The organism is Vibrio sp. McD22-P3, from assembly GCF_021568915.1.
Lineage (GTDB): Bacteria > Pseudomonadota > Gammaproteobacteria > Enterobacterales > Vibrionaceae > Vibrio > Vibrio mediterranei.
Genome location: NZ_JAKGTN010000032.1, coordinates 1 through 53,134, shown reverse-complemented (window position 1 = coordinate 53,134; position 53,134 = coordinate 1). Strand labels below are relative to the sequence as shown.

Here is a 53,134-nt window from a genome sequence, read left to right as displayed (position 1 = left end):
TAAACAGAATATGGTGGGGGGGGACGGATTCGAACCATCGAAGGCAGTGCCGTCAGATTTACAGTCTGATCCCTTTGGCCACTCGGGAACCCCCCCAGGAGTTTTTATACTTGTTTGATGTTTTCCCAACACATCACTCAAGTGCGGAGCGCATCATAACAAACTGCGCATAGCTGTAAACCCTTTTTTGAGGATTTTGAATTGAATGGTGCCTTTTTGGACAAAGACGCTTAAAAAGCGTGTTTTTAGTCATTATTTATTAACCAGCGCGGTGTTACATTGATTGTACGTGGATGGTTTCTAAATAGATGGGCATCAAATGTAAATAATCTCTTTAGAATACATTTACACTTCTTGACGTTACTCCTCGTATTACTCGCTACACTATCTGTAGTTTTTACACTGAAGACAAACACGATGAAAAACAAAACAATAATCGGTTTGCTGGCACTGTCTATTCTTAGTGCTTCACCAGCAACCTTCGCCAAAAGGAACGTTGGCTCCAAGGCTATCTCAGTAGTGACTGAACCTGTTGCCATCCATCAAGTTTCTCAATCTCTCTCATTAGTTGGCAAATTAGAAGCGGATCAGTCAGTTATTATCGCCTCGGAAGTCAACGGTATCGTCGATGAAATCAAAGTCACCGCTAACCAAAAGGTTGAAAAAGGTCAGCCTTTGGTCTTACTTAATGACGATAAAGCGCGAGCTGCTGTCGCTGAAGCAAAGGCGTATACCCGTGATCAAAAGCGTATCCTTGCTGAATTTGAGCGTCTAGTAGACCGCAATGCAATTACTAAAACCGAAATTGATGCTCAGAAAGCTGCGGTAGAAATTGGTAATGCACGATTAGACGCGGCTAATGCTAACCTTAACGATCTTTATATCGAAGCTCCCTTCACAGGTACAGTGGGCTTAATTGACTTTAGCCGAGGAAAACTGGTCAGTGTGGGTACTGAACTGCTGACTTTAGATGACCTCTCGACGATGCAACTCGACCTCCAAGTTCCTGAACACTACTTACCTATGCTTGAAAAAGGTATGGATGTGACCGCCAGAACATCAGCTTGGGGTACACGTATTTTCACAGGTAAAGTGGTTGCAATCGATACCCGAGTGAATCAGGAAACCCTCAACCTTCGAGTTCGTATTCATTTTGAAAATGATGAAAACCGTTTAAAACCAGGCATGCTTGCGCAAGCTAGAATGGAATTTCCACCAATTGAAGCACCGATCATTCCAGTACAGGCTTTGGAATATTCGGGTACTAAGCGTTTTGTTTACGTCGTTGATGAAAACAACAAGGCACATCGCACGGAAGTATTCTTAGGCGCGCGCGTTGGTAACCAAGTGGTGATTGAAAAGGGTTTAGAAATCGGTCAGCGTATAGTGGTTCAAGGTATCGTAAATATGCGTGATGGTGCCTCGGTTCAAGAAGTGAAATCCGAACCGACAGCAGGTCGCACCGGTGACAAGCCAGCGGGCAATGACAAGGAAGCGAGCTAATGTTGTTATCTGATGTTTCTGTTAAACGTCCGGTAGCGGCAATCGTATTGAGCTTGCTGCTCTGCGTGTTCGGTATTGTTTCCTTTAGTAAACTCGCCGTTCGTGAAATGCCGGACATTGAAAACCCAGTTGTTTCTATCTCTACTCGTTATGAAGGGGCATCGGCTACCATCATTGAGAGTCAGATCACCTCTGTGATTGAAGACCAACTTTCTGGTATCAGTGGTATTGATGAAATAGAGTCGACCACGCGAAACAGCATGTCACGTATTACAGTGACATTTGAACTCGGCTATGACTTGAATACCGGTGTTAGTGACATTCGTGATGCCGTAGCCCGTGCGCAGCGCGCTCTTCCAGATGAGGCGGATGACCCTCTGGTGTTTAAGAACAATGGTAGTGGTGAAGCGTCGCTGTACATCAACCTTAGCTCTTCAGAGATGGACCGCACTCAGCTTACTGATTATGTGAACCGTGTTTTGGTCGACCGTTTCAGTCTTATCTCTGGCGTGAGCTCGGTGGATATTTCAGGTGGCCTATATCAGGTGATGTACATTAAGCTCAAGCCTGCTTATATGGCTGGTCGCGGTGTGACAACGTCAGATATTACCTCGTCACTACGCAGCGAAAACATCGAAAGCCCAGGCGGCGAAGTTCGAAATGATGCTACTGTGATGTCAGTGCGTACTGCACGCGCCTACAATACACCTGTCGATTTTGAGTATCTGGTAGTTAAGCGCGCTAGTGATAATACACCTATCTACCTAAAAGATGTCGCTGATGTTTATGTGGGCGCAGAAAACGAAAACTCGACCTTTAAGAGTGATGGCGTTGTTAACGTTAGTATGGGAATTGTGCCGCAATCTGACGCAAACCCGCTACAAGTCGCTGACTTAGTTCATAAAGAAGTAGAGCGCATGCAGCAGTTCCTTCCACAAGGAACGAGACTGGCGATTGACTACGATTCTACCGTCTTTATCGACCGCTCGATTTCAGAAGTGTATAACACGCTGTTTATTACCGGCGGTTTAGTTATCCTCGTGCTTTACATCTTTATTGGCCAAGCTCGAGCTACATTGATTCCAGCCGTGACGGTTCCAGTGTCGCTCATCTCGTCTTTTATCGCGGCATATTTCTTTGGCTTCTCTATAAACTTAATTACCTTAATGGCACTGATCCTTTCAATCGGTCTGGTGGTCGATGATGCCATTGTGGTAGTCGAAAACATTTTCCACCATATCGAACGAGGGGAGTCACCTCTGTTAGCCGCCTATAAAGGGACGCGTGAGGTAGGGTTTGCCGTTATTGCCACTACACTGGTTTTGGTGATGGTGTTCCTGCCTATCTCATTTATGGATGGCATGATCGGGTTGCTGTTTACTGAGTTTTCGGTATTACTGGCGATGTCGGTGATCTTTTCCTCATTGATAGCATTGACGCTAACGCCGGTGTTGGGAAGCACTATTCTAAAAGCCAATGTGAAACCGAATCGCTTTACTCAGTTTGTCGACAAGGGGTTTAGAAAGCTTGAGCGCGGCTACAAAGCGGCTTTGGTTAAAGCCCTTAAATTGAGATGGATGGCACCAATTATCATAGTGGCTTGTATTGGCGGTAGTTTCCAATTGATACAACAAGTCCCTGCCCAATTAACACCGTCAGAAGACCGTGGCGTTATTTTTGCCTTCGTTCGCGGTGCCGATGCGACCAGTTATAACCGTATGGCTGCAAATATGGACATCGTTGAGAAACGTCTTATGCCGCTATTAGGGCAAGGTTTCTTGAAGTCGTTTAGTATTCAATCGCCTGCCTTTGGCGGTAATGCGGGTGACCAAACGGGCTTTGTTATCATGATCTTAGAGGATTGGAATGATCGTGATATCACGGCACAAGAATCTCTCAATGTGGTGAGAAAGTCTTTGGCGGGTATTGCCGATGTCCGTGTCTTCCCATTTATGCCGGGCTTCCGAGGAGGGTCGAGCGAACCTGTGCAGTTTGTTATTGGTGGTTCGGATTATCACGAGCTACAAACATGGGCGGATAAACTAGAGTTGGCAGCGGAACAGTCTCCGTTTATGGAAGGGGCAAGTACCGACTATTCTGAGAAAACGCCTGAACTTGTTGTGACGATTGACCGTGAGCGTGCCGCAGAATTAGGCATTAGTGTGTCTGATATCTCGGATACGTTAGAGATCATGCTTGGTGGTAAAAGTGAAACCACCTATGTAGAACGCGGCGAAGAGTATGACGTGTATCTGCGTGGTGATGAGAATAACTTTAATAACGCCAATGATTTAAGTCAGATCTATATGCGAACTAAGTCCGGCGAGTTGGTTACTCTAGATGCGGTGACTTCCATCGAAGAAGTGGCATCATCAATTCGTTTGTCACACTACAACAAGCAGAAATCGATCACCATTAAGGCCAACCTATCGGATGGTTACACATTAGGTGAAGCGCTCGATTTCATGGACCAACAAGCTGTGGAAATGCTCCCCGGTGATATCTCGGTAAGCTATGCGGGTGAATCGAAAGACTTCAAAGAAAACCAATCCAGTATCTTAGTCGTGTTTGGTTTGGCTCTGCTGGTGGCTTATCTCGTACTAGCCGCTCAGTTTGAAAGCTTCGTAAACCCTCTCGTGGTAATGTTTACCGTACCTATGGGTGTTTTTGGTGGCTTCTTAGGTCTGGTAATCATGCAGCAAGGACTGAATATCTACAGCCAGATCGGCATGATCATGTTGATCGGTATGGTGACCAAGAACGGCATCCTGATTGTAGAATTTGCCAACCAGTTACGTGATAAAGGCGTTGAGTTTGAAAAAGCCATTATCGATGCTTCAGCACGACGTTTACGACCCATCATGATGACGGCATTTACCACGCTCGCAGGGGCAATTCCGCTGATTCTGTCGACTGGAGCAGGCTATGAAAGTAGAGTCGCAGTGGGTACGGTAATCTTCTTTGGTATGGCTTTCGCTACCTTAGTGACCTTGTTTGTAATCCCAGCGATGTATCGACTTATCTCTGCTAAGACCAAAGCGCCAGGGCATGTTGAAGCTGAACTCAATAAAGCGCTGAGTCACGACGTCAAAGCGCGAACCAGCCATGGCGAGTTAACCGACAGCTAAAACCACAGATTAAATTAAAATCACGGTTTCAATTAGTCTCATAAAATGCTCAGTTTCGACTGGGCATTTTTTCGTTTGTTGGTTAGGATTGTTGAGTACAAAAACAATCAATAAGGAAAGTAAAGTGGCTGAATTTAAATACAAAGATCTTCCTCAAGAGCAGCAAGATAAACTGGATGCGGCGGTATTTCGTAAGCTGTTGACTCACCTTGATGAAAACAAAGATGTGCAGAACATCGATCTTATGATTCTTGCAGGATTCTGCCGTAACTGTTTTAGCAAATGGTATAAAGCAGAAGCTGAAAATGAAGGATTGGCGCTGGACATCGATGATGCCCGAGAGCGTGTTTACGGTATGACTTATGATGAGTGGAAAACCAACCACCAACCTAAAGCGACACCTGAACAGTTGGCCGCGTTTGAAGCGCGTCAAAACAAAAAATAGTCATTAGATTCTCTTCCTTTTGAGGAAGAGAATCACTTTTTTGTGATAGCCATTTAAGTCGATAAATCGCCGCAAGACGCTCACCCGTCCATACCCTAATCGGGGTATACCCACTGCCACTAATCACAACTTACTCTTTAGTCCATTTCTATTTAGCACCTCAATGCTAACGTTAATAAAGAATAACAAGAACCGCAGTGGTCATGATTTATGTTTGCATCCAAAAAACAGTTACTAAACACTCAGCAGCAGTTGCAACAGCAAAAACAACAGACGGACACTTTCGCTTGCCAGATTGAGCAATTGCAGCAAGAGTTGGCGCTTCGTGAGCAAACTATCGAGCGGCTGGAGCAGCAGTTGTCTTCGCAGAAAACCCGTTCGCGTCGATTCTTAAATAGCGTGACGACGCAACTGATCTCCACCACCGCCAATATTGAACAGGCCAATAACCAACTTATCGCTCAAAGTGATCAGTTGCAGGCTAATCTTGGCGTGTTTGAAAGCACTCAGCAGCAGTTGCATGCTATGTATCAGTCGCTGGATGAAGTCTCTCAGTCAGCGGCAACGAGCAAAGAAACCGTCGCAGCTCTTCAGGTACTTACCAGCGATATCACTCAGTTTATTAGTATTATCCACCAGATATCCGAGCAAACGAATTTACTGGCGTTAAATGCTGCCATTGAAGCGGCGCGCGCTGGTGAGCATGGACGTGGTTTTGCGGTAGTGGCGGATGAAGTACGTTCATTGGCGGGTAGAGCCAATGAAGCCGCCAGTGAAATTTCCGGATTGGTTGAACGCATTGAAGGTAGCACGAATCGAGCGGGAGACAATATTGAATTGGTCTCAAGCCAAGTAGCGGAAGCGTCACGAGGCGCGGCAGTGATAGTGCAAGATACCCAGTCTATTTTGTCTCTCTCATCTGATACGGTAGATGTGATTTACAAAAGCACAGTAGATATTTACGCTTCAAGCGCAATCGCACAATACACCAATATGTGGACGACTGCCCACTCTAAACTCATTGGTGCAGAATACGAACATTCGCTATTAGAGCTCAAAGAACACGAAACCATCTTTGGCCAAATAGTGGCTCATCATGAAGAAACCCGTCAACTAGCAAGTGTTGGCGGGCCGTTAGAATACTTTAGCGACAAAGCTAGGTATTATCATGACTGTTTGCACAGAGTGGCGAATAATACGACAGATGCGGAGCTTGTTGCTCAACTTGATGATGGGTATCAAGACCTTGTTCATTATATTTCGCTGGCACAGGACAAAGTGAAGTCAGACTATCAGCGTGGCTGAAGCAAAGGGGACGGTGAGTCCCCTTCAGGTCTAGAGATTAGCTGGAGGAAGTTTAAGCTCGCCTAGGGTATTGAGATAAACCGACGGCTCTTGATACTGAGGAAACGCAATTGGGTGGTCTCTAAAACTCTTCAGTGGCTGTCCTAGGCCTAAGGTTCCTCTTTCTCTCACACGTTTTACTCGACCTACATCAAGTTCAATAGGAATGACTTGTTCGGTTTCTCCTGCTTGATAAAGCACATCGCCTTCCGGACCTACGACGATTGATTGCCCATTCCCCAGCGGCCCACAACCATTGATATCCACCATAAAACACTGGTTGGTGATGGCATTGGCTCGTGCAATACAGCATTCAATCTCACGGTCTATCGTGCCCGTCATCGTTGGGTGAATGATAACCTCAGCCCCCATACAGGCTAGCGCACGAATAGTTTCTGGAATCCACATATCATAGCAAATGGAAACGCCAAACCGTCCAACATTAGGGATGTCAAAGGTCACGAACTGGTCGCCATTTTCAACCTGTTGCTCGTATGGGAGAAAAGGGTACATTTTTTGGTAACGAGCGATAACTTGTCCCTCGGGACTAATAACCAACAAGGTGTTGCTGGTACCATTGTCATCTTGAGTGTAATAGGAACCAGAAACCAGCCAGATATTCTGTTCTTGAGCCAGCTTGATTAGTCGCTGCTCGGTTTCGCCTCCGATAGGCTCGGCATATTTGAGTGATGCGCCGTAAATAGCAAGCTCACTAAAAACCACCATATCGACCCAAGGGAATCGCTGGCAAGTGGCACGAGTCTTCTGTTCCAACGTTGCTAAGTTATCGCCCATTGGAAGGCTTAATTGCAGCCCCGCAATTGAAAAATGGCTCATATTGTCACCTTATCTTGTTGGTTTGCTGCAAAGTGCTGGTGTTCATTCAATAAAGGGTAAAAGCAAGCGCTCTCATGGGGTCTTTCTTGCTCTATGCGAGGGAAGGCTTTTTGGCACTTCTCGCTCAACCTTTGACAGCGGCTTTGGAATGCACACCCATGTGGACGGTTCAACGCACTTGGTACTTCTCCCGATAAGGCTTGCAATCGATCACGTTGGGTAGGATCTAGTGACGGGATAGAGTTAAGCAAGGCTTGTGTGTACGGGTGTTGAGTGTGATGAAACACATCACCGACGGGACCTGCTTCGACAATTTCACCTAAATACATCACCAATACCCTGTCAGCGATTCGTTCGACCAATCCTAAATCATGAGTAATGAACAAATAGCTCAGACCACGTTCCTGCTTAAGTTGATTAAGTAGATTAACAATGGTGGCTTGAACAGAGACATCCAGCGCTGCCGTCGGCTCATCTAAAATAATTAATTTGGGGTCGAGCATTAAAGCGCGTGCAATCCCTATTCGTTGACGCTGCCCGCCGGAAAGCTCATGAGGCATGCGGTTTAACATGTTCTCATTAAGTCCCACTGTAGTGAGCATTTCGAGGACCTTATCCAACCGTTCTAGTTTGCTCAGCTTTGTGTGAGTGAGCAGCGGCTCTTCCAATAGCTTTTGAACTGAAAGTCTAGGGTTGAGTGTAGAGTAGGGGTTTTGAAATACGATGCTGTACTCTTTTCGAAGCTGTTTGAGCTGTCGACCTTTGAGTACGCTGATATCTTGACCGCAAAAGTGGATATGACCGCAATCAGCGTCAATAAGCTTGAGTATGGTCATCGCTATGGAGCTTTTCCCGCAACCAGACTCTCCGACCAAGGCCACGCACTCGCCTGGTTGAATGTCGAAGTTGATGTGCTGAAACGCTTGTAATGTTTGTTGCCCAACAGAGTAGGACTTCGCAAGGTCTGTGACCCTCAATAATGGTTTTACCATGATGATTCCTCCTCAATTAATCAAGCAATTTGCTTCTGCTGTTTTGGGGGTTGATGATGAAAGCACAGAACCTGATGCGCGTTATATTGTTTGGCTTCTGGCGCAGCGCTTAGACACAGATCTGTGGCAGTATGGCAACGGGAGGCAAAAGCACAACCTTGAGGTTTTGTTCTCATGTCAGGCACAGAACCGGGTATGGCGCACAATTCATGGGTTAAACCAATCGCCGGGACAGAATTAAGTAGTCCTTTGGTATAGGGATGCATGGGGTGATTGAACAGTGAGTCGATAGGACCTTGTTCAACAATGGTTCCGGCGTACATTACCGCCACGCGATCACATAGCGATGCCACGACGGATAGGTCATGAGTAATAAACAATATGCTGATGTTCTGTTTTTCGGCTAGTTCGCGCAGTAGCAAAATGATCTGTGCTTGAATGGTGACATCAAGCGCTGTTGTTGGTTCATCTGCGATAAGGACTTTGGGCTCACAGCTTAACGCGATGGCGATCATAATTCGCTGTAATTGGCCACCAGAAAACTGATGTGGATATTTCTTTACCGCTTGTTCTGGCTCTGGAAGGTGAACCATGTCCAGCAACCGTATTGCTTCGAGCTTGGCTCGTTTGCGACTGATTTTGCGGTGGGCAAGAATAATATCAGCCATTTGTTGTTCGATGGTGAAGTAGGGGTTTAGAGCCGTCATCGGGTTTTGGAATATCATCGCAATATCGTCACCACGAACGCGTGCCCACTCTTGTGCAGAAAGCGACTCAAGGGGTTGACCTTCAAGACAAATCGAACCATTAAGAATGGCGTTATCTGGTAGCAGTCCGAGACAGGCGGTTGAAGTGAGGGATTTTCCGCACCCAGATTCGCCTACCAAACCAAGGATCTCGCCACGGTTGAGTTCAAAACTGCATCCATTAACAGCATGGATAGTTGAGGAGAAGTTCTCAAATTGAATGCTAAGGTTGCGTACGGACAATAGAGAATCGGTCATACTAATCTCTCCCTTTGAATTTTGGGTCAAGTGCGTCTCGTAAACCATCACCTAATAAGTTGGCAGCTAAGACCGTGACAAAAATAGCGCAGCCCGGGAATACGGCGGTCCACCAGTATTCAAGGAACAAAGATTGTGCATTGCCTATCATTAATCCCCACTCAATGGTTGGAGGGACAGCGCCCAGACCTAAGAAACTTAATGCCGCTGCCCATAGAATTACGTACCCAAAATCCATAGAAACTTGAATCAATAGCGGGGTCATGGCATTAGGAAGGAGGTGCTTAAACATGATCGTTAAATGACCGACGCCAGCAGCTTGAGCAGACAACACATATTGCTCATTGCGCACGCTAATCACCGCTGCACGCAGTATCCTTGAATACCACGGGAACCATGATAGGGCGATGGCAAACATCACATTCAATAGCCCTGGACCAAGTATCGCTATCATACAGATAGGTAAGAGAATGGGAGGAAAGGCGAGAAACACATCGGAGATTCGCATTAAGCAGCCATCGACTTTGCCACCAACATAGCCTGCGACCAGACCAATGGGTAAGCCAATAACAAGCGCTAATATCACCGTAATAATACCGACCGATAGAGAGGTTCGGGCGCCATAAATAATTTGGGAGAAGATGTCTCTTCCTAAGTTATCCGTGCCAAACCAATGGAGCGCGTTAGGCGATTGCAGCTTGTGGGCAAAGTTCATTTTTGCAGGGTCATAAGGCGCTAGCCAAGGTGCAAAGACCGCCATGACAATCAGAGAAATAAAAATGAACGCGCCAATGTAAAGTAGTGGGTTGTTTTTAGCGTTGTACCAGAACTTACGAACGCGAGTTTGCCACAGATGCTGTGCGACAGGCTCTGAATTTGCGGTTAACGCAATACTTGCAACGTGTGCGGATGATTTACTCATATTACACCTCAGGAGACAGTCTTGGGTCGACGGTGAAGTACAGTAGGTCGATGATGAAATTCACCAGTAAATAACTCGATGACAGGATCAAGGTGACACCCATAACAGCAGGAAAGTCGTTAGTGATGACAGATTCGACAACGTAGCGACCTATACCGGGCCAATCAAAGATGGACTCTACAATCACACTGTTGCCCAGCATAAATCCATAGGTCAGGCCAATAACAGTCAACAACGGGACGAGTGTTGCTTTTAACGCATAGAAGAAATAAATCTTGGAGTGACTTAATCCAAACGCATGACCAGTGCGAATGTAATCTTGGCTCAACACCTCCACCATTAAGTTGCGTGTAGTTCGAACAAAAATGGCAAACGTGGCCAGGCTAAGGGTGAGCACGGGCAAGGCTAAATGCTGGACTGCACTTTTAAAGGCAACCCAATCCCCAGCCAGTAAAGTATCTACCGTGAATAGTCCTGTAACTGCAGTAAACTGCGCATCAATGAGAATATGAGAATCAATTCTTCCTTGCAGCGGAAACCAGTTTAATACGCCATAAAACAGCATTTGTAGCAAGATGGCGAGAAAGAAGGATGGAATCGCGATACCAACAATAGATACGCCACGCGCCATTTGGTCGACTGGCGTTTTATTTCGAATCGCTGCCCAGACGCCAAGTGGGATGCCAGTACATAATGAAATACCAATAGCAATGGTGACCAGCTCAATGGTCGCCATCATATGCTTAATAATTTCGGATTTAACCTCTTGGCCGGTACGTAAGCTCTTGCCGAAATCGCCTGTTGCGGCTTGGGAAATATAGGACACAAATTGGTGCCATAATGGTTTATCCAGCCCTAACTCTTGTTTGGCGATAGCGATTTGTTCGGCGGTGGGTTTGGCTCCAAGCATCATTTCCACAGGGGAAGAAGGTAGCACTCTGGTTAAAAAGAAAGTAATAACCAAAATGCCGACCATGATGCCAACCAGCGTTAACGAGCGTTTAAAAATGTAATTTCTCATAACTACTTACCACTGTGTCTTCAATGACGTTGAGAAAGAAGTACCGTGCTCGGTACTTCTTTCTGAGCTCCTGCTCGCTGATTATTTTGAGAGTTGATAGAAGAACGTGGCCGCGTAAGCTGGGTTTGGCGTGACGCCTTCAATCTCTTTGTGGTGAATGATGCGGCCTTTCAAGTCGGCGTAGAAGATAGCGACGGCATCATCAATGAGCACTTGTTGTGCCTGCTGGTAATAGCTAGAAGCCTGAGCTTTATTCGTTGGCTCGGCGGCTACACCCTTGTCCACAAGAGAGTCGTAGTTGGCGTTAGAATAGTGAGACAAGTTAAACGACGGTGATTCTTCGGTTTTGAACAGACCAATCAACCAATCTGAAGGTGTCGCGTAAGTTGGCCACCATGTCATAGACTGAAGGTTCGGTGCGGTTTTTAGATTCTTCGCATCGTTCCAGATCTTACCCCAAGGGCCCGGCTTTAGATTCAGCGTCACACCAATCTGGCGTAGATTCTCTTGATACATTAGCAAGGCATTTTTATAGGCTTCTGAAGAGTTGATATAGGCAGCATCCAGAACCCAGTCTTTTTTCGGAATGCCAGATTGTTCCAATAATGCTTTGGCTTGCTTAAGGTCGAAGGCTGGGCTTTCCTGACCTTCGATAGCACCCCACATGGTACCGGGAACAATACCGCTAGGAATGGTTGCTCCTCCTGCGTAGATGTAATCAACCACAGATTGATAGTCCCAAGCATGAAGTAATGCTTTACGGAACTCTAGGTTATCCGTTGGGTATTTTTGAGTATTGATTAAGAACTGTGAGTTCTTCCATGAGGGAGTGTCAATTACTTTAACATCTGGATGCTTTGCGAGTGACTCCACTAGGTCAGCAGAAGGTAAGCTGATAAAGTCGGCATCACCTGCTTTGATCATCTGTACTTGCGTCGCTGGGTTTGAAACGTATTTTAGCACCACACGATCGAGTTGCTCGTCTTGCCAACCACCCCAGTACTGCTCGTTCTGCTCTAGAATGACTTGTTGACCCTTTTCCCACTGAGTCACTTGGTAAGGGCCAGTTCCTGCTGCATTACCCTGATTAAACCATTCTGTGCCTTTGTCTGCAGCAGCGGGTGAGTAGATATAAGCGCCATACTGTGACGAAGCGATAAGATCGATAGGCGATGGTTTCTCTGTTTTGATGACTAAGGTATTGGCATCGGGTGTGGAAATCTCCATTTTAGGCCAAATATAGTAAGCCCCTTTTTTCATAGAAACCGTACGTTCGATAGAAGATTTGGCTGCTTGAGAATTAAAGGGTGTCCCGTCATGAAACTGCACACCTTCTCTCAGTTGGAACGTCCAAGTTAAACCGTCTTCACTTACGTTCCAGCTTTTTGCTAGTGCCGGACTGAAGGTTTCTTTTGAACCCGGAGGGTTATACCAGACCAATGGTTCGTAAACGTTGCTAAGCATGATGACTTCGGTAGAAAAGGCAATTGCAGGATCCCAATCTTTTATATCGGTATATGTAGCAAATGTTGCGGTGTTTAGCGCAGAGGCATGAGTAAAGCCAGTAGCGAGCGTCAGTAGCGCAACAGCAGTCAATTTATGTTTGCGTAGTAACATAATGCTTCCTTGTAATTATTTGACCAGAGTAAGGCCTTGTTTATTTACTTCCTGTTCAAGACATTTAAAAAATAGCGCTCAGGTTAACTATCGAGTAGTACCAGTTGTCGTTATCGTTGGATCCAGTTTTGTTAATAAATATGTTCAACGAATTGGCTTATATAAAACAGAATTATCTTGGTGAGTTACACTCGCTGTTTTGTTATTTTTGTAGTTACTTATGCTGAATTATGTGAAATATCGGTTGATATTCTTGGTTTTAAGTTCTAGGTAGCGATATATATAAGATACTGAGCGGTAAAATAATTTGCTATAGAATGTTGGGTAAGACCTTTCTTTAATAGATATGAAATTCAGTTAACAAATATGTGACATTTATCTCAGCGATCATTTTACTCAATGGGATGGTATTGATGCTTTTGGTAATAGAGTCCCTTTCGATACCAAAAGACCATTTTCGTCAAACCGATACAAGGTATTGTTATGGCGAATCAACTTCTGTCTTCGTACGTCGGAAAATTGCCATTTCTTCCACTGAATGCACAAGGTGTCTTCTTCTAACCACCAATACCCCTCATCCTCATCATTTGGGCGGTTGGACATACCGTGCATTCGACCATCTTGCTGGAAAGTCACTTTATAAGGAATGTTAAAGCAGTCAGTCGTGCAGATGATGTAATCATCGACCACCTCCCTGACTTCATCAGCCTTAAGTCGTTGTCCTTTTACTGTTTCTAAGGAGTCATCGGGCATAATGTGTTGAGCAAGCAGCGCTAGGCGTTTTATGCCTTCCCTAATATCGCTTTCGTCGATGGAGTTGAAACTCAGCCGAATACCATTTCTCTTGGCGTTAGCAAAATAGTACTTCTCTCCAGAATTGATCAAAATCCCGTGTTGCTGCGCCACGTTAGCCAGCCGGTTTGCGTCAAAACCGGGTTTGTAGTCGATCCAGAATGCGGTACCAGATAATGCTGAGGCTACCCCTGATTGCGGAAAGTAGAAATTAAGCGCCTTTTCCATGGTAAGCCATTTACTGCGATAGCGAGTCAGCAGTCGATGTATTAATGAATCGTAGTAGCCTAATTTAAGAAACAGAGCTAGGGTCTGACAGTTGTTTTTAGGCGGGCAAGTATGGTTGCGCTGTTGAAGCCGTTTAGCCAGCTCAATGAACTGAGGTGCGGCGACGATAAAGCCAAGTCGCAGACCTGGAGCGATAGTAGAAGAAAAGCTTGAGAGGTAAATAATACGCTCACTATGAATTTCGCCTTTTAGTGCTGGAATGTCTTCATCAATAAAGTTGGTTTCATGCTCAAAGTCGTCTTCGATCACCAGAAAGTCGTGTTCCTCAGCAGCTTGAAGCAGAGCTTGTCTTCTGTGTTTTGACATTCGCACTGTGGTAGGGAACTGATTGCTCGGGGTGACATAAACCAAATCGCATGAGTGCAATGACTCATTAATTACTGCTCCCTGTTCGTCGATATCAATTGGGACGATGCGATCTGTTTTTGCACTTAGTTGATTTACTGCTTCTGGGTATCCCGGATTTTCGATACCAACCGTTGTACTTTGGTCGGTCAACAAGCGGCTAATCAAGTTTAAACTGTGCTGAGTTCCCATGGTAACCATTATTTGATTATGCTGTGCAAAGATTCCTCGTCGAGGCAGGACACGAGTGCGAATTTGCTCAATCAGTTCATCGTAGTTCTCAAACTCGGAAGTCCAGCGTTTGCTGTTGATTTTGTTCAACGATTGAATGGCGCATTTACGCCATTCAGCCACGGGAAAGGTGGTCTCATCGACCATTCCATGAATAAAGCGATAAGGATACTCACTCAGCTCTTGAGGAGAGGGCGGTGAATCGAGAGTGGTGAGCTTGACGTATTTGTTCCATGGCAGTGTCTGCTGTTGGTCGCGTGTAGTAAGAGGCTTAGGCTTAATATTTAGTTCGGGGTTTATGTAGTAACCCTTACGCTCTCGCGAAACAAAAAAGCCCTCAGCATTAAGCTGTTCATACACTCGAAGGACGGTGTTGCGAGATACTTTGAGGCTGGTGGCCAGCTTTCGAGAAGAGGTGATAGGCACTGATCTATCCAGAAAGCCGCTGGTGATCGCATGCGTAATACCGGTTTTGATTTGGTCTTGCAGTGACAGGGATAAATTGGGGTCGATTTGAATGTACTTCTCTAACACTGCTTACCTCAACGATTGATTATCTTATCAACAGTATTGGTTAACAAAATGTTATTTTCCGAGACCAAGATCGCGCGTTGTATTGGAATCTGATTCACAACTGTAAATACGTGACTCAGATTCCAAATGTAGATTTAATTCATATGGTTAGTTGGTTGTTGTTTTGTGAATAAATGCAGTAAAACTACAGCGTCAAGTTTTGATTAGTGATTTTTGTAAGGCATTTGTAAACCGTTGTGAGTCCTTTTTCAATGTCGTCCCTTTCAATGGTCAGGGGCGGTAGAAAACGGATGACATTACTTTTAACTCCACAAGATAAAATGATCACTCCTTGCTGCACACAAGCCGTCACTAATTGCTTAGTAATGTGTGCAAGTGGCTCTCCAGTTCTCGGATTGTCGAGCTCTATCGCAATCATGGCGCCGACTTGCCGCACTTCGCTAATACAAGGCAACTCCCTGCGCATGGCGTTGAGTTTGTCACTAAACTGTTGTCCGATTTCAACCGCGCGATGACACAATTGTTCCTGCTCTATGATGTCTAAAACACTGAGAGCAGCAGTGCAAGCTAATGGAGATCCCGCGTAGGTACCACCTAAGCCACCGGGCATAGCGCTGTCCATGATTTCGGCTTTGCCAACGACTGCTGAGATAGGGAAACCGCCCGCGATGCCTTTAGCCATAGTCGTGATATCCGGTACCAAGTCAGTGTGACTGGACGCAAACATCGCCCCTGTACGAGCGAAGCCGGTTTGGATCTCATCGCATATGAGTACGATACCGTGTCGGTCACACAAGACTCGTATTGCATCCGTCCAAGCTTTTGGTGCGGCGTAAAATCCACCTTCTCCCTGAATGGGTTCGAAAATAATAGCCGCGACACGTGAAGGCTCGATATCAGTAGTCAGTAAGTCATTGAGCGCCTCGAGGCTTTGCTCAACGGTAACGCCATGAAGTGTGTTGGGAAACGGTGCATGGTAGATGTCGTTAGGAAATGGACCAAAACCAGCTTTGTAAGGGGTCACTTTTCCTGTCAGCCCCATACACATATTGGTTCTGCCATGGAAGCCGCCTTTAAAAGCAATGACTCCGCTGCGTTTAGTGTGGGCGCGAGCAACCTTAATTGCATTTTCAACCGCCTCTGCACCAGTGGTTAAGAACACCGCTTTTTTATCGAAATCTCCAGGGGCTAATTGGGTGAGCTTTTCAGCCAATGTGACAAAACTAGTGTAGGGCGTCACCATAGCGCAGGTGTGGCTGAATTGTTGTAGCTGTTCAGTGACGGCAGCGACAATTTTTGGATGTGAGTGACCTGTATTAGTTACTGCTATGCCAGAAGCAAAATCTATGTACTGGTTGCCTTCAATATCCGTTAACGTGGCGTTGTTGGCTCGCTCAATATAGACAGAGGCAAGGTTACCCATACCCTGTGCAATAACGGCGTCTTTTCTTTTTTGCCAGTCTAAATTGCTCATATTCTTTCCTTAGCTGAGAGTTAGAGATTACCGAAGCAGATGTATTTAGTATTTAGGTATTCTTCGATCCCTTGTTTTGCACCTTCACGGCCGAAACCAGATTGTTTAATACCTCCGAATGGGGCGACTTCGGTGGAGATTATGCCTTCGTTGATGCCTACCATCCCAAACTCTAATGCGTCGGCCACTCTGAAAGCGCGTTGAATATCTTTGGTATAGAAGTAGCTTGCCAAGCCATAGATGGTGTCATTGCATTGCTTGATGAGATCGCTTTCATCTTCAAATCGAATCACCGGTGCAACGGGGCCAAATATTTCAGTTTGTACAATGTCCATATCGCTGGATACGTCGGTCAGGACGGTTGGTTGTAGATAGTTACCCGATAACTTATCGCCACCGTATTGCAGCTTGGCACCTTGCTGCAACGTCGTAGAAATCAGCGCTAAGATGCTGTCTTTAGCTTTGCTATCAATCAGTGGACCCACATGGGTATCGGCTTCCAAGCCATAGCCAACATTGAGTTGTGAGACGGCAGACACAAACTGATCAACGAACTCATCATAGATAGCGTCTTGAACATAAAAGCGATTGGCACAGACACAAGTCTGTCCTGCATTTCGAAACTTAGAGGCGATAGCGCCTTGAACGGCAGCAGGAATATCCGCATCGTCAAAGACGACAAAGGGCGCGTTGCCACCGAGTTCCATCGACGTACGTTTTATGGTGTTAGCGGTCTGTTTAAGTAAGGTTCGACCTACTTCTGTGGAACCTGTAAATGACAGCTTCTTAATATCTTCATGGTGACAAAGTAGGTCGCCAACCAGTACAGAAGAGTGGTTATTGATAACAAACAGCAGATCTTTGGGAAGACCAGCTTGATACGCAAGCTCAGCGATGGCGTAAGCCGATAGAGGGGTTTGGTTCGCAGGTTTCACGATACAGCTACAACCTGCAGCCAACGCTGGGGCTACCTTTCGAGTGATCATGGCAATAGGAAAATTCCAAGGCGTGATGGAAGCGGTCACCCCTATTGGCTGCTTAGTGGTCATGAGTCGTTTTCCTGCAGCAGGAGCAGGAATAGTGTCACCGTAGGTACGTTTGGCTTCCTCTGCAAACCACTTTATAAAGCTGGCGCCATAAACCACTTCACCTTTAGCCTCGGTCAGCGGTTTGCCTTGTTCTAGCGTCATGATTTGCGCTAGCTCATCACTGTACTCAGTTACCAACTCGAACCACTTATTCAAAATAGTGGCACGATGGCTGGCGGTGGTATTTTGCCATTCTTGTTGCGCGACCTTAGAGCGTTCTATTTTGTGATTAATATCTTCAATGGAAAGAGAAGGTATATATCCCACAATGGAGTCATCATGTGGGTTATATACTGCAATAGAATGGTCAGCTTGATTATTAAATGCAGCGAGCAGCTCGTTTTTATTTATATATTCCATTATTTATTCTCCCAACTAATGTAACGTTGAGAATAGGCGAATCGGTTTACTCGGCTTAGTACCAGTTAGCACTATTTTCTGGTACCAGATTAAGATGGTTATTGAGGGGAATAATAATTTGCTGGTACCACGAAATAGTGGCAACTGGTACCTATCAGGTATTTTGGCTTTTCTATTATTAGTTCGATTGTGAGCCGTCAATTGTGTGCGACATTAAGTGCAATATTTCAGAGTGCGGCAATCATAAAGTCCCTATTCAGGGAAGAACATTGACTTTATATTTGGAGAAATAGAATGAAGCCTTCTCTCTGTCTCTCGCTAGTATCTGTTGTGCTTTATTCAGTACCAACAGTAGCGGATGAGCTTTTTTATGATGACTTTAATTCGGGGTTGTCTAATTGGATTGCTTATGGAAATACCAGCACCAGTGACACTGTCGTTATTGATGGTTTATCGGCTTATCTAAAAGAAACGGGTTCAATAGAAAGAGTAATAAACGTCAGCGGTTATAGTGATATTAATGTGGACTATTTGCTCGCAGCAAGACTACTTGAGTCAGCTGATTATTGTATAGCAGAATACTCTACGGACGATGGTAACAGTTACACTCAAATGTCAGCGCTCACTAATGGGCAAGACGGTGGCGATTTTTATCCATCGTCGATAACTATTCTTTCGAGCAACAGCCTAACCCTTCGTTTTAGAGCGCAAACGGGTGGTGCTGACCATTGCTATGTGGAGAATGTGTCAGTAACAGGAACAGCCAATTCGGGCGGAGAGAATCCAAGTATTGTTGTAACGGAGCAAGCCAACTTTGGTAACCAGCTGATTGATAGTCAAACTCAAAAGCGAATATCGGTAGCCAATTCAGGAATGCAGTCGCTCACCATTAACAGTGCTCAAGTTTCTGGCGCGGATTATGTGTTAGTCAATAATAGCTGTGATGGAGTCACGCTGAATAACAGCACCTCTTGTGATGTGACGGTGCAGTTTGAGCCAACGACATCTGGATTAAAAACCGGAACACTTAGCCTAGATAGTAATGATCCTCAAAATCCAACCGCTCAAGTGACGTTAAGTGGCTATGGTGTTGAAGATAACAGCGGAGAGTATACGGAGAATTATCAACCGCTCACTGGCAGTGGGAATGTGAGTCGTAACCAACTGAGTTATTCTGAGCTTAACAGTAGCAATGCAGTTTCCTATTTAGCGACAACTCAGGCGTTTGCATTACCGAGTGAGGCTGCTCAACCAGAGCATAATTTTGAAGGGACGTTAACTCTTATCGCCCCTGAGAGTGCAGGAGTCGGCCAGTTTACCGAGCATAGAGATACCTTCCGTTACACTGGGAATGGTGATGATCCTAGAAAGCATATTCCGGACTTCTCCTTCTCATTTGTTCAAAGTGGTACCCACTTAATTCCTGTAGAACGCGGTATTAATCTTGGCTCTCATCCATACTGGGAGTACATTTTAGAGCCGGGGAGAGTATGGAAAGAAAACTCGGACAATGGTTCAAGCCGGGCAGCCATTCCGTTTTCTCTTATCCAAAAGAACTCGAATTGTGTCCATAATGGCCTAATGATGTTTACCTTTGATAATCAATCTGTTAGTCAGGTCGCTTATCAGATCGCCTCTGAAACATGTCTGTATTATCAGTTTGATATGTGGGGAAGTGTAGCCGCTACGTATACTCCTCATACTGTCGCAGACAGCTTAGCGCTCAAACAAGCTCATCAGGCGTATGAGCGCTCGAAAATTGAAACGCGAGCCTTGAGTGAACTTGTTAGTGACTATCCATCTATTGGCTTGAACCTTGCCAATATTGGTAGTGGTGTGACGCCGGAGCATATGACCGCTTATGGGGTGTTTTTCAACGGTGTTCACTACCGTGCTGAATGCAGTACACGACAAGGTGTGCACCCGTACTGTGATCGCTTGAGAATGCCCTCTTATTCAACGGCTAAAACCGCATTTGCGGGTACGGTTTCGATGAGGCTAGAGGCTATGTATCCAGGCTACATGAATACTGACCTGACTTCACTCGTACCAGAAACTGCCAATGATCCAGAAGGGGATTGGCAAGATGTAACACCGAACCATGCGTTGGATATGGCGACGGGTAACTATAGATTGTCCTCAAGTTCTATGAGTGATGAAGGCTCGACGGCTAATGATACTGGCTTCTTTCTGGTCCTAGGCCACCAAGACAAACTCGATTACTCAATAAGTCGTTATCCTCGTAAGTCGGTGCCGGGTTCATTGTTTATCTATCACACGACCGATACCTATATTGCAACCGTTGCAGCTCAGAATTTTACCAAGAGTCAGTTAGGTAGCAGCTTTGATGTATTCAATGACGTGCTGGTGGCGGATATTTGGTCGCCACTGGGTATTGATGAAGGTTCGAAAGACACCCGTCGCACCTATGACAGTGAAGGTATGCCATTTGGTGGATTTGGTTTGACCTTCCTGAGCGATGATATTGTGAAGTTGTCTAAGTTCACTTCTATTGATAGGGGCGCCGTTAATGGTCAACAACTACTGGATCCAGCAGAACTAGCGATCGCGTTATTTGAAGACCCAACGTCACCTCCGCTGCCGACGACAATCACTAATAAATATTATGCCAATAGTATGTGGGGTAAATCTGTGATGGTTGATTCAGGATGTGAGGTGATGATTCCGTTTATGTCGGGCTATGGTGGCATACAGTTTGTGATGTTGCCGAATGGTGTGATCTATTATTATGTGAGTGATAATGATGAGTTTAATTGGGATACAACTGCTATTGAGTTAGGCAAATTGGCACCGTATTGCAATTGAGGTCTAAAGCTAGGAATTGAATAAATAAAAACGCCACTTCGCTTACCGAAGTGGCGTTTGGTCTTCATTGAAGATTAAGCCAGTTCACCTGTCGCTTCGAAGCTTTGTAGCTTGTCAGTGTAAGGTTGTAGATCGCCAATGTTGTTATTAATCCACTCAGCATTGTAGTAAGTGTCTAGGTAACGCTCGCCACTGTCACATAGTAGGGTGACAATAGAGCCTTTCTCGCCGCGCTTTTTCATTTCGCCAGCCAATTGCAACACACCGTATAAGTTAGTACCTGTCGATGCCCCGACTTTACGACCTAACATTTTCTCCAACCAGTGGATGGTAGCAATACTTGCCGCATCAGGAATGGTGCGCATTTCATCGACCACACCTGGGATAAAGCTAGGCTCCACACGAGGACGGCCAATGCCTTCAATTTTGCTACCACAGTCACCGGTAATATCAGCATTACCTGTTTTGAAGAAGTCATGGAACACGGAATTCTCTGGGTCGACAACACACAATTTAGTGTCGTGCATTTGATAACGTATAAAGCGTCCGATTGTTGCAGATGTACCGCCAGTTCCTGGGCTCATTACTACCCATGTAGGAATCGGATGATCTTCTAGCTCCATTTGATTAAAAATCGAGTTGGCAATGTTGTTGTTACCGCGCCAGTCTGTAGCACGCTCTGCGTAGGTAAATTGGTCCATATAGTGACCGTTAAGTTCTTTCGCTAAGCGGTGAGACTCTGCATAGATTTGGTCAGGACGATCAACTAGGTGAGCTTTACCGCCGTAGAATTCGATTTGCTCGATCTTCTTACGAGCTGTGCTCTTTGGCATAACCGCGATAAATGGCAAACCAAGTAGGCGCGCGAAGTAAGCTTCAGAAACCGCAGTGCTACCTGATGATGATTCAATAACTGTCGTCTTTGGACCGATCCAACCGTTACAAAGCGCATAAAGGAAAAGAGAACGCGCTAAGCGGTGTTTTAACGAACCAGTAGGGTGTGTACTTTCATCTTTTAGATAAACATCGATACCCTCGATGCTTGGAAGATCGAGTTTGATGAGGTGCGTATCGGCTGAGCGTTGGAAGTCTGCCTCAATTTTACGAACGGCGCTGTTAATCCATTTAATATCGGTACACATAAGTTTTGTTTCCTACTTTGTTATCGGTATGGTGATAATTTACCTACGTATCAAGAGAAAAACTTTGCTATATTGACTTTGAATTCCCCTATAGGTAGAAAACTTTTCTATTTGGAGCTGTTTGTGGATATAGATAATACTGATAAGAAGTTGTTAGCGCTGTTGCAACAAGACGGCACCTTGTCGTTGAACGATCTGGCAGAGGCCGTCAACCTGACCACGACCCCATGCTGGAAGCGCCTAAAAAAGCTTGAAGACAACGGCATTATTGAAAAGCGCGTCGCTTTGCTAGACCCAGAAAAGCTTGGCTTGTCATTCACCGCTTTCGTGCAAGTCAAAACGACTGATCACTCACATGAGTGGTATAAAGAATTTGTCGAAACCGCATCACTTTTTCCTGAAGTGATGGAGTTTTATCGCATGGCGGGTGAGTATGACTACATGATGAAAGTACTGGTTAAAGACATGAAATGTTTTGATGAGTTCTACAAAAAGTTGGTCAATAGTATTGATGGTTTATCTAATGTGACCTCGACATTTGCCATGGAACCGTTGAAGTACACCACGGCGTTACCGATACGTTGATTCAGTAAAAGCTCTCAACTTATTGCCATCAAGCTTGCTTCGTCTGAGTAATCACTCTATAAAAATAGACTAGATTCATATCAAAATTGGCAGGCAAAGGAGTGTCATATGCTGCATCAGTTAATGGTGTCGGTAAAAAAACCGTTTATCAAAATGGTACCAGTGCCTAAGCCAGAGTGCTTGTCGGGCTCTGGTCAAGTGCTTAACGTTCCATCACTATGTCATCAGTATTCAGTGAAAAGGCCGTTAGTGGTAACGGATGGAGTGTTGAGAAAACTGGGGCTGCTCGATGATATGCTGGCCGCATTAGACGCCGCCGCTATTGAATACAGTTTGTTTGATGAAGTCCTTCCTGACCCCGACTTTGCCACGGTTCGCAAAGGCGTTGAGCGTTATAAACAGCAGAGTTGCGATGGCATTATTGCGTTCGGAGGTGGGTCACCAATGGACTGCGCTAAGGCGATTGCTGGCAGTGCGAAATCTAACAAAGATGTCTCTAAGCTGACGGGATTGCTTAAAGTACACCGTCCACTGATGCCCATTATTGCGATTCCAACAACAGCAGGCACAGGCTCTGAAGGGACGGTAGCGGCGGTAGTCAGCGATGTAGAGTCCAAAATGAAGCGCTCTATTACCGATCCGTTCTTAGTCCCGAAAGTGGCGGTGTTAGACCCTGATATTATGTTGGGCTTACCCCCACAAATTACCGCAGAAACGGGGGCGGATGCCTTAACTCATGCCGTTGAATCCTATCTGAGCCAATATTCAAATACCTTTACTGAAACGTGCTCAATCAACGCAATTCAAGCAATTTTCGACTATCTTCCAGCTGCTTATCTGCAAGGTAGTGACAAAGACGCGCGAGAAAAAATGGCTATAGCGAGTTATGAGGCTGGCTTGGCGTTTACCCGAACTTATATTGGTTATGTTCATGCAATTGCCCATCAACTAGGGGCTTTTTACCATGTTCCTCATGGTAGGGCGAATGCGGTGGTATTGCCCCATGTACTTCGCTTTATTGAACAAAGAGATAACGCAAGACTGACAAAGCTGTCGTTGGCCTTGGGATATAAAGACAGTCATCACTTTATTGAAAATGTCGATTCGTTGCTCCGTACTCTGAATATTCCAACGGTGATACCGGAGCTTAAGAAGTCCGACATTCCTCGCTTGGCAAAACAAGCGATTAAGGAAGCGTTTGGTGAGTATCCGGTACCTGAAGAGATGACGGTAGCGGAGTGCCAACAACTATTAGACACATTACTTGATACAGGAGCGCATTAATGAGTGCAGTTGAACTCAATGAACAACAGATGATAGAGCGGCTTCAAGAACAGAAAGTCGCATTTAAAGAGTCTCCTTGTATTAGTCGCGAACTCAGACGCGTCAACCTGCTCAAACTGGAAAAAATCCTGCGAGAGAATCAATCTGAGATCTGTGAAGCCATCGCTAAGGACTTTGGGCATCGTTCTTCAACAGAAACAGCGCTGCTAGAAATTTTTTCTTCCATTGATGGCATTATTGATGCCAGAAAGCAGCTAAAAAAATGGATGCGTCCAAAACAACGTCATACTTCAGTTTGGTTCTGGCCTGCGAAAAATAAAGTCGTGCCTCAACCGTTAGGTGTCGTTGGGATTATCGTACCTTGGAACTATCCCCTTTATTTGGCAGTGGGGCCTATGACCGCCGCGTTAGCTGCGGGTAACCGTGTCATGGTAAAAATGTCGGAGAACTCAACTCATCTCTGCCAAGCTTTAGCGCAAGCATTTTCCAGTGCATTTACCGAAGATGAAGTGTGTTTTATCTCCGAAACTGGCTCGACGGGTAAAGCGTTCTCAAAACTGCCATTTGACCATCTTATCTTTACTGGTTCAGGTGCGACGGGCCGCAAGGTTATGGCGGCGGCGGCAGAAAATCTAACACCGGTGACCTTAGAATTGGGCGGAAAATCGCCAACCATCATCGCACCAGATTACGATGTGAAGAAAGCACTAAAGCGTATCCTTGGCGGCAAAGTGTATAACTCTGGGCAGACATGTGTGGCACCAGATTATTTGTTAGTACCGGAAGACAAGCTCAAGCAGGTGATTAAAGCGGCGAAATCAGTGATGAAGAGTCGTTATAAAACCATTGACCACCCAGACTACACTGCAGTGATAGATGAGGTGTCGTTTACTCGTCTTAACGAGACGCTTCAATCGGCGAAGGAAGGGCAGGGCGAGGTGATTAACCTTATCCCAGCAAGTGAGCCAGACGCTCAGACTCGACGTTTTCCTTTACATTTAGTGGTAAGCCCCGCTTGCGATGAGCCTGTCATGACCAGAGAGATTTTTGGTCCTATCTTGCCAGTGCTGACTTACAAATCCATGGACGATGTTTACCATTTCATTAATGAACGTGACCGACCACTGGCGCTGTATCTATTCTCTGATGATAAAGAACTGCAACAAGCGGTGTTGGAAAACACCATGTCCGGCGCGCTAACTATCAATGATGTGATGCTTCATGTGGCACAGCATGATTTGCCGTTCGGTGGTGTAGGACCAAGTGGTATGGGGCATTATCATGGGCGCGAAGGGTTTGAGACTTTTTCTAAACTGCGTCCAATCATGCACCAAGGCAAGATGTCAGCGATTGGCTTTTTACATTCACCTTACTCAGGATTCGCTCGTCGTGTGGTGAATTATCTAATCAATCGAAAGTGGGGCAAATACCCTCACTAACCTGAGAATCAGAGTAAGGACGAAAGGCGGGGACGATTCCCCGCCTTTTTATTAGTATCGTGACGTTTCGTCGGTAAAGCGCATAACCCCTTCTTGAACTGAAGAAGCAATGAGCTCACCTTTTTGGTTGAAAATTTCGCCACGAACCAATCCTCGAGAGTTACTAGCGTTCGGGCTATCTATTACGTACAACAACCACTCATCCATTTTTACAGGACGATGGAACCAGATGGAATGGTCGATGGTGGCAACCTGAAATTTAGGGGTTAACAAGGTAACACCATGGGGATGCAGTGCGGTAGTTAAGAAACCCCAATCAGATGCGTATCCAAGTAGGTACTGGTGGATAAGCTGATTGTCTGGCATCTCACCGTTCGCACGAATCCAAAGGTATTGTTTGGGTTCTGCCTTCTCTGGCTTCAATGGATTGATGACGGTCACCGGACGCATTTCAATTGGTTTTTCACCGCAAAAAGCTTTGCGAAGCTTTTCTGGGAGAAAGTCAGCGATTCGTGCTGCCAATTCAGATTCTGAAGCGTAGTTTTCTGGTCCCGGTATTTCTGGCATAGCGCTTTGATGCTCAAAGCCCGGAGCCTCACCATGGTAACTTGCCGTTAAGTAGAAAATGGGGCGACCATTTTGGATGGCTTTGACGCGGCGAGTACTAAAACTCTTGCCATCTCTCAGGTTTTCTACATCGTAAATGATGGGCTTTTCTGGGTCGCCGGGGTAGAGAAAGTAACTGTGGAAGGAGTGAACTGTTCTATCTTCAGCTACGGTATAACGCGCTGCAGACAACGCTTGTCCAATCACTTGGCCGCCATAAACTTGCGGTAAACCAAGGTTCTCACTTTGCCCTCGGAACAAGTCAACTTCGAGCTGTTCTAGCTGTAATAGTTCTAATAAATCGCTTAGTGGTTTACTCATAGCACCCATCTTTTATTCATAACTTTATTAGCCAAGTGTGGGTTTTGCTGTCAATTTCGTCAAGCAGAGAAAAATGTAGGAATTGGGTGAATTTATTGAAAAAAAGCGTGTTTTTGTTAAGCGAGATACCATATATCTGATATGTTTATTGCATATTGTTCCTGTTTTTTGCACAGGTTGTAATCAAAAACTCAAGAGAGGCATCATGAAAAAGACACTCATCGGCACGCTGGTTATTGCTTTAGGTCTAGGCTTGGTAGGGTGTCAATCTGCACCTCAATCAGACGCGGCATCTCAAGTTGAACAACAGAAGAAGATGGAAGACAGTATGTCATCAGTGAAAGGCACAATTGCTTACAGAGAGCGTATTGCATTACCGCCTAATGCCGTAGTGACAGTGAAACTTCAAGATGTATCGCTACAAGACGTTGCTGCCCCAGTGATCAGTGAGCAAACCTTTACAACCGATGGTGCACAAGTGCCGTTTGATTTTGAGTTAAGCTACGACATGGCAGATATTAAAGCTAAGCATACTTATAGTGTGAGCGCTCGCATTGAAGTAGATGGCAAGCTGCGTTTTATCAGTGACACCTCATACCCTGTTATCACAGACGCGAACCAAACAGCAAACGTAAATATGATGTTAGTTGGCGTGCGCTAATACCTATCACTGGATGGCAGTTATGGCTGCCATCCAAATTCTTTCAAACGAACCTTACCTTTGATTGAAAATGCCACACCTTCCTCCATTAATCGCGCTCTCTGCCTCAAAAAATCATCTCCTTTCAGCGATATCTCCCCTTTGCCATTAATCACTCGATGCCAAGGTAATGCACTGCCTTCAGGTAAGTTGCCTAAGGCTTTACCAACATGGCGCGCATAACCCGGATAGCCCGCCATTTTGGCAATTTGGCCGTAAGTCGCGACTTTTCCAAGTGGAATTTGGTGAATTACTGCAAAGATTTGCGCCTTAAATTGATCCATACTGAAGATGTCCTAGTTCATTTTGCCAAGGATAGGTAATAAGGAGGAGCTATGGTATTTTCCGTTTTTCAATTCATAATCACAAGTCTACTTGTTGTAGTTTGTGCTAGAACTATCAGCGTTACCGAAGGGGATATCCCTGTGCTAGCGATGATGATCCCTGCGCTGTGGATCTTGCCTCAGGGTGGCATAGCAGGACTGATGCTGCTTGCATCAATGGTGGTATATGGCCTCACTTTGCCCCTTCAGTCCATTGCGATGTCGGTGGCGGTTTGGATACTAATCCCAGTGTTTTCTGTCGCGTTTTCCAAACGAAGTAATATATGGGTCGTCAGCATCATAGGGCTCATAGTCTTGACCCTGAATGTGGGTATTATGCTCACCCAATCCGCGGGTAAATTAGGTGGCACCCCTATGGTAACACTCGTTCAAGCTTTCTCAGTTTTCGTTGCTTGGTATGCGGCGCGAAACTGGAAAGGTTCAACTGAGCATAGCTGGTGGTCATTAGCATTGATATTGCCAATTTGGGCGGCCGGTTTGCCATACGCCGCGCTGGTATCTTTGTGTATGACCGGAATTTTAGCTTCGATGGAAAGTCTCGGAAGGCTGAAAACATTTCGTTGGAACAAGCTGTTGTGCTGGACACTGCCCACGGTAGGTTTTGCCGCCTTAGTCGTGGTGCCATCGATAGAGGTGCCTAAACCAGTATTTGTTGTTTGGCTCTGTTTATTGGGCACAGCATGGATGACCGATTACATTCTGAGCATAGACGAAGAACAGCAAGAACCTTAAAGCCCTTTTTGAACAAGTAAAAGCGCAGACATTGACTACAGTGTCTGCGCTTTGACTATTCTGTAAGCACTTAATCTACTTAGGGTACAAATTTGCAGTGATGGCCTTGCATTCATCGTCACGATACCTGATAATCCTCCCACGCCTTGCAACAGTGACCCTTCACCAAGCAACGCAACAAAATCTATGGAGGCCCTGGTCCTCCCGCAACAATAGCTCGTGAACTCGGTCAGGTCCGGAAGGAAGCAGCCGCAGCGAGTGACTTGTGTGCCGGGATGTGGCTGGGGCTTCCACCCATTGAAAACGCCGCTTTTATAAGCGGCGTTTTGCTATCTAAATCTCATCAGATCTTCGCTAATTACCGTCTTTCCTGTGATAACAGGAATCTATCCATACCGTCCACTGAATCACATGAACTATCTCAACTAGCTATCTTACGAGGTTGGCTTACTCATGCCTCAAAGTTTGATAGCCGAGTGCTTAGTGTAATCTTCTATTTCTGCAGATTTACCTATTTTTTCTGATAGCAGACTTTATTCATCACACGCGCAAAGGAGCCTGCATACCAGAGAATAATTAGAAACAGGATTAGGAGAGATCTAGAATGCAGCCGTAATTACGGACAAGATACATAAACAGAAAGTCTTGGTGCTTACATAAGTACCAAGACTTGGTTGATAATGCATACGCAACAAACAGTGTTGATAAATTTCAACTGGATATAGGGGAAATAGGGAAATGCCAACATGGTTTTGTTGGCATTTGTGTTGCGGAACAAAGAGTAAATACTGAATCTTCCGGAGCTACAGTGCTTTTCTATACAGTGCGATTACTTGATCACGAGTCATTGGATGCGGGTTACCGCCTGCACAAGGGTCTGCCAGAGCATCATCTGCCCAGCTCTGAATATCTTCTTCCGTTACGCCTAGTTGAGCAAAGCCTTCAGGGATGCCTACTCGGCGGTTAAGAGCATGAAGTTCATCTATCGCTGCCAGACTTGCTTCTTCAACGGTCATACCAGAGGTGTCTGCGTCAAGCGCCTTGGCAACCTGGGCAAATTTTTCAATGCAGTACGGGCGGTTAAACTCACACACGACAGGCAATAGAATTGCATTGCATACCCCGTGTGGTAAGTCTTTGTGAGCACCGGCAGGGTGAGCCATTGCGTGAACCATACCCAGACCTGCACTGTTAAATGACAAGCCGGCGATAAACTGACCGTATGCCATCATTTCACGTGCTTCGATACTTGTGCCGTCATCAACCGCTTTTGGTAAGTTTTGCGCGATGGTTTTGATTGCTTCCAGAGAAATATAATCGGTTAGTTTGTGTGCCCCAACAGATACAAAAGATTCAACCGCGTGTGTTAATGCATCAATACCGGTTGCTGCCGTTGTACCGCTTGGAACACCAAGCATAACACTAGGATCGTTCACTGAAATTTCCGGAATGATCTTGTCCGAGATAATTACGTGTTTAACGTGTGTCTCTGTATCAGTGATCACTGCGTTACTCGTCACTTCTGCCGCTGTACCTGCAGTGGTATTGATTGCGTACAGAGGAACGCCAAGCGTTATTACTTTCTCAATACCGTTATACGCTGCAATCGGACCATCATTAGCAGAAAGGATTTTGATGGCTTTCGCGGTATCAATTGAGCTGCCACCACCGAAACCAATAATAAACTGCGCCTCAGACTCAGAATACATCTTGTATGCGCTGTTCACGGTATTGGTGTCCGGGTTTGGACGCACATCTTTGAAAAGCATCAGGTTAAGCGAACTGCTGAGAAGTTTGTCAGCAAAGCCGAGCTCTACCAGAGCCGGGTCGCAGATCAGAAGACCTTTTTCACTGCCATGCTCTTCAGTCAGACGTTCAACTAATGCTTCAATTGAGCCAACACCGGAGTAGTTGATCTTCGGAAAAGCTAGTTTGAACACACTCATAATATATACCTCTATAGATTGAATTCTCGTTTCAAAATATCCATATTTTTTCTCGTCACACCTTCAGGCTCATAACCAGCAGCTATACACATCAGGTATAATTTTGCGCCTTTGTTGGCGACATCTACGTAATCAAATGCTTGCAGCGCATCGGCACCGGAAGCGGTTGCACCGTGTTTTTCCCAGATCGCAACGTCATGCTTAAGCAATGCTGCTGTTGTACCATCCGCTAACTCTTCTGAAGAAGGCAGACAGTACGGGATCATGCCGATACCGCGTGGGACGAATGCACGGACTTCCGGCAGCATCTTCCAGCAGGTATGGGTGAACAGCTCGCTGCTCTTTGAAATGTCTGAGTGATGAGAAAGCGCAATCAGTTCAAGTGGGTGAGTGTGAACTACGGATTTGTGGTCAGAGCCTGCTTTGCTTTTTTCTACAAGAATCTTAATATGGCTGATAAATTCAGAGGTTGGGGCGAAATCTTCACTCGCTTTTCCGCCCCAGATGATTTGGTAACCGTTTGCCGCTGCGTTGACTTTAAGTACACAACCCGCATAGTCAGGCTCCCGCAGTTCACGGATTCGTTGGCCAGTACCTTTTACGTAATAAATGCGGTTAGCACTTTCTATTGGCAGTTGCAGTGGCAGTGTTTTTTCTTGCACGTCAACTTGCGGGATTTCATCGAATAGATCTGTGATGTCCACAGAGATGTTACCGCCGTTGCGCTCTGCCCATTCACGTTGCCAAAGGTACTGAGAAACTTCACTGACTTTCTCTATTTCACATATCACTGCATCGTTTAATTGAATCATAGTATTAGCCTTTTATATCTAGTTAACTTAGCCAAACAAGTCAGAGGTAGAATCTGACTTGTTTGATTGTTGAGCGGTTTGAATTAACGTGTTTCCAGAATGGTTGCTTCGTAATCCTTCACATCGTTGATCCAATCAAAGCCAACCGGGACTTCGTTTTGCAAACAGTGGTAATTCCATACAGCTGCCCATGGTAGAGAATGAGCCTCTTCAATCAGTCCAAGGCGTGTGGTGTAATCGAAGGATGCTTCTGCCGCTTTTAGTTGCTCTACTGGTTCAAGCAGGGCTTTAAGTAGTGCTTTTTGTGCGTTGCGGGTACCGATAACCCAAGCCGCCACGCGGTTGATTGATGCATCAAAAAAGTCCAAGCCAATTGCTACGCGATCCAGCAGGTTGTTGCGTACGATTTCACGCATGATTGCCTGCGTTTCGTCATCGAACGACACCACGTGGTCAGAGTCCCAGCGAACCGGACGGGTTACATGTAGCTGCAGGTCATTGACGTACAGTGAACATGCACTGATTTTGTCGCTGATCACTTCAGTTGGGTGGAAATGGCCTGCATCAAGGCATAGTGCCGTGCCGCGGGTTGCAGCGTACGCTAGATAGAACTCGTTGCTGCCAACGGTGAATGCTTCTGCGCCTATACCGAACAGTTTGCTCTCTACAGCATCTTTGTGGAACTCAGGAGAAATCTTCTCAGCTAGAGCTTTGTCCAGAGAGTCTGCAAGACGTGTGCGTGGAGAAAGGCGGTCAACAGGTTGATCTTTCATGCCGTCCGGGATCCAGATGTTCATAAATGATGCTGTGCCAAGTTCACGGCCAAAGTACTCAGAAATCTTACGGCTCGCTTTTACGTGTTCAATCCAAAACTGACGGATATCTTCGTCCGGGTGAGACAGCGTCAGACCGTCGTCTGCTTTAGGGTGAGAGAACAGAGTCGGGTTGAAGTCCAGACCAAGCCCTTGTTTTTTCGCCCACTCAACCCATCGAGAAAAGTGCTCAGGTTTGATTTGATCACGTTCAACATATTCATCGGCATCGATGTAAATCGCGTGCAGGTTAACGCGCTTCTTACCCGGAATAAGAGAGAAAGCTTTTTCCATGTCCGCACGCAGTTGATCTGGTGTTTTTGCCGCGCCCGGGTGGTTACCCGTTGCTTGGATACCACCACTCAGGGCTGTTTCTGGCGATTCAAAACCACGTACATCGTCGCCTTGCCAGCAGTGCATAGAGATCGCTGTCTGGCTCAGTAGCTCCATTGCTTTATCTGTGTCCACACCGTATTTTTCAAAAACCGCTTTTGCTTGTTTGTAAGCTGAAATGATCTGCTCTTTGCTCATGGTTATGTACCTTATTTAGTTATTTGTTGGAATTGGGATTTGATTTGTTCCAATCCCTCAATAGGGTTTGCAGTGAAGCTCTTAACATCGGAAGAGGCATCGATAATCTGGCGGCCTTCTTCCAGCGAAGTAATAATGTTGGACGCGATAAACTGGTTAATCACGTTGCCCAGTGCCGAGGCTTCTGTCGGTTCGGTCGATACCCTGATCTGACAAACATCGGCACAAAGTTGGTTCAGGAACTTATCTTGCGTGCCGCCGCCGACAATACGTAATTCAGTTATGGATTTGCCGGTGACTTCCGCAAGCTCGGTCAGTACCCTGTCGTACGCTAGGACTAAGCTGTCGTAGATACAGCGAATGACTTCGGAAAGAGTTTCCGGCGCTTCCATGTCACGCTTGTTGAACCAGTTTTTAATCGCATGTGTCATCGACGCAGGATTTAAGAAATCATTGTCATTAGGGTTGACGATATACTTAAACGGCTGTGCCTGGCGTGCCAGACTAGCGATATCCGGGAACGTCAGTGATGGGTTTTCTGCTTTAATGCGCTGAATCAGCCACAAGCCCATGATATTTTTCAGTACGCGATAGCGACCATCCACATTACCTTCGTTGGTCAGGTTGTATTGGTAAGCAAGTTCGTCGGTGTAAGGTTCAAAGCTTTCAATCCCCACTAGAGACCAGGTGCCGGAACTCAGGTAAGCCATAGTCTCATGAGTGATTGGTGTTGCTGCTACTGCTGATGCGGTATCATGACTTGCCACAGAGGATACCGGGATTCGTACATCGCCTAAGTGGTACTCACCAATAATGCGGTTTGGCATTTTAGGTGGCAGGAACCAGTTTATTTTTGCACCACATGCGTTAATAAGCTCCTTGCTCCACACTTTCTCTTTGCAGTCCAGAAGCTGACTGGTGGAGGCATTGGTGTACTCACAGTGCTTAACGCCGGATAGCTTGTAGTTAAGGTAATCCGGAATAAACAGCAAGGTATCAATCTCGCCATACCATTCAGGCTGTTGATCGTGGATCGCTTTTAACTGGTTAATGGTGTTAAAAGACAGGAACTGAATGCCCGTTGTAGTGTAGATATCTTGCAGGGTCAGCTGATTATCCGCTAACAGCTTATCTAGGACACCTTCTGTACGTGCATCACGGTAGCTGACAAACTCACCTAAGTGTTTACCAAACTTGTTTAGCAGCACAAAATCGACCCCCCAGGTGTCTATGCCCAGTGAAGTAATCTCAATACCTGTCGCTACTACTTTATTGATGCCTACTTTGATCTCTTCTAGAATTGAGTAGAGATCCCAGCACGACTCATTACCATGCATCACTTGCTGGTTTTGAAAACGGTGAAACTCTTCGAGTTCGATTTTTCCGTTGTTTAGATAACCGACCATGACACGTCCGCTTGACGCCCCAAGGTCTATTGCAATCACAGCCTTCATCATGAATACCACCTCTTGTTCTTTAGAGCTATTACACCGTTTTTTGCGACCGAATAACTTCAAAAATCCCCCCGTAAAAACGCAATTGGTGCGTTTTTTTCAAGAAGCTCATGCGGCGTTTCAAAGTTTTGATAAACAACGTGATACTGCATAGATAAAGTTCTGCCAGAGCTTCTCTAAATGTTTGGTTTTATGTTCTTTTGAAGAAGGAAGCAGTTGAACGGTAAAAGGGGAAGCGCAGATGGATAAAATTCGTCACTGTCAAATAATAAGCCTCGCAATATAGCGAGGCTTAGTGACTGGTTATTTACTGCGATTGGTCTTAACGTTAAGTCAGATAGAAGACGGAATCTAGGGTTACAGACAACGGAGAGTTATCCGGATTGGTTGCCATAATGTCTTGCATATAAGCCCACCATTTCTGACAAGTCTCAGTATTGGCAACACGACCCCAACGCTCCTCACTCTCGATTTCGACATAACCAAATAGCTGATTAGTCTCCTCATTGAGAAAGATGGAGTAGTTGTGACCGCCGTGACTTTTCAGAACGTCCACCAACTCTGGCCAGATTTCATCATGTCGTTTTTTGTATTCTGCCTTACAGCTTTCATTGAGCTGCATAACAAAGGCTTTTCTGATTAAGTCATTCATTTATATACTCTCTTAAGCTTTGTCACGCAGAGTGATCCAGGTGGTCGCCGAGATGAAGTAAATTACAGTCGGATAAATCGCGAACGCTTTAAAGGACTCGAATGCCACTTGGTAGTCAGCACCTGCGCCCCAGACTTTCAATGCAGAAACTACCAACGCAGCCAGAGAGGCCAGAGCAATCGCGCCGGAAGCTTTCTCCAGCAGACTGGCTGGCTTAGCTTCAGTCTGTTGTGCTGCTTCGCGTTTCGCTAGTTCAGCATGGTACTCTTCACGTTGATTCTGCTCTTGTTGGTATTCCGCTTCCTGTTTAGCGTAGTTATGACCGGCACCCATAGATTTCGCTAACGTGATGTAAACGGCCATAGACAGTAGGTAAGTCGGTACAAAAAGGAAGAACAAATGCAGGATGCCCATCTGTTCACACGTTATCGCAAAAACAACACCAATAGCCCAGGTGATAAGTGCCGATTTGTTCAGGTCGTTACCTTGGTACTTAGACCAAAGTGGAGTCAGACCGATTTTCTTGAATACCCAGTGCTCAGACACGATGATTGCGCCAACTGGTGCCAGCAGAAGACCCATGTAGCCCACAAAGTCTAATAAGCGGGTAAATACGAATGGGAAACAAGCAATAATAGCGGTAACAACACCAACGATAGTCGTGATGTATGCACGCGATTTGTTCGGGAAGATACTTTGGATTGCCAGACCTGCACGGTAGATAGTTGGATTAGACGTTGTCCACCCTGCAATGATTACCGCAACGATACCTGTCGCGCCAAGAACCGCGTGAGCGATACCGCCAGCGTCCAAGTTAGACATTGTAGTTTGCATCAGAAGCATAGCTCCCGCACCCATGATACCGGCACAGATCCATGCAATGTAGTGACCGAAGAACATACCAAATGCTGAGAAGTAACCGTATTTTGAGCTTTTAGCAAAACGTAGCAGTGCCATGTCTCCTAAAGAGCCGTGCATTGCTAGGTTACATACCCAAGCGAAAGCAGCAATCTGCCAGAAGGTCATAGATGGTGAACCATCAGGCGTTTGTCCAGTCCAGATGTACTGATCCGCCAGAGACAAGAACTGACCGAAGCCGGTAAAGGTTTCACCGTTCCCAATATTGCTCAGTGCTGGAAGTGCAACCATTCCGCCAGTTACAAACACAACAAGCAGCCATGGTGAACAAACGGTTGCGAACTGAGCGCATTTCTGAAAGCCCAATACTGCAATGGCTACTACAATAGCACCTACAGCGAGTGCCACTGCAACGAACGCAGCACTGGTTGGATACCAGTGTGTCTGCGCCGGAATATCAAATAAGATACGTACCGCAGAGGCCGATACTGTGATCATTGCCCCGCCCAGAGCACAGAAGAGCACGGCGTTGACCACGTTATAGACTTTGTTAAAGCCTGGACCTGCGACTCTGCGCAGGTATTCGTAGACAGTTAATCGGGATTGGGTTGCGATAGGTGCGGTAATGAGTGCCCAGGTCAGCACTGCCATCAGGTTACCAACCACCAGACCCATCAGGATATCAAATGTGCTGGCTCCCCAGGCGACAAAAGCTGCACCGATTACAAACTCAGTACCGGCTACATGTTCACCGGAATAGGAGCCGAGAAAGTGCCGCCAGCCAAGTAGTTTGTGTCTGGGCACCTGCTCTTGTTCATATTCATTGAGGGTTGCTTCTGTTTCTTGCGTTTGTGTAGAGGTAATCGCTTCAGACATGATTGTCTCCTTGCTACTTGTAAGCTCTTGTTTCTTATGTCTATAAATTCAAGTGTGTGAATTTTGTTCTCGTTTGTTTCCCTCTAGAACACCACGTATTATCCATGTGGAGGACAGGGGAATTAGGATTAGCTTACAAAGCTGAGAAATTTAAACCTTGGAAAATTAACATCCAAAACGAGTATTTTGGTGAGTTTTTTAAGGTGGGCAACTTTGCCTTCACACTTTTAAAAATATCAGTAAAAAAGCGAGCAAAAGTGAGATGTTCGACGAGGAAAAACGAGTTTAAACCATCTAAATTTACGCTCATGGAAGCAGAGGTATGCAATGATCTATCTAAAGTCGAGAGAGTTCTTTATGAACTCCAACAGTCCTGTCACTACTGAGCTCAGAGCTCCTCAGGAGCCTTATCCTGAGCACGCGCACTCATTTGAAGAGATTATTATTGTTTCCGAAGGAAGTGGTACACATGTCATGAATGACGTACCAATGAATCTAAGTAAAAACTACGTTTGCTTTGTCAAAAAGAAAGACCGTCATTTATTCGATGCTGTAGATGGCCTCTACTTAAGTAATATTCTGTTTGAAAAAGATAAGCTGCAAGTTTGCTCGGATCTGAAGCGTTTTATGCCAGGTGAATCAGATAGAGAAACGGGCTGGTTTATTAGTGAAAATACCGCACAAAGTGTGCGTCAGCTGATCGAACGCTTGCATGTTGAGTCACATATCGACAGTGAAGAGTCACGCATGATTACTCAGTTCATTTTTCAGCAGATTATTGTTGAGCTGTGGCGGGGTAAAATGAAAGACGCTGATCTGCTTAATAGCAACGATAAGGTCATTTACGCTTTGTCTCATATCCAGCAGTACTATGCTAGCGTTAATGAAATTGATGATGTTGCTGAGGCGGTCAAACTGTCTTCGCGTCAGTTAACAAACAGTATGAAGAAATTAACGGGCATGAATTTTAATCAGTATCTGCACTACATACGCACCAGCAAAGCGTTTTCCGACATTCTGTATACTGATCAATCTATTACAGATATCGCATTCAGGGTTGGTTATCAGGACAGCAATTACTTCTCCACTAAGTTTAAACAAGTATTCGACCAGACACCGAGAGAGGTTCGAATGAGACATTTTGTTAAATAATCTCTGCATAATTCGAATGTAATCGCTTTCGGAACGGGTAAGGTTATATTTAAGCGTAAGCTGATAAGAATAAAATAATGCAAATAGGTTGGGTGGTTCGAAAGCTCGTAACTTGTCTTTGTTCAAAAGATTTCTACAAAACGCTACAGCACTCTTCGAGGATACCTAGTGACAACATAGTAGTTTTACTACGAGGTATTTCCAGGATTCGTTAAAGTTTGCTGACTTCTGATGCAAAATTATGCGGACTTATTACTGCAAATCTCCTTTTAACTTTTTGAAATTTTACTTGGGCTATGTTGAATTTTATTGCAAGCATCGCCATCTAGCGCATGCAAATCATATCTAGATTTATACCTGTAGAACAAAACTTCTCCAAATACGCATTGTTCATAAGCTTAAAATCGCTGATGTTTAAGTGATTTACACCCCACAAATACAATACATTACAAAACCACAAACTGAATCGATTCAGGGGTTACTTTATAGCTGTATTTAGACGCTCATTTTACTATCAAATCCATATTGTTAACCTCTTTGTGGTGCTCTATTTAGAGCTTCTACGCTAATGCGACAATAATGTATGGTTTTGTAAATTGCCATTGTATAACAACTCATTAACGTAGTAGTTTGATTATATAACTGTCAGTTAGAGTGAACTCGATCGCTGGTAGGGAAGCATGCGTTATGTCCAAGGAGAGTGAACCAATTATCTAGAGTATTATGAGGTAGATGATGAGTGCAGAGCTGAGACGTAAAATAGAAGAGTTATTGGTGATCGCAAAGCAGGAAGGTGTTTCTATTTTGGGGTTAGTTGATTCGGCTGATGAAGCACAATGCCAGATTTTTCGGAGCATTGAATTGAACTCTCGTCAGGGTATCAGGGCGTTAGATGACATCGTCATGAGACAAAAGTGCCCTGCTGATGGAAGTGCTTGTGATACCTGTCACCAATCTTGCAGGGAAGACCCTAGTTCAGAAATCCCTCAGGTTAGTTCGACACTTCTCTATTTGGTTAAATAGTCACAGGAAGCGTTTTTAACCCAGCGTTACAAAAAGAACGTATTCGCGCATATTGGGTATTTTGTTTGCCTTTTCATTGATGACATCTTCAATAAAACCACGCCAAATAGTGAGCCTCCTCCAACTTCATTTTTATTTGCCAATGCCTGTTTAAATTAAGGCTAGACTCAAAATTCATCGTGGCTACAACCACATAACTTTATCAGCTGAGCAGATGACACTCTAGACACGGACGTTATGGTACTAGACGCAAGCTGCAAAGTGAGAGGTGAATTATGGCAGAAATTACTCAACTCCTTCCCGCTTTTCCTGGATTCGCAGTGCAATATGACCCAAGTAAGAACCCTTACTTCAGAGTGATTATGGAAGAGAACCTTCGCAAGCTAAAGCAGGTTTCAGCAGGAAAATCATTACTTTCATCGATTCAAGCGGCGACACCTGCTTTTCGTGGTTCTTTTCCTCGAGGTGTGAATGTAATGTGTGTTCCGACACACCTTCACTTTACCCAAAGTGGCTACAACCTTGAGATTGAATACGCACAAGATTACAGCCAAAAGCTGACAGGCATGACACCTTCAAACCTCGCCAAACACGCACCTCAAGGATGTCCATTCTGGATCTCTGGAGGCAGCCACAATTCCGCTTTAGATCAAAAATCTGCCACCAACGCCACGGGTTCCGTATGTCATATGCGTTTTACCAACGTTCAGGTTGTAACCCGAAGAGGTGAGAAGGCAGAGCCTTATGTGGTGCTAGCTCATGAGCTGATTCATTCTTTACATTGTCTTCAAGGTATTAAAATGGATGGTCGGGACGAAGAGTTATGGACGACTGGGCTCGGAAAATATGAAAATAACCCAATGAGTGAAAACGTATTTAGAGCTCAATTTGGCTTAGCGAAAAGACAGCGATATTTCTAAATTTTCTTCACAGTTTTATTGACCTTCCCCTTAGGGGAGGGTCTACACTCAAGAAGATTTTTCGTAGAAGGCTTGTTATGCGCTTTAGTGTTATTAGAAAACGTTGGATGTCGTTACTGACGCTTGTTGCGCTATTAGCATCAACGTTAGCCGTTAGTGCACCAACGATGGCTTTTTCTAATGATATTGTTTTGTCTTCTCAACATGGTGCAATGGTAGATTGTACCGCTAGTGTCGATTCTTCCACAAACTCCCATCATAATGTTTCTAAGCAAACCGCCGTCAGTGAGTGTGGTGGCGAATCAAAGCATAATTGCTGTAGCGCAACGTGTGCGAACGGTGTTGGGGTTATCAGTGCAGACTTAATGCACGGTATTCATCATTATCTCTTCTCCAAAAGAACGCTCGAACTTGCGTTTAGTCCTATTTATCGAGCAAACGGCCTCGATCGACCCCCTAGAGCGTAATCCAATCTAATTTTCTAGCCCTTCTTAGAGCTCTAAGAAGCTTTTTAATCGTGCTTATTATTTAAGCGCGCAGATTGGATACTATCGTGAACAAATCTATTACTTTGGTTGCGCTTACCGTGAGCGCCGCCTTGTGGATGCCGATGTCTGCTTTGGCAGACAATGTCGCCACGATGCAAGTTAATAACCCAAGCGAGGAACAGCTTGGTTCAGTGACGCTGCAACAGCTGATCGAATTGTCGATCGCCAATGATGCAAGTAGAGTTCGATTCTACGCTCAATCAGAATCGTTAAGGCAGTCTGGGATTGCTAGCGCTACGCTGAAAGATCCAGTAATAAAAGTTGGCGTCGGCGGTCTACCAACGGACAGCTTTCAATTCGACCAAGATCCCATGACAAACGTGTCAGTGGGTTTGATGCAACAGTTTGGACGAGGGTCGACGTTAGCCCTGCAAAACCAAAAAACGCAAAAGCAAGCTGATGGTATTGAATTTCAAGTACAGACACGTGAGCTTGAGATAGCAAACAGTATCTCAAAGCTGTGGTATGAGCTGGGATTTCAGCAACAGTCAGAGCGTGTGCTGCTGGAAAGTCAGGGCCTAATGCGAGAAATGGTTCGCTTTATCCAAACTAACTACGCCATTGGTAACAGTGAATCTCAAGATCTGATTCAGGCTCAGTTGCAGGTCAGTAAGCTGGATGAAAAGTTGCAGGCCAACCGTCAAATGCAAAATCGCCTGATTGCTCAGCTCTCCGAATGGTTAGGTGCTCAATGGTTGTCTAATCAGCCGACTCTTAAGGCGACCACGACTTCAGACTGGCTGAGGTTGGAAGGTCGTCTTTTAGAGCACAGTCGTTCGGACTACTACGCCATTCTTAATCAGCACCCAATGGCTCGCATGGCAGATATTGAAATAGCTGCAAGTGAAACCCAAGTAGCCATTGCAGAGGAAGCGTACAAACCGCAGTTTGGCGTTGAAGCGATGTATGCCCATCGACAAGCTAACAATATGCGCGGTGAGCCAGCGCCAGATTTAGTGAGCGCTTATGTCACGATGGATATTCCTCTGTTCACTGGTAATCGTCAGGATAAAAATCATGCCGCTGCCGAGTATCAAGTGGTCGCCTCCAAATCTAATAAGGATGCATTGCTTTCTCAGATGTACGCCAAAGTCAGTGCACTGACAATGGATAGGCAAAACCTCACCGAACGTCTTGAACGTTATCGTCAAAGTCTCCTTTCTCAGGCTAAAGCTCGCACCAAAGCTGTAGAAAGAGGTTATGAAAACAGCACTGCGCAATTTAGTGATGTGATCACCGCCTCTAGAGACGAACTGGCAATAGAGCTAGAGGCGCTGAGGTTGGAAACCGATCTTAGCTTGGTCAATAGCGACCTGTCCTATTTTCTGGGTGGTTTTGATTATCAAGCCTCAACTCCGGTGCTTTCAGTGCCATCAAAACAACAATAATTCTGAGAAGGTAAACAAAGATGAAGACATTGAATGTTGCGCTATTGGCCTTAGCGGTTGGCGCTGGAATTGGTGTGCTAGTCGCTCCTTATGTCGGAGGTCATAACATGGCGGAGGCGTCCGATGAAAATGCCAGTACAACGGGAGCGAAAGAGCCGCTGTACTGGGTAGCACCGATGGACCCAAACTATCAACGCGGTCAACCAGGTAAATCCCCAATGGGAATGGACCTTATTCCTGTGTACGCCGATGACCTTAACGGTGGTAATGACAAACCAGGAACGGTCAACATCAACCCGGCGGTGGAGAACAATTTAGGAGTAAAAACAGAACCGGTAAAGCTAGCGAAGCTATCGCCGCGTATCGAGACAGTCGGCTATATCGCTTTTGATGAAAGTCGTTTGTGGCAAACCAATGTGCGCGTTGCAGGCTGGGTCGAAAAGCTCTATATCAATGCTGTGGGAGAGCGTGTTAACAAAGGAGATGTGTTATTCAAGCTTTATTCACCAGAGCTGGTCAAAGCGCAGGAAGAGTTACTTAATGCCCATCGCACAGGACGCAGTAGTTTGGTTAAAGGCGCCACGGAGCGTTTAATTTCCCTGGGTGTAGACCAAGCTCAAATTAACCAGATAGTCAAGCAAGGCAAAGCGTCCCAGACCATTGATATCAAGGCACTGGGCAATGGTGTGGTGGCTACATTGAATATCCGAGAAGGTGGCTATTTGTCCCCAGCTCAATCGGTTATCAGCGCGGGGCCAATTGATGAAGTTTGGGTCGATGCTGAAGTGTTCGAACGCCAAGCCGAATGGATCAAAGCGGGTAGCCAAGCAACGATGACATTAGACGCGCTATCAGGCAGGGAATGGCAAGGAGAAATTGACTATGTTTATCCGATTCTCGACCCTGCAACGAGAACACTAAGAGTAAGACTCAAGTTTGCTAACCCAGATCATCAATTGAAGCCAAATATGTTTGCCAACATTGCGCTGCAACCCAAGACGGAGCATGCGGTGCTCACTATACCTCGTTCAAGCGTGATTCGCTCTGGAGGGATGACTCGCGTGGTGTTATCCGAAGGAGGCGGTAAATACCGCTCGGCACGTATCGACATTGGACGAGAGGCCCGTGACCGAGTTGAGGTGTTAGCAGGATTGACCACAAGTGACAAGGTGGTGACCTCTGCGCAGTTTATGTTGGATTCGGAGTCAAGCCAAAGTGCGGATTTGTCACGAATCAACGGTGTAGAACTGCCAGCGGAGACTGTGTGGGCGCAAGGTGAAATCACGAGTGTGATGGCAGGGCACAATATGTTGACCATTAATCACCAACCCGTACCAGAGTGGGATTGGCCGGGGATGACGATGGATTTCACGGTGGACAAGGGTGTCAACCTTAACACCTTGCAATCGGGTCAACAGGTTGAGTTTGAAATGGCAAAGACCGACTCAGGACAATACGCCATTATCGATCTCAAAGTGAGTGACAAACGGGTTGTCGAGCAAGTTTGGGTTCAAGGGGATATCACCATGTTGATGGCTGATTTTGGCATGATAACCCTCAGTCACAACGCCGTTGCTGAATGGGGCTGGGAAGCCGGAGAAATGAACTTCACTTCTCAAGGAGATGTGGATTTAACTGGCTTCTCTGAAGGCGAAACGGTGCGCTTCTTAGTGACGAAGCAGGGTTCGGACTATGTGCTTATTGATCTGCAGCGTGGAGGAGGTCAGCCATGATTGGAGCCATTATTCGTTGGTCTATCAATAATCGTTTTCTCGTCTTGGTCGCAACCTGCTTTTTGACGTTAGCAGGTTTGTACAGTGTGAAGAATACACCTGTTGACGCTATTCCTGATCTGTCAGATGTTCAGGTGATTATCAAAACCAGTTATCCGGGACAGGCTCCTCAGGTTGTTGAGGATCAGGTTACTTATCCTCTGACGACCGCCATGTTAGCGGTGCCGGGCGCAGAAACGGTGCGGGGATACTCCTTCTTCGGTGATTCGTATGTGTACATTATCTTCAACGATGATACCGACATGTACTGGGCACGTTCGCGGGTTTTAGAGTACTTAAGCCAAGTTACGCCTAACTTACCAGCACAGGCAAAGCCGACTTTGGGTCCCGATGCGACAGGGGTGGGCTGGATTTACAGCTACGTACTACAAGACAAGACAGGCCAGCATGACCTAGCAGAACTTCGCAGTATACAAGACTGGTTTTTAAAGTATGAGTTACAGACAGTTGCTGGCGTTTCGGAAGTCGCGACGGTAGGCGGTATGGTCAAGCAGTATCAGGTCCAAATTGATCCTGCTAAGTTACGTGCTTATGACCTGACCTTGCAGCAGGTCAACATGGCTATCAAAAATGGTAACCAAGAGACTGGTGCATCAGTGATAGAGGTCGGTGAGGCTGAACATATGGTTCGCACTACGGGTTACTTGAGTAGCATTGAGGATATCAAAGCGCTTCCTCTTAAGGTGACGAGCAAAGGTACTCCTCTATTGCTGGGGGATATCGCGGACATCAATCTTGGGCCTCAAATGCGTCGTGGTATTTCCGAGTTTAATGGTGAAGGTGAAGCGGTTGGTGGCGTTATCGTTATGCGTTTTGGGGAGAACGCCAGTCAGGTTATTCATGATGTCAAAGCAAAGTTGGAAGAGCTGCAAGGCGGTCTGCCTGATGGCGTTGAGATTGTTGCGACTTATGACCGTTCAACGCTCATCGATGCGGCGGTTGAAAATCTATGGAAGAAGTTGGCAGAAGAGTTCGTGGTAGTAGCCATAGTCTGTGCACTGTTCTTATTCCACATTCGTTCTTCACTTGTGATTGCTATTAGTTTGCCCATTGGCATTTTGTCCGCATTTATCGTCATGCACTGGCAAGGGATTAACGCCAATATTATGTCGTTGGGTGGGATCGCTATTGCCATTGGGGCTATGGTCGATGGTGCGATAGTGATGATCGAAAATGTTCACAAACATATCGAGAAAACGCCCCTCACCGATAAAAACCGCTGGCAAGTTATCGGACGCGCAGCAGAAGAAGTCGGTGCTCCGCTGTTTTTCTCTTTGCTTATTATCACATTGAGCTTTGTTCCTGTGTTCGCGCTTGAAGGGCAGGAAGGCAAAATGTTCTCACCACTCGCTTATACCAAAACATACGCCATGGCAGCAGCTGCGGGTTTAGCCATTACTTTGGTGCCTGTGCTGATGGGGTACTTTATTCGTGGGAAAGTGCTGCCCGAACATAAAAATCCCGTCAACAAAGCGTTGATTGTCTTGTATCGACCCATGCTTAACCTAAGTCTTCGTTACCCTAAATCGATGATTGTACTGGCTATCGTCTTGATGGGGTCGGCTTTCTATCCGACCAGTAAGTTAGGTAGTGAGTTTATTCCGCCTTTGGATGAAGGGGATTTGATGTACATGCCAACGACTTATCCTGGTATCTCGATTGGTAAAGCACGTGAACTGCTTCAACAAACCAACAAGTTGATCAAGACCGTTCCTGAAGTCGAGACTGCGTGGGGCAAGATTGGTCGTGCAGAAACTGCCACTGACCCAGCCCCTTTAACCATGATTGAGACCACCATCCAATTGAAGCCTCGCTCAGAGTGGCGAGATGGCGTTACCACAGAATCACTACGTAAGGAGTTTGATGATTTGGTTCAGTTCCCAGGGCTAACAAACGCGTGGGTAATGCCAATTAAGACTCGCATCGACATGTTGGCCACTGGGATAAAGACGCCAATAGGTATCAAGATCGCTGGACCTGATCTCAAAGTCATCGAGGAGATAGGTGCCAATATCGAACCTATCCTCAATACGATTCAAGGCACGGTGTCGGTATATGCCGAAAGGGTAGCGGGTGGACGATATGTCACGATTGATATCAAACGACTCGCCGCCGCGCGTTATGGTCTGAACGTCAGTGATGTTCAGCAAGTTGTGTCAACGGCAGTGGGTGGTATGAATGTGGGCGAGACAGTGGAAGGGTTGGAGCGATACCCAATAAACGTTCGCTATCCACAAGATTATCGTGATTCGGTGGTGAAGCTACAGAACCTGCCTCTTGTCACTCCAAATGGTGCTCGAATCGCGTTAGCAGATGTGGCGGAAATTCGCTACGAAGATGGCCCGCCAATGATTAAGACTGAGAACGCCCGCCCGAACGGCTGGGTTTTTGTTGATATTGCTGAGCGCGATCTTGGGTCATATGTCACCGAAGCTCAAAACGTTGTGGCGGAGCAATTGTCCCTACCCGCGGGGTACTCGCTAACGTGGTCTGGTCAATATGAGTATATGGAGCGCGCCAAAGAGCGTTTGAGCGTTGTTGTGCCTGTCACTCTCTCCATCATTATGTTGCTGCTTTACCTGAGTTTTAGAAGGGTCGGTGAAGTGCTGGTCATTATGGGGACACTGCCGCTCGCCATGGTAGGTGGGTTGTGGCTTATGCATTACCTTGGGTACAACTTCTCGATTGCTGTAGGAGTGGGCTTTATCGCGCTTGCTGGGGTAGCGGTCGAGATTGGAGTCATTATGCTGGTTTACCTAAATCAAGCATGGCATGCACGCAAACTAGCGGCACAAGAAAATCAAGCACCACTAACGCGCGATATGTTAACCGAGGCAATCCGAGAAGGCGCAGGGCTGCGTGTGCGACCCGTCATGATGACGGTGTTAACAGTCATCATCGGTCTTATTCCAATTATGTACGGGTCAGGTACTGGCTCTGAAGTGATGCAACGGATCGCCGCTCCAATGATTGGCGGCATGGCGTCCGCATTACTGCTCACATTGCTGGTCCTTCCGGCTATCTACAAGTTATGGAAATCAAAAGAAATTAACCAATAACCGTTAGCGGCCTCCTAATAAAGAGGCTGCTAATCACTTATTCAAAAAGGACGCAATCATGAAAAAAACACTGATAACATTAGCACTTACCATCGCTTCAACCGCCGTGATGGCAGAAGGTATGGATCATTCGAAAATGGATCACTCCAATATGGACCATGGCATGATGAATCATTCTAATATGGACGACGCTAAGATGGACCATAGTAATATGATGAACATGGATGGGATGTCTGCTGTGGGTATGCCTGCCAAGGGAGCGAAACCCGATAAAGTGGTACATGTCATTTTAACGGATGACATGAAAATCACTTTTAAGCGTGATGTTAAGATAGAACCTAATGACGTCGTTCAGTTTGTGGTCATGAACACTGGCAAAATCGACCATGAGTTTTCTATCGGTTCTATTGCAGAACAATTGGAACACCGTGAAATGATGAAATCGATGCCAGCGGGACATGATCATCATGGTATGGGCAACGTGGTTTATCTTGAACCAGGCAAAGCAGGGCAGTTGCTATGGCATTTTCATGGTGAGAAACAAGTCGAGTTTGCTTGCAACATTCCAGGCCATGCAGAAGCTGGGATGGTTAAGAGCATCACATTGTAATAGATCGGTGTTTCGTTAGTAAAAGTGCCCTAGAAGATAACTTCAAGGGCACTCAGGTCAGTAGGAAACCTTGTCAGCGAGCTGCCATTAGCCTATTTGTTCGGCGGCGTACCTTCGGCGTTCGACATAATGGCATCTATTTGAACTACCGCATTAGACGGTAAACTGGATACGCCAATAACGGTCAACGCTGGCAACAAATCACTGAAATAGCTTCTCAATACTTCTTCTAGTGCGCACAAATCATTCATGTCTTTTAGCTGAATGTTGAGTTTAACAATATCATCCATCACGTGGTCGATATTTTCTACGATGGCTTTAATGTTCTCGAAGCATTGCATCGCCTGTTCTTTTGTCCCTGAAGCAACAATCTTACCAATCGAAGGATCAATAGGCAGTTGCGCTGAGATATTGTTGTAGTGAGAGAAGGCCACGCTTTGCGTCGATAGGGCGTTTAACGGTGCTTTTTCGGTATTGGTTGCCTTAATAACGATGCCGTGACGGTCTTCAACTAATTGAGGCGGTGTACCATCGCCGTGAGAAACGGTCGCATCTATTTGTACGAGTGCATCCAGCGCTAAGCCTTCCACAACCACACTGGAGCGTGCAGGTAAGTAATTAACGGCACGAGCAATGGAAGAATCTGGGAAGAAGGTTTTATACACTTCGTCAACGGCCTCAAGATCCTCCAACTTTGTGATATGAATATTTGTTTTGACGATATCATCCATCGGCACGTCAATGCTTTCGAGTATCGTTTTGATATTGCGTAGACATTGTTGTGTCTGTTCTTTTATCCCGCCTGTCACTACATTCCCCGACTTTGGTTCGATAGGCAGCTGAGCTGAAATATGATTGTAGTGGGAAAACGCAACAGTCTGGCTTGAGAGTGGTGTTATCGGCGCGTTGACGCTATTTCGAGTTAACTTCACCAAATCACAAGGGTCTTGAGGGTAGGTACCTTCGCCGTTTGAAATGACAGCGTCCATTTGTACCAACGCCCCTTTCATTGGCAAGTCAGCGACTGCAAGTGACGTATATGTGGGGCGGTGTAGAGGAAAGAAGGAAGCATAGACTTCATTGACTTTGTCGAGGTCGGTAATGTTTTTTAGGTAAACGTTGATCCTCACCACGTCACTCATCGTATGCTCAATGCTGTTTACTATCATTTTGATATTTTTCAGACACTGTTTTGCCTGCTGCTCTATACCACCCTCAATAAGAGTCTTGGTAGCAGGATCGATGGGTAATTGAGCCGAAATATTATTGTAGTGAGAAAAGGCAACAGACTGTGTAGATATTGGGCTTACGGGCGCTTTTTCAGTATTCCTTGAAACCTTAATGATACGGTTATCCATGTAGTGGTATCTCCAATTTTCGTTATTAGTTAGGATAAAACGAACAAATAATAAGCAAAAAGAGAGCCAAACTAACAAAAGGGTAAATCAAAGCTTCAAGTAGGGCGGATTTACTGTCGCACTAAATGCATGGTGAGGCGTTTATCTTAGCCTCTGGCACTAAGATTTATCTTACAGTGAGAGCGGGTGGTATAAGTCGAATTGCGTTTGTGTTGAGCGTCTAGTTAGGTTTCAAGTAACGATTCTTGTTAATTTTTTAGGCAATTTTAGCGATTTAATCTCATGAGTTGAGAAAGTCATGGGATTAATTCATTAGAGACGAAAATGAGAGGCCGCACTACTCTCATCTGCAGAAAAGTCTACTAATAACGATTTGAATCTTATCAACCGAATATGAAACTAGCACGTTAATGGAATCTCGACTAACTTTAATCCAACGTCGTTGTGCCTTTTAAAACAAACGCTTAATGACAACTTACGCAATAGTTTCAATGATATAAAGGATTGATTATGCCTCTTCATAAAAAGTCAGCTGTTCGTGGTTCAATGTTAGATGATGTTTACTCTTCCAAAGATTTGTCAGTGGTTATGCCCAAGTATCGAATCCCTGAGAATGAGCACGCACCTGAACATGCCTATCAAGTTGTTCACGATGAACTTATGCTAGACGGTAACTCGCGTCAGAACTTAGCGACATTTTGTCAAACATGGGTAGAAGATGAAGTTCATCAATTGATGGATGAATGCATCGATAAGAACATGATTGATAAAGATGAGTACCCACAAACGGCCGAGATCGAATCGCGTTGTGTTCATATGTTAGCGGATCTTTGGCATGCGCCAGATGCAGAGAACCCAATGGGTTGTTCAACGACGGGGTCGAGTGAAGCTGCGATGCTTGGTGGGATGGCATTAAAGTGGGCTTGGCGCGAAAAAATGAAGAAGCAAGGCAAACCTACCGACAAACCAAATCTTATTTGTGGCCCAGTACAGGTTTGTTGGCATAAGTTTGCGCGCTATTGGGATATTGAACTTCGTGAGATTCCAATGGAAGGTGATCGCCTTATCATGACACCTGAAGAAGTGATCAAACGTTGTGACGAAAACACTATTGGTGTAGTGCCGACTCTCGGTGTGACGTTCACATGCCAGTATGAGCCAGTAAAAGCGGTTCATGAAGCTCTAGATAAGCTTCAAGAAGAAACAGGCTTAGATATTCCGATTCACGTTGATGGCGCCAGTGGTGCGTTTTTAGCGCCTTTCTGTGACCCTGATTTAGAATGGGACTTCCGCTTGCCTCGTGTTAAATCGATTAATGCTTCCGGCCACAAATTTGGGCTTTCGCCATTAGGTGTGGGTTGGGTCGTGTGGCGTGATGCTGATGCGTTGCATGAGGATTTGATCTTCAATGTAAACTATCTTGGCGGTAACATGCCGACATTTGCATTGAACTTCTCTCGCCCAGGGGGACAAATCGTTGCGCAGTACTACAACTTCTTAAGATTGGGTAAAGAAGGCTATAAAAAGATTCATGATGCATGCTACGAAACAGCACGCTACATTGCCAAAGAAGTTGAGAAGATGGGCATGTTTGAAATCATTTACGATGGCCACGGTGGTATTCCGGCACTAAGTTGGTCTATCAAGAAAGGTGCAAACCCAGGCTTCAACCTTTATGACTTATCGGATCGCATTCGATCTCGTGGTTGGCAGATTGCAGCGTATGCAATGCCTGCGGATCGCCAAGATCTGGTTATTATGCGTATTCTCGTACGTCACGGCTTTAGTCGAGACATGGCGGACTTGCTGATTTCTGACTTGCAACATTGTGTCGATTTCTTTGATAAGCACCCAGTGGTTAACGGCAGTGATGCCGACGAGTCTAGCAACTTTAACCACGGTTAAGGTTGCCACCGCTCTAGATAATCGGCAGGGTGATGCGTCGCATTGCTCTGCTGCTTCAATCACAATGTAGCAGGTGAGATCATGTCTTTTCTTTTTAATTACTTATCTGAAAACCCATTTGTATTTCTATTTTTATCACTCGCGATAGGGTACCCATTAGGACGTATTACTGTTAAAGGTGTGAGCCTTGGTACAACGGCAGGTACATTGATTGTTGGTGTTGCGTTGGCGTTGACCTCATTTTCAGTCTTTGGATTGAAAATTGAGGAACCGGGCCTAGTATCGGACATCTTTTTAATGATGTTTATGTACGCCATTGGCATGAAAGTAGGTCCTCAGTTCTTTTCCGGACTGGCGAGAGGTGGCTTAGATTTTGTCGTAATTGGGCTAATCGTTGTTTTTAGTAACTTCGCCATCGTCGTGATTGGCGCCAAGTTAATGGGATTAGAGCCTGGATATGCGGCAGGTATCATCTCTGGAAGCTATACCGTTACCGCGGTAATGGGTGTCGCACAATCGGCGATTACTTCGGGTGCTTTTGTGCCGCCGGCGGGGATGAGCGCTGATCAAGTCAGTGCTAATATCGCAGCGGGCTATGCCATCAGTTATGTATTGTCGACGGTGCTCATTATTTTGCTAATCAAATACTTACCTTCGATGTTTGGTATTGATCCAGTGAAAGCTGGTAAAGATGCCGAGAAAGAATTCTCTACTGGTGATGATAACGAGAAACTCCCTAGCACCTTTGGCTTTTCAGACGTTGGTGCATTGCCTATTGATGTTCGAGCCTATAAGGTGACCCATGAAGAGTTGGTAGGGCGCTCGGTCCAAGATCTTTATAAACATTTCCCCGATGCAGTGGTGCTAAAAGTCGTGCGGGGCGATGAAGTGTTGGATGCTTCGGAGAACCCAACGTTACAGTTAGGTGATGTCATCGGTGTTCGTGGTGAATACAGTGCTCTTATCAAAGAAGGTGAAGCAGATATTGGCAATGAAGTTGACGAACCTCGAGCGCGCAATGTCGATATTGAAGTTGCTGACATCCATGTGGGTAAATCAGAACATGCAGGTAAAACTATTGCTCAGTTGCATGCTGAGGTGGGTTTTGGCGTGTACTTCAAAGCGCTATTTCGACAAGGTCATCAACAACCACTATTACCTAATACAGCGGTAGAAGTGGGTGATGTTGTTCGTATTGCAGGCTCACAGTGGTGTGTAGAACAAACAGCTTCTCAGTTGAATAGTGTGCCCATTGTAGAGAGCACAGTCACAGAAACATTCTACTTAGCGTTAGCATTGCTAGTAGGTTATGTGTTTGGCCACTTGAGTGTGACCATTGCAGGAATCCCATTTGCCTTGGGTACATCTGCTGGTTGTATGCTTACTGGTATCGTGTTCTCGTTCTTAAGAACTCGTAACCCAGCCTTTGGCGGCCCAATGAGTGAGGGGGCGCGAAGCTTCTTACAAGATATTGGCCTTAATTTATTCGTAGCGGTGCTAGCTGCGACTGTGGGGCCTAAGATCCTAGCCTCATTTCAAGGCATTATTGTGATTAAAATAGCGTTACTTGGCGTGACTGCAGCACTTGTTCCACCGTTATTAGCTTGGTTGTATGGTCTGTATGTTCGTAAGATGAATCCGGCCATTCTTGCTGGTGCCTGCGCTGGTGGTAGGAATAGCACACCTGCAATGAAAGGAGCTCAAGATGCCACTCAAAGTGACATGCCTGCGATTGGCTATCCAGTGCCGTATGCGCTGACTTCCGTTATCGTGTTAATCCTTGGCTATATCGCAATGGTTATCAGCTAATCGTCTTATGAGCTGAATGCGATACTAATGAAAAACGGCACTCTTTGTGCCGTTTTTCTTATGCCATTTATACGTGATTCATAAAACCGCAGGCATCATAAAACTCACACTCCAATATCAGAATAAGTTGACACTATCGGCTAAATCCTGCTCAATATTCTGACCGTAAGGTCAGAAAATCAAGGGAATGGAAATGAGTGATATTGAGATAGGCTGGCGAGATAGGCTGTTTATGAACATCAGTATGCCAGTAAAAATGCTGCTACCGGGCATTGTAGGTTGCTTGGGTATTGTCGTTCTATGTATATCAAATTTGTACGCTTTAGGTTTGTTATCGGGTGGCGATGGCGTTCAATTACTACTATCGCCTGCTGCGATTATCGTCTTTTCAGTGGTAGTCGTTGGGTTGGTGCTGTTCTTATCCACCGGCATCTCTCAGAATATTTTACCGCTTCTCAAACACATCATTGATACTATGCAGCAGGTTCAGCGTGGTCAACTTGATCACCGAATTGGCTTTTCAGGGCAAGATGAGTTCGGTCAGATTGGTTCAGCTGTCGATAGCACTCTCAATAAATTGGTTTCTCTGATCAATGATGTTAATGGTTCAGTTGAGCAGCTTCAGCGTTGCACTCACCATATCGAAAGTGCTTCTTCGGATTTAGATGCTTTGTTCAAAACCCAAGTGACTCAGCTAGCCGATACCACGTCAGACATCAACAATATTCAAGTGGCGATAAGTCGTGGTGAGCAAGAAGCACAGCGCAGCCTTGATGCAAGCCAGTCCATCTCCAATCAGTTCTTAGCGATTCAGGAGAACAACCAGCAACTAACTAAAGATGTCGATCAACTCAGACACGAAATGGCAGAAGCAAATCAATCAAGTAATGTATTGACCGATGTTTCGATGAAGGTTCGGGATGTTTTGCATGTGATTACTTCCATCTCAGAGCAGACGAATTTGCTTGCGCTGAATGCCGCGACACCGTTACACACGATTTTTTTCTCGAAACAATGGAAAGGTTATTCTGTCCCGGTCTGAGAGGTCATTTTCAGCTTAGGCAGTCACCGCGAGTTATGCCAGCTCTTTTTATGGAAAACAGGTGGAAAACCGACTGTCTCTCACACTACTTTCCACAACCTTCAACAGTCATGCTCAGAAAGCCTATACAGCGCGCTGCACTGTAGGCGGCATCCAGTTTACTAGACCGCTCCTGCCCACGCTGGCGTTGCAGTGCCACGTGCTTGTTCTTCTTGTCTGCAATGGTCAGATACCACCCTTTAGCTGCCCAGCGGAACCGGGGGAGCGGCTGCGACCTTCAAGGCACCGCTGCCGGTGGACAATATAGCTTGATCGGAAAGGAAATGTATTACTTTGAAGCTCTTCCAGACGATAAGAATAAAGTTTGATCACACGGCTTAGAGCAATCACGTTAAATCATTGCTGGACAGGAATGAGTTTCAAAACATTGAATATTAGCAAATCATGAATAAGATGTAGTAATGAAAACCCACTTAAAGAGCTTTCAGAGTTCGTGTTTTCTTGAATCTAAAGGCATCTTTTCTATACTCATAAAAAGAAGCTAATACTGCTTGTAATAGCTTTCTTGAGCACTCCGTTTGGACATCGACTGCTACCACTGACAATCCTGCTTGATGATGCCAACAAAACTCACCAATCAGGTGAGTTTCTTTTTTGATAAAGCTCTACCATTGAGCGATCT

General features: G+C 45.6%; 40 protein-coding genes, 1 tRNA gene and 1 other RNA gene. 22 read left to right on the top strand and 20 right to left on the bottom strand.

Annotation, left to right across the window (positions count from 1 at the left end; all coding sequences use genetic code 11):
* Positions 1-11: 11 nt before the first annotated feature.
* A tRNA-Tyr gene (locus L2W36_RS25395) sits at positions 12-96 on the bottom strand.
* Between the two features lie 321 nt (positions 97-417).
* On the opposite strand from L2W36_RS25395, the gene L2W36_RS25390 reads away from it, so the two are divergent.
* The 4 genes from L2W36_RS25390 to L2W36_RS25375 all read left to right on the top strand — a co-directional run bounded on the left by L2W36_RS25390 (position 418) and on the right by L2W36_RS25375 (position 6,381).
* Positions 418-1,503 (top strand): efflux RND transporter periplasmic adaptor subunit, encoded by a 1,086-nt coding sequence (locus tag L2W36_RS25390; protein WP_081875878.1) that lies wholly within the window; start codon positions 418-420, stop codon positions 1,501-1,503.
* Positions 1,503-4,631, top strand: coding sequence for a vibriobactin export RND transporter permease subunit VexH (vexH, locus tag L2W36_RS25385; RefSeq protein ID WP_236111907.1), 3,129 nt, complete (start codon positions 1,503-1,505; stop codon positions 4,629-4,631). The genes L2W36_RS25390 and vexH overlap by 1 nt, the downstream gene beginning before the upstream one ends.
* 124 nt (positions 4,632-4,755) lie before the next feature.
* Positions 4,756-5,076: a DUF1244 domain-containing protein gene (locus tag L2W36_RS25380; protein WP_006071398.1), complete on the top strand. Its 321-nt coding sequence runs from the start codon at positions 4,756-4,758 to the stop codon at positions 5,074-5,076.
* A 210-nt stretch (positions 5,077-5,286) separates the two neighbouring features.
* Entirely contained in the window at positions 5,287-6,381 is a 1,095-nt protein-coding gene (locus L2W36_RS25375; RefSeq protein WP_268980853.1) for a methyl-accepting chemotaxis protein, read from the top strand.
* A gap of 30 nt (positions 6,382-6,411) precedes the next feature.
* On the opposite strand, the gene L2W36_RS25370 is transcribed toward L2W36_RS25375, so the two are convergent.
* From L2W36_RS25370 to L2W36_RS25330, 9 genes are all read right to left on the bottom strand, one after another.
* The gene (locus tag L2W36_RS25370; RefSeq protein WP_236111906.1) at positions 6,412-7,257 is read right to left on the bottom strand and encodes a carbon-nitrogen hydrolase family protein; all 846 of its coding nucleotides are present in this window, start codon (positions 7,255-7,257) and stop codon (positions 6,412-6,414) included.
* On the bottom strand, positions 7,254-8,249 hold the full coding sequence (locus L2W36_RS25365) for an ABC transporter ATP-binding protein (protein ID WP_236111905.1): 996 nt from the start codon (positions 8,247-8,249) through the stop codon (positions 7,254-7,256). The genes L2W36_RS25370 and L2W36_RS25365 overlap by 4 nt, the downstream gene beginning before the upstream one ends.
* A 20-nt stretch (positions 8,250-8,269) precedes the next feature.
* A complete protein-coding gene (locus tag L2W36_RS25360; protein ID WP_236111904.1) occupies positions 8,270-9,253 on the bottom strand; it encodes an ABC transporter ATP-binding protein in 984 nt (327 codons plus the stop codon).
* A 1-nt stretch (position 9,254) separates the two neighbouring features.
* The gene (locus L2W36_RS25355; RefSeq protein WP_236111903.1) at positions 9,255-10,175 is read right to left on the bottom strand and encodes an ABC transporter permease; all 921 of its coding nucleotides are present in this window, start codon (positions 10,173-10,175) and stop codon (positions 9,255-9,257) included.
* Between the two features lies 1 nt (position 10,176).
* Positions 10,177-11,196 (bottom strand): ABC transporter permease, encoded by a 1,020-nt coding sequence (locus L2W36_RS25350; protein WP_236111902.1) that lies wholly within the window; start codon positions 11,194-11,196, stop codon positions 10,177-10,179.
* 81 nt (positions 11,197-11,277) lie between these two features.
* Complete coding sequence (locus L2W36_RS25345) at positions 11,278-12,813, bottom strand: ABC transporter substrate-binding protein (RefSeq protein WP_236111901.1); 1,536 nt, start codon at positions 12,811-12,813, stop codon at positions 11,278-11,280.
* Positions 12,814-13,209: 396 nt separating this feature from the next.
* On the bottom strand, positions 13,210-15,003 hold the full coding sequence (pdxR, locus tag L2W36_RS25340) for a MocR-like pyridoxine biosynthesis transcription factor PdxR (RefSeq protein ID WP_236111900.1): 1,794 nt from the start codon (positions 15,001-15,003) through the stop codon (positions 13,210-13,212).
* A 184-nt stretch (positions 15,004-15,187) separates the two neighbouring features.
* Complete coding sequence (gene gabT / locus L2W36_RS25335; RefSeq protein WP_236111899.1) at positions 15,188-16,477, bottom strand: 4-aminobutyrate--2-oxoglutarate transaminase; 1,290 nt, start codon at positions 16,475-16,477, stop codon at positions 15,188-15,190.
* A 20-nt stretch (positions 16,478-16,497) separates the two neighbouring features.
* The gene (locus L2W36_RS25330; RefSeq protein WP_236111898.1) at positions 16,498-17,925 is read right to left on the bottom strand and encodes an NAD-dependent succinate-semialdehyde dehydrogenase; all 1,428 of its coding nucleotides are present in this window, start codon (positions 17,923-17,925) and stop codon (positions 16,498-16,500) included.
* 294 nt (positions 17,926-18,219) lie between these two features.
* On the opposite strand from L2W36_RS25330, the gene L2W36_RS25325 reads away from it, so the two are divergent.
* A complete protein-coding gene (locus L2W36_RS25325) occupies positions 18,220-20,751 on the top strand; it encodes a choice-of-anchor D domain-containing protein (RefSeq protein ID WP_236111897.1) in 2,532 nt (843 codons plus the stop codon).
* A gap of 74 nt (positions 20,752-20,825) precedes the next feature.
* On the opposite strand, the gene L2W36_RS25320 is transcribed toward L2W36_RS25325, so the two are convergent.
* Positions 20,826-21,893, bottom strand: coding sequence for a PLP-dependent cysteine synthase family protein (locus L2W36_RS25320; RefSeq protein WP_198557464.1), 1,068 nt, complete (start codon positions 21,891-21,893; stop codon positions 20,826-20,828).
* Positions 21,894-22,016: 123 nt separating this feature from the next.
* Between L2W36_RS25320 and L2W36_RS25315 the strand changes: the two genes are divergently transcribed.
* The 3 genes from L2W36_RS25315 (at position 22,017) to L2W36_RS25305 (ending at position 25,201) form a co-directional block, all read left to right on the top strand.
* The gene (locus L2W36_RS25315) at positions 22,017-22,478 is read left to right on the top strand and encodes an Lrp/AsnC family transcriptional regulator (RefSeq protein WP_063605778.1); all 462 of its coding nucleotides are present in this window, start codon (positions 22,017-22,019) and stop codon (positions 22,476-22,478) included.
* A 108-nt stretch (positions 22,479-22,586) separates the two neighbouring features.
* A complete protein-coding gene (locus L2W36_RS25310; RefSeq protein WP_236111896.1) occupies positions 22,587-23,762 on the top strand; it encodes an iron-containing alcohol dehydrogenase in 1,176 nt (391 codons plus the stop codon).
* Positions 23,762-25,201 carry a coniferyl aldehyde dehydrogenase gene (locus L2W36_RS25305; protein ID WP_236111895.1) on the top strand — a complete coding sequence of 480 codons (1,440 nt, stop codon included), beginning with the start codon at positions 23,762-23,764 and terminating at the stop codon, positions 25,199-25,201. Before L2W36_RS25310 ends, L2W36_RS25305 begins: the two co-directional genes overlap by 1 nt.
* Before the next feature lie 51 nt (positions 25,202-25,252).
* Here the strand turns inward: L2W36_RS25305 and tesB are convergent, their stop codons facing one another.
* On the bottom strand, positions 25,253-26,128 hold the full coding sequence (tesB, locus tag L2W36_RS25300) for an acyl-CoA thioesterase II (RefSeq protein ID WP_038222333.1): 876 nt from the start codon (positions 26,126-26,128) through the stop codon (positions 25,253-25,255).
* A gap of 205 nt (positions 26,129-26,333) precedes the next feature.
* Between tesB and L2W36_RS25295 the strand changes: the two genes are divergently transcribed.
* Positions 26,334-26,789 carry a YbaY family lipoprotein gene (locus L2W36_RS25295; protein WP_236111894.1) on the top strand — a complete coding sequence of 152 codons (456 nt, stop codon included), beginning with the start codon at positions 26,334-26,336 and terminating at the stop codon, positions 26,787-26,789.
* Positions 26,790-26,809: 20 nt separating this feature from the next.
* On the opposite strand, the gene L2W36_RS25290 is transcribed toward L2W36_RS25295, so the two are convergent.
* Positions 26,810-27,112 (bottom strand): MGMT family protein, encoded by a 303-nt coding sequence (locus tag L2W36_RS25290; protein ID WP_236111893.1) that lies wholly within the window; start codon positions 27,110-27,112, stop codon positions 26,810-26,812.
* A 51-nt stretch (positions 27,113-27,163) separates the two neighbouring features.
* Between L2W36_RS25290 and L2W36_RS25285 the strand changes: the two genes are divergently transcribed.
* Positions 27,164-27,904 (top strand): hypothetical protein, encoded by a 741-nt coding sequence (locus L2W36_RS25285; protein WP_031496556.1) that lies wholly within the window; start codon positions 27,164-27,166, stop codon positions 27,902-27,904.
* Between the two features lie 193 nt (positions 27,905-28,097).
* Positions 28,098-28,194: signal recognition particle sRNA small type (gene ffs / locus L2W36_RS25280), an RNA gene on the top strand.
* Positions 28,195-28,707: 513 nt separating this feature from the next.
* On the opposite strand, the gene L2W36_RS25275 is transcribed toward ffs, so the two are convergent.
* The 6 genes from L2W36_RS25275 to L2W36_RS25250 all read right to left on the bottom strand — a co-directional run bounded on the left by L2W36_RS25275 (position 28,708) and on the right by L2W36_RS25250 (position 35,845).
* Entirely contained in the window at positions 28,708-29,850 is a 1,143-nt protein-coding gene (locus tag L2W36_RS25275) for an iron-containing alcohol dehydrogenase (protein WP_236111892.1), read from the bottom strand.
* 11 nt (positions 29,851-29,861) lie between these two features.
* A complete protein-coding gene (gene rhaD / locus L2W36_RS25270; protein ID WP_236111891.1) occupies positions 29,862-30,662 on the bottom strand; it encodes a rhamnulose-1-phosphate aldolase in 801 nt (266 codons plus the stop codon).
* 83 nt (positions 30,663-30,745) lie between these two features.
* Positions 30,746-32,005: an L-rhamnose isomerase gene (locus L2W36_RS25265; RefSeq protein WP_006071370.1), complete on the bottom strand. Its 1,260-nt coding sequence runs from the start codon at positions 32,003-32,005 to the stop codon at positions 30,746-30,748.
* An 11-nt stretch (positions 32,006-32,016) separates the two neighbouring features.
* The gene (gene rhaB / locus L2W36_RS25260) at positions 32,017-33,462 is read right to left on the bottom strand and encodes a rhamnulokinase (protein WP_236111890.1); all 1,446 of its coding nucleotides are present in this window, start codon (positions 33,460-33,462) and stop codon (positions 32,017-32,019) included.
* A gap of 325 nt (positions 33,463-33,787) precedes the next feature.
* Positions 33,788-34,111: an L-rhamnose mutarotase gene (gene rhaM / locus L2W36_RS25255; protein ID WP_006071368.1), complete on the bottom strand. Its 324-nt coding sequence runs from the start codon at positions 34,109-34,111 to the stop codon at positions 33,788-33,790.
* A 12-nt stretch (positions 34,112-34,123) separates the two neighbouring features.
* On the bottom strand, positions 34,124-35,845 hold the full coding sequence (locus tag L2W36_RS25250; protein WP_236111889.1) for a purine-cytosine permease family protein: 1,722 nt from the start codon (positions 35,843-35,845) through the stop codon (positions 34,124-34,126).
* Positions 35,846-36,202: 357 nt separating this feature from the next.
* On the opposite strand from L2W36_RS25250, the gene L2W36_RS25245 reads away from it, so the two are divergent.
* The 8 genes from L2W36_RS25245 to copI all read left to right on the top strand — a co-directional run bounded on the left by L2W36_RS25245 (position 36,203) and on the right by copI (position 46,338).
* Positions 36,203-36,997 (top strand): helix-turn-helix domain-containing protein, encoded by a 795-nt coding sequence (locus L2W36_RS25245; RefSeq protein ID WP_236111888.1) that lies wholly within the window; start codon positions 36,203-36,205, stop codon positions 36,995-36,997.
* Between the two features lie 732 nt (positions 36,998-37,729).
* Positions 37,730-38,020: a hypothetical protein gene (locus L2W36_RS25240; protein WP_006071364.1), complete on the top strand. Its 291-nt coding sequence runs from the start codon at positions 37,730-37,732 to the stop codon at positions 38,018-38,020.
* Positions 38,021-38,295: 275 nt separating this feature from the next.
* Entirely contained in the window at positions 38,296-38,940 is a 645-nt protein-coding gene (locus L2W36_RS25235; protein ID WP_006071363.1) for a M91 family zinc metallopeptidase, read from the top strand.
* Positions 38,941-39,017: 77 nt separating this feature from the next.
* Positions 39,018-39,407, top strand: a complete 390-nt coding sequence (locus L2W36_RS25230; RefSeq protein ID WP_006071362.1) for a hypothetical protein — start codon at positions 39,018-39,020, stop codon at positions 39,405-39,407.
* Positions 39,408-39,544: 137 nt separating this feature from the next.
* Positions 39,545-40,876, top strand: a complete 1,332-nt coding sequence (locus tag L2W36_RS25225) for a TolC family protein (RefSeq protein WP_171389310.1) — start codon at positions 39,545-39,547, stop codon at positions 40,874-40,876.
* A gap of 20 nt (positions 40,877-40,896) precedes the next feature.
* Positions 40,897-42,609 carry an efflux RND transporter periplasmic adaptor subunit gene (locus L2W36_RS25220; RefSeq protein ID WP_236111887.1) on the top strand — a complete coding sequence of 571 codons (1,713 nt, stop codon included), beginning with the start codon at positions 40,897-40,899 and terminating at the stop codon, positions 42,607-42,609.
* Positions 42,606-45,728 carry an efflux RND transporter permease subunit gene (locus L2W36_RS25215; RefSeq protein ID WP_236111886.1) on the top strand — a complete coding sequence of 1,041 codons (3,123 nt, stop codon included), beginning with the start codon at positions 42,606-42,608 and terminating at the stop codon, positions 45,726-45,728. The genes L2W36_RS25220 and L2W36_RS25215 overlap by 4 nt, the downstream gene beginning before the upstream one ends.
* Positions 45,729-45,786: 58 nt before the next feature.
* Complete coding sequence (copI, locus tag L2W36_RS25210) at positions 45,787-46,338, top strand: copper-resistant cuproprotein CopI (RefSeq protein ID WP_124940803.1); 552 nt, start codon at positions 45,787-45,789, stop codon at positions 46,336-46,338.
* 92 nt (positions 46,339-46,430) lie between these two features.
* On the opposite strand, the gene L2W36_RS25205 is transcribed toward copI, so the two are convergent.
* Positions 46,431-47,696 (bottom strand): RidA family protein, encoded by a 1,266-nt coding sequence (locus L2W36_RS25205; protein ID WP_236111885.1) that lies wholly within the window; start codon positions 47,694-47,696, stop codon positions 46,431-46,433.
* Between the two features lie 510 nt (positions 47,697-48,206).
* Here L2W36_RS25205 and L2W36_RS25200 point away from each other — a divergent pair.
* From L2W36_RS25200 to L2W36_RS25190, 3 genes are all read left to right on the top strand, one after another.
* Entirely contained in the window at positions 48,207-49,601 is a 1,395-nt protein-coding gene (locus L2W36_RS25200; protein WP_038229893.1) for a glutamate decarboxylase, read from the top strand.
* Between the two features lie 81 nt (positions 49,602-49,682).
* On the top strand, positions 49,683-51,410 hold the full coding sequence (locus tag L2W36_RS25195) for an aspartate:alanine exchanger family transporter (protein WP_062463293.1): 1,728 nt from the start codon (positions 49,683-49,685) through the stop codon (positions 51,408-51,410).
* A gap of 193 nt (positions 51,411-51,603) precedes the next feature.
* Positions 51,604-52,452: a methyl-accepting chemotaxis protein gene (locus L2W36_RS25190; protein ID WP_236111884.1), complete on the top strand. Its 849-nt coding sequence runs from the start codon at positions 51,604-51,606 to the stop codon at positions 52,450-52,452.
* The last annotated feature ends 682 nt before the right edge of the window (positions 52,453-53,134 follow it).

What these genes read in the sequence shown, in the direction of transcription:
- L2W36_RS25200 (WP_038229893.1), top strand. Translation starts at nt 48,207, where the DNA reads ATGCCTCTTCATAAAAAGTCAGCTGTTCGTGGTTCAATGTTAGATGAT.
- L2W36_RS25230 (WP_006071362.1), top strand. Translation starts at nt 39,018, where the DNA reads ATGCGCTTTAGTGTTATTAGAAAACGTTGGATGTCGTTACTGACGCTT.
- L2W36_RS25345 (WP_236111901.1), bottom strand. Translation starts at nt 12,813, where the DNA reads ATGTTACTACGCAAACATAAATTGACTGCTGTTGCGCTACTGACGCTC.
- L2W36_RS25195 (WP_062463293.1), top strand. Translation starts at nt 49,683, where the DNA reads ATGTCTTTTCTTTTTAATTACTTATCTGAAAACCCATTTGTATTTCTA.
- L2W36_RS25245 (WP_236111888.1), top strand. Translation starts at nt 36,203, where the DNA reads ATGAACTCCAACAGTCCTGTCACTACTGAGCTCAGAGCTCCTCAGGAG.
- rhaD (WP_236111891.1), bottom strand. Translation starts at nt 30,662, where the DNA reads ATGATTCAATTAAACGATGCAGTGATATGTGAAATAGAGAAAGTCAGT.
- L2W36_RS25320 (WP_198557464.1), bottom strand. Translation starts at nt 21,893, where the DNA reads ATGTGTACCGATATTAAATGGATTAACAGCGCCGTTCGTAAAATTGAG.
- L2W36_RS25355 (WP_236111903.1), bottom strand. Translation starts at nt 10,175, where the DNA reads ATGAGTAAATCATCCGCACACGTTGCAAGTATTGCGTTAACCGCAAAT.
- L2W36_RS25375 (WP_268980853.1), top strand. Translation starts at nt 5,287, where the DNA reads ATGTTTGCATCCAAAAAACAGTTACTAAACACTCAGCAGCAGTTGCAA.
- copI (WP_124940803.1), top strand. Translation starts at nt 45,787, where the DNA reads ATGAAAAAAACACTGATAACATTAGCACTTACCATCGCTTCAACCGCC.
- L2W36_RS25220 (WP_236111887.1), top strand. Translation starts at nt 40,897, where the DNA reads ATGAAGACATTGAATGTTGCGCTATTGGCCTTAGCGGTTGGCGCTGGA.
- vexH (WP_236111907.1), top strand. Translation starts at nt 1,503, where the DNA reads ATGTTGTTATCTGATGTTTCTGTTAAACGTCCGGTAGCGGCAATCGTA.
- L2W36_RS25235 (WP_006071363.1), top strand. Translation starts at nt 38,296, where the DNA reads ATGGCAGAAATTACTCAACTCCTTCCCGCTTTTCCTGGATTCGCAGTG.
- L2W36_RS25240 (WP_006071364.1), top strand. Translation starts at nt 37,730, where the DNA reads ATGATGAGTGCAGAGCTGAGACGTAAAATAGAAGAGTTATTGGTGATC.
- L2W36_RS25290 (WP_236111893.1), bottom strand. Translation starts at nt 27,112, where the DNA reads ATGGATCAATTTAAGGCGCAAATCTTTGCAGTAATTCACCAAATTCCA.
- rhaM (WP_006071368.1), bottom strand. Translation starts at nt 34,111, where the DNA reads ATGAATGACTTAATCAGAAAAGCCTTTGTTATGCAGCTCAATGAAAGC.
- L2W36_RS25365 (WP_236111905.1), bottom strand. Translation starts at nt 8,249, where the DNA reads ATGGTAAAACCATTATTGAGGGTCACAGACCTTGCGAAGTCCTACTCT.
- L2W36_RS25285 (WP_031496556.1), top strand. Translation starts at nt 27,164, where the DNA reads ATGGTATTTTCCGTTTTTCAATTCATAATCACAAGTCTACTTGTTGTA.
- L2W36_RS25215 (WP_236111886.1), top strand. Translation starts at nt 42,606, where the DNA reads ATGATTGGAGCCATTATTCGTTGGTCTATCAATAATCGTTTTCTCGTC.
- L2W36_RS25390 (WP_081875878.1), top strand. Translation starts at nt 418, where the DNA reads ATGAAAAACAAAACAATAATCGGTTTGCTGGCACTGTCTATTCTTAGT.
- L2W36_RS25225 (WP_171389310.1), top strand. Translation starts at nt 39,545, where the DNA reads ATGCCGATGTCTGCTTTGGCAGACAATGTCGCCACGATGCAAGTTAAT.
- rhaB (WP_236111890.1), bottom strand. Translation starts at nt 33,462, where the DNA reads ATGATGAAGGCTGTGATTGCAATAGACCTTGGGGCGTCAAGCGGACGT.
- L2W36_RS25325 (WP_236111897.1), top strand. Translation starts at nt 18,220, where the DNA reads ATGAAGCCTTCTCTCTGTCTCTCGCTAGTATCTGTTGTGCTTTATTCA.
- L2W36_RS25295 (WP_236111894.1), top strand. Translation starts at nt 26,334, where the DNA reads ATGAAAAAGACACTCATCGGCACGCTGGTTATTGCTTTAGGTCTAGGC.
- L2W36_RS25205 (WP_236111885.1), bottom strand. Translation starts at nt 47,696, where the DNA reads ATGGATAACCGTATCATTAAGGTTTCAAGGAATACTGAAAAAGCGCCC.
- L2W36_RS25360 (WP_236111904.1), bottom strand. Translation starts at nt 9,253, where the DNA reads ATGACCGATTCTCTATTGTCCGTACGCAACCTTAGCATTCAATTTGAG.
- L2W36_RS25250 (WP_236111889.1), bottom strand. Translation starts at nt 35,845, where the DNA reads ATGTCTGAAGCGATTACCTCTACACAAACGCAAGAAACAGAAGCAACC.
- L2W36_RS25275 (WP_236111892.1), bottom strand. Translation starts at nt 29,850, where the DNA reads ATGAGTGTGTTCAAACTAGCTTTTCCGAAGATCAACTACTCCGGTGTT.
- gabT (WP_236111899.1), bottom strand. Translation starts at nt 16,477, where the DNA reads ATGAGCAATTTAGACTGGCAAAAAAGAAAAGACGCCGTTATTGCACAG.
- tesB (WP_038222333.1), bottom strand. Translation starts at nt 26,128, where the DNA reads ATGAGTAAACCACTAAGCGATTTATTAGAACTATTACAGCTAGAACAG.
- L2W36_RS25310 (WP_236111896.1), top strand. Translation starts at nt 22,587, where the DNA reads ATGCTGCATCAGTTAATGGTGTCGGTAAAAAAACCGTTTATCAAAATG.
- L2W36_RS25350 (WP_236111902.1), bottom strand. Translation starts at nt 11,196, where the DNA reads ATGAGAAATTACATTTTTAAACGCTCGTTAACGCTGGTTGGCATCATG.
- L2W36_RS25330 (WP_236111898.1), bottom strand. Translation starts at nt 17,925, where the DNA reads ATGGAATATATAAATAAAAACGAGCTGCTCGCTGCATTTAATAATCAA.
- L2W36_RS25265 (WP_006071370.1), bottom strand. Translation starts at nt 32,005, where the DNA reads ATGAGCAAAGAGCAGATCATTTCAGCTTACAAACAAGCAAAAGCGGTT.
- L2W36_RS25190 (WP_236111884.1), top strand. Translation starts at nt 51,604, where the DNA reads ATGAGTGATATTGAGATAGGCTGGCGAGATAGGCTGTTTATGAACATC.
- L2W36_RS25370 (WP_236111906.1), bottom strand. Translation starts at nt 7,257, where the DNA reads ATGAGCCATTTTTCAATTGCGGGGCTGCAATTAAGCCTTCCAATGGGC.
- L2W36_RS25305 (WP_236111895.1), top strand. Translation starts at nt 23,762, where the DNA reads ATGAGTGCAGTTGAACTCAATGAACAACAGATGATAGAGCGGCTTCAA.